Raw genomic sequence first — 57671 nt, forward strand, 5'->3', positions numbered from 1 at the left:
CGATCCTCACCGTGTTCCGTCCCGCCCGCCCCGATGGGTCCGCCATCGTGCTGGCGCCGGGCGGCGGCTATATCCGCAATGTGATCGACACCGAGGCGTTCGAATCCGCGCGCCGTTTCAGTGCCGCCGGCATCACGGTGTTCGTTCTCTATTATCGTTTGCCGGGCGACGGCTGGGCCAATCGCTCCGATGTGCCGCTGCAGGATATTCAGCGCGCCGTGCGCCTGGTTCGCGCCTATGCCGGCCATTACGGCCTCGATCCGGCGCGCGTCGGCGTGCTTGGGTTCTCCGCCGGCGGCCATGTGGTGGCTTCGCTCGCCACCCGTTACGCCGATAAAGTGTATGCGCCGGTCGATACCGCCGATGATCTCGAGGCTCGTCCGGCGTTTGTCGGTCTGCTCTATCCCGTCATCACCATGAGCGAGAAATCCCATTTGGGGTCGCGCGAAAAGCTGCTCGGCCCCGATCCCTCGCCGGACGCGGTGGCCAAGTATTCCTGCGAGCGGCATGTCAACGCCGCCACGCCGCCGAGCTTCATCGCGTTGGCGGGAGACGACAAAGCGGTGCCGCCGATGGCCAATGGCGTTGCTTTTTATGAAGCGCTGTTCACGGCCAAGGTGCCGGTCGAGATGCATGCCTTCGCGGTCGGCGGTCATGGTTTCGGCATTCGGTGGGCCGCGGGCAAGCCGGGGGCCGCATGGCCCGATCTGTTCCTCAAATGGGGCGTCGCCCACAAATGGTTCCGCGGGGAGATTGCGTGATGGACCGTCTCTCCAAGCCCGCGCCGTTCACGAGCCTGCCGCGCTCCGCCGATCCGTCCGAAATCATCCGTCTGTGGCCGGGCACGCCGCCGGGCGGGCAGGGCGTGTCGCTGACCTACCAATCCGATGACATGTCGAAAGATCCCGGCCGTCACGAACGTCTGCTGCGCCATGTCGCCGTGCCGCATCTGTGGGTCTGCCGTCCGGAGCGGCCCGATGGCTCGGCGGCGCTGGTGATCCCCGGTGGCGGCTACACCGTCATCGTGGTCGATCACGAAGGCTTCGAGACCGCGCGGCGGCTCAATAAGGCCGGCATCACCGCGTTCGTGCTGCAATACCGTTTGCCCGCCGAAGGCTGGGCCGACAGCGCCAACGTTCCGCTGCAGGATATGCAGCGTGCCATGCGCCTCATCCGCGCCAATGCCAAAGATTATGCGATCGATCCGGCGCGCCTCGGTGTCGTCGGATTCTCCGCCGGCGGCCACATGGCGGCGACGCTGGCGACGCGTTATGCCGAACAGGTCTATACGCCCATCGATGCCGCCGATCGGATCGATCCGAAGCCTGCGTTTGCCGGCCTGGTCTATCCCGTCATCACGCTCGGACCCGGCACGCACGCCGATTCCCGCAACTGTCTGCTCGGCGCCGACCAAAGCCCGGCGCGGATCGCCGCCTATTCCTGCGATCAGCGGGTCACGCCGGCGACGGTGCCGAGTTATGTCACGTTCGGCCAGAACGACACGCTGGTGCCGCCGGGCCCGAACGGACTGGCGATGTACAAGGCGCTGATGGCGGCAAACGTCCCGGTCGAATTGCACGCCTTCGAAAACGGCCCGCACGGCTACGGCCTCACCGGCGAGAACCCCATCGGCGCCCAAAACGCCGACCTCTTCCTCGCCTGGGGCAAACAGGGCGGCTGGTTCAAAGGGGTGTAGGCGCTTCTTCTTTCTGCGACGTCCCCTTTTCTGCCCTCCACGGGCGCAAGGTTTTTCACACCGGCACTAGGACCGTGGGGGAAGTGTCAGCCTGCGCGTAGGCGCAGGATGACGAAGGGGGGTGATTTTGCGCGAGAGAGTGATGCCCGCAGTAATCCCCCCTTCGCTTCGCTACGCTCAGCACTTCCCCCCGCGTTCTGAGTGCCAACGCGAAATCCGTCGCGCCCGCGTGGGGCAGAAAAGAATGGTGCGATCCAGAAACGACAGCGCACTTCCTCCGCGTCTCCGCGTGAATCAATTCCGTTCATCATTGTGACGCGTTTCATTCGTCCATCTTGCGGAAATTATTGCGGCTGCGTCGCGCAACTAGGTGCAGAAAAATAGTTTTCCTCACGTCTTGAATTGTTGGCACCGCATACCCACATCGGAATGCGGTGTTTGACAATGGAGGACGATCTTCGGCCGATAAGCGCGACCGGAAAAATGTGAAACAGTTTTCCGATCCGTCGCGTGGCCTAAACTATCTGCGCAAATACAGGAGTATCGCGCCCGCACGCGCTGCAAGAGACAAATCCCCCGCGAGGATGCTTAAGCCCGAGTAAGACCGCTATGGCGGCATCGGCCGCATCGCAAGGCGGTAGGTCTTGGTGAGCACTCCGCAGAATGAGACCAATGCGCCTGTCGATCGCCGCCTGAAAACGGCCTCCGGAGGCGGCGGCGGGCTTGAGGCTGAAGGCGGAATTTTTCGATTCCGCCTTTGGTATATGGATTACCGCCGTGACCAGCGCGGAATGCAGGGCGAGGGCGCCGCGTCGTTGGCGATGCCGCGTTCGACCCGGAACAGCGTCAGAAATGTGAGTTTCGGCGGGTGGATCGGGCCTTCGCGTTTCAGATCGGCGGCGGCGCACATGATCCTGGTCGCGGCGGCGGCATTGCTCCGTGCCAGGACGAATTCGGAATATTGCAGCCGCGCCCCGACGCCGGGCGGCAGCGCCACCGGCAGCGTCGGCGTGTTCGAGAACAGATACACCGGTCCTTTAGCGAGCGCCGTTTGCAGATCCTGGATATCGAACAGGATGTCGACCCGGTACGGCTTCGGCTGCACCATCGGATAGGAATCGAACCGCTCGGCGTCGAAGCTGTAGGCGTGAAGTCCCGCCGGAAACGTGCGGTAGAGATACTTCGCCATCTTCATGTGCGGCCGGATGCCGAACGGATAGACGGCGAGGAACAGCATCGCCGCCACCGCGCTCCAGCCCACCGCCTTGGCGGCCCAGGATGTACGCCAGCGCCACACCTTGGTTCCCGAGAACGCCAGCACCGGCCACGCCGTGGCGAGGATCGCCAGCGGGAACAGGAAGCGCTCTTCCTTGTGCGCCATGAAGCAGTGCACCAGGAAGAACGGCACCGTCGCCCAGGTCACGACATGGCGCGGCGCCCGGATCGCAGCGACCACGCCCGCGATCAACAGCACGACGGTGATCGGTGCGAAGATGGTGCCGGGCTCGAGATAGAAGTAGGCGAAGAAGGGCGACGATCCGAACGTCTTCGACGCTACGCCCTGGATCAGATTGACGTCGAAATAATTCCACGGCGGGAAGCACCAGACGCCGTAGCCCCAGCGGTCGATGAACAGCGCTGCGATCACGGCCGCCAGTCCGCCGGCGATGAAGATCAGCATCGGTCGCCAGCCTTGCCGCGCGATCACCACCAGCCACGCCATCAAGCCGAGGGTCAGGAATGCCGACTGGTAGCGGCATTCGAACGCCAATCCGGCCAGCAGCCCCGCCGCCAGCATCCGCCGTCCGCCGCCGCGCAACGCCAGTACCAGCGCCAGGGTGAAGAAAGCGCAAGAGGCGGTTTCGGACGCGGTCCGTACGAACAGATACGGCAGGAATCCCATGAACGGCAGCATGCGGGCGAAGGCGCGCTTCTCGTCGTCGCGTTCGAGCTGCTGCGAAAATTGTTTGGTGAAGGCGAACAGGGCCGTCAGCGAGACGATGCCCGTCACCAGCCGCAGGACCGCCATCAGGTCGAACAGGTCGGTGAGACCCAGCGCCCTGAGCGGCACGGCGATCAGATAATAAAGAAACGCCTGGGTGAACGGCCGCGCCTGCGCTCCGAATTCCCACGGCAGATCGGCGGGGCTGGTGAGGCCCAGCTTCATCGCCATGTATTCCAGGATCTGGAAATGTTCGTCGGGGAAGAAAAAGGTCTCGCTGAACCATGCCGTCACCGCCGTCACGGCGGCGAGGATCGCAAAGCCGCGGTTCAGCGTGCCTTCGGCGCCCGGTGCGGTCAGGAAGCGGCGCAGACTCCCGCTGGCCTCGCGGAAACCCCGGATGGCGATCTCGGATGCGCGCATGTTCGCCCTTTCCCCCGGCCGTGATAGGCTTTGCCGCCACCGCCCGTCAACCGATGGACCCGCCATGCTGCGCTACGGGTATTTCCACGATTTGAACAACGGCCCCAAGCTACTGGTGTGGGGCGGTCCCGAAGCCATGGCGCGGTTTTACGAGGCGCTGGCGCAGGTCGCGGCCGGCGAGGGCCCGCAACTCTTCACCGATATTCCCGGCTGCCAGCCGGTCGACGGCACGTCGGTGCAGTTCGAAACCGTCGGCGAAGCGGAAGGCATCGAGCGCGATCCGGTCGAGCCCGACCTGTTCCATTGGCGGGTCGATACGGAAACCTGGTGCTGGTTCCAGGAGCAGGTCGAAAAGCTGATGCATTGCTCGCCCGCCCATCCGGGCCATCAGTATCTCGAATGCGTCGCCGGCGGCGATATCGTGGTGATGGTCAGCTGCTGCGAGTATCCCGACGACTTCAAGCCGTAGCGGTTTCGGTTTCCAAGGCCTGCGCGCCGACCCGCGCGATCGCTTCGCGCAGCACCTCGACTCCGGCTTCGTGGCGGGTCGCGTTTTCGGAGAGATAACGCCGGAACTGTCGCGCGCCGTGGCGGCCATGGAACACGCCGAGAATATGCCGGGTCATGGCATTGAGCGGCACGCCCTCCTGGCGCTTCCTCGCCACATATTCCACGAACGCTTCCACCGCCGCATCGACCTCGCGCGGTGCCTCGCCGTAGAGGCGCGCATCGACCTCGGCCAGAAGCGCCGGCGATTGATACGCCGCCCGTCCCAGCATGACGCCGTCGACGTGCTGCAGGCATTCCTCCGCCGTGTCGAGATCGGCAACGCCGCCGTTGAGCACGATGGTGAGTTCGGGGTTCTCGCGCTTGACCGCATAGACGAGGTCGTAATCGAGCGGCGGCACCGTGCGGTTATCCTTGGGCGAAAGGCCTTGCAGCAGCGCCTTGCGGGCATGCACCACGAAGATCGTCGCCCCCGCCGCTTTGCACTGCGCGATCATCGTCCGCAGCGCCACTTGCGGGTCCTGATCGTCGACGCCGATGCGGCATTTGACCGTCACCGGCACACTCGCTTTCGCCCGCATCGCCGCAACGCAGTCCGCCACCAACTCGGGTTCCAGCATCAGGCAGGCGCCGAACTTGCCCGACTGCACGCGGTCCGACGGGCAGCCGACATTGAGATTGATCTCGTCATATCCGAAATCGGCGCCGATCCGGGCCGCCTCGGCCAGCAGCGCTGGTTCCGATCCGCCGAGCTGCAGCGCGACGGGATGTTCGGCCGGGTTGAACCCGAGCAGCTTCTCCCGATCCCCCCGGATCGCCGCTTGGGCCGTCACCATTTCGGTATAAAGCCGGGCCCGGCGCGAGAGCAGGCGATGGAACATCCGGCAATGCCGGTCCGTCCACTCCATCATGGGTGCAATACAAAATCTATGTGATTGATTTATATGCATTATTACGATCTTTTTCCAAAGACTTGTAGGGCGACGTTCACACTCTTTTGTATCCCAAAATACGCCCATTTATCCCCGGTTTTGCCACCGCACTGAGCAGATTTTGCGCACGGAAACCTACCTCGAATGGCGTCGATCACGAAACTTCCTTCTGGCTCATGGCGCGCCCAAGTGCGCCGGAAAGGTCATAGCGTCAGCGAGACCTTCTTGCATCGGGAAGATGTACGCGCTTGGGCTACGGAAGCTGAGGGGCAGGCAGATCGTGGCAAGATACCTACGGGAAGGCGAGCTAGAGACCCAAGGAAACCAAACTACCCGAAAGGCTGCACCAGGTTCTGCTCGCGGCCGAGCGTGAGGCTATCAATGCCGTGGCCGGCCTGTTGCGGCTCTTTCCCGAAGTCCGCCGTCGGACGCCTGACCGCGCCGCCTATTTCGTCATGCATACGGTGGAGAGCCTCACGCGCGGGTATGCCGCGCATCCTGAGAACCAGACGATCGCCAAGGACGACTTCGTCGTCGAGCTAGTGACGATGCTGGAGGCCTATCTGACACGGGCCGATGATACTGGAATCAAACCGTGAACGGCAAACTCGCCCGAAGCGATCGCGCGAGACGGATTGCGCTCCTGTTACCCCGGGCGTGATGGCATGGATATCGCAACTTCAAGCCAACCATCATCGAGAAGCGTCGCGTGCAAAGTGGCGCCGCAGGCCCGGCAATAGGCTTCGGCGAGTGCCAGCCCCAAACCCACATGCGCCCCATCGGTGCGGGCGGTTTCCTTTCGCCAGAACGGCTCGAACAAATGCGCAACATCATCCCGGTTGAGGCCATGCGGCCGGTTACGGATCGCGATGACGGTCCGCGCGGCGACACCGCGAACTGTACAGGCGATTTCTCCGCCGTGCTGCGTGTAAGCCGTCGCATTCTCGAACAGGTTTTGCAGAACGGCGAGCAGCATGACCGGATCGCTGACGGCATGCGCTTGGTCCGGGATCTGCCACGTCATCGCAAGGTTGCGTTCGACGGCGGTGGCCTCGACGCGGTGCCAGGCTTCCCGCAGCGCCGGCACTAGATCGACGCTGCTCAGGATTCTCGGTTCGCAGCGGCGGAGCGCCAGCAACGCCGAGATCGTGTTGTCGAGTTGCACGCCGATGTCGCGGGCGTCGCGCAACGCTTCGAGCAGTGTCTCCTCGCTCTCGTGTCCGGATAGCGCGACTTCTGAAAGCGAGCGAAGTTCGGCGACCGGAGTGCGCAATTCATGCGCCACGTCGGCATTGAACCGCTGTTCCCGCTTGAGCGCCGTCTCCATCCGGTCGAGCAGGCCGTTGAGGGCGCGATGAATGGGATCGAGTTCGCGCGGCGCACCGCAGAGCGCAAAGCGCTGCTGGAGATTGTCGGAATTGATCGTGCTGGCCTGTTCGGCTAGGGCGCGCAGGGGCGACAGGTCTTTGCGCACCGTCCAAATCACGAGAAAAGCGGTAGCGGTGCCGCCAAAGCCGGCAACCAAGGCGAGCGCCCACAGCAGCCGTTCCAGCAGGTGACTGATCTCTTCGCCCTCTGCAGCAAGGACGATCTGAAATCGTTCCTTGGCAACGCCGACTTCGCTGGGAGGAATGAATGTGAGAAAAATGGCTCGCCAGGCGCCGTCGTGGTGGCGTTCACCTTCCACGTTCACTTGGGCAAATCCTTCGAAGCCGGCCGGACGCGAGATCCCCGGACACCGCCGGTTTCCGAGAGAAGAGGATTTGACGACAAGAGTGCCGTCCATACGTCGGATGCAGTAGACGTCGGCGTCGTTGCCGTGCCGGAACATGGTCTCGATGTCGGGCATGTTGCGAAACTCATAATGGCCGTCACCATCGCGCACGAACAGCGTGGCGATGGAGTTGGCTTCCGTCCTGAGCCCGTCGTCGAATTGCCGGATCATGCTGGAACGAAAAATCAGGTAGACTGCCAAGCTTCCGGCCATGCTGATCGTCAGCACGCAAACGAGCAGGCGGAAGGTGAGGCGGCCCTGGATCGATGTCATTGGTCGCCCTCAAAGACATATCCCATGCCGCGGCGCGTTTCGATCAGAGAAGGCGCGCTGGGGACATCGATCTTCCGCCGCAGTGCACAGATCGCGTTGTCGACCACATTGCTCATGGGCTGCACGCGCTCGTCGTAGATATGCTCCTCGATTTCAGAGCGGGACACGACTTGGCCCCGGTGCAATGCCAGATACTCCAGTAGCGCGTATTCGCGCGGCCGCAATGAAATTGTCTCCCCGCTTCGGCGCGCGACCCGCAATGCGGTATCGATTTCGATATCGGCGATCTGGATGCGGGGGTCTTTGACGTTATAGCGGCGGCGGACCAGGGCTTGCACGCGCGCCACCAGTTCGTCGAAGGCAAACGGCTTGACGAGGTAATCGTCGGCACCTGTGTTGAGCCCGCGCACTCGGTCTTCCACCGTATCCTTGGCCGTTAGGATCAGCACATGGACCGCCTGTCCGGCGCGCCGCAAGGACTGAAGCAGGGTGAGGCCGCCGATGTCGGGCAGCATGAGATCGAGAACGATGACGTCGTAATCGTTGTCGGTCGCCAGTTGCAATCCGAGTTCGCCGTCAGGAGCTTCGTCGACGGAAAACCCCTTGTTGCGGAGGCCGCGCGAAACCCATCGCCGCAGGCGCTGTGAATCCTCGACCACCAGCAAACGCATGATCTGTCTCTCCCGGCACAGGATGCGCACGATCCAGATGACGGGACGATGATCGCGCCACTGCAATGCCGAGCGCATGGTCTGTGCGGTTTCGCCGCACGGATCGGCATCGCGCATCGTCCGCGGTCACGCTGGGATCATCTTGGATGTGGCCTTATTCCGCAGAAAATCTACTGCAGGTGGTTCGATGCGTTCTCGGTTCAAGTTTCTGTGCGGGACGGCTGCGGCGGCTATTTTGGCGGCGGGCGCATCGGCGCAGCAGTCCGCTACCGAGCGGGTGCAAGTCAGCGGGCAGCGGCCGGCCGTGCAGAACCTTGCGGATCGGCAGGTCTATACGATCCAGAGCGATCTGCAGAGCGCGACCGGGTCGGTCAGCGACGTTCTCCGGAATCTGCCGTCGGTCGAGGTGGACGTGGAGGGCAATATCAGTCTGCGCGGCGACCGCAATGTGACGGTCCTGATCGACGGCAAGCGTTCGGCCATGCTGGCCGGGAGCCTGGGCGAGGCGCTGGAGCAGATTCCGGCCGATCACATCGAGAAGATCGAAGTCATCACCAATCCGTCGGCCGAATTCAAGGCCGAGGGCTCCGGCGGCGTCATTAATATCGTCATGAAGAAGAACGCCGATGCCGACGAGGCTGCGATGGTCAGGCTCAACGTCGGAAACGACGGCCGCTTCAACACGTCGGCATCGGGCAGTACCAAATTCGGCCGCTACACTGCGACGGGAAATATCTCCTACCGCCGGGATGTCCGCTATCGCACCGGCGACACGCAACGCGGGAGCGACCAATCGCAGACGACAAAGGCCAAGAATTTCCGCCAAGGTCTCCAGTTGCGGCTCGGCGCGGAAGCCGAATTCGACGCGCGTAACACGCTGGCGGCGACTTTGTTCTCCCGCTTCAGTACGGGCCGCATCGACCGTCGCGAGTTCAACCGGGTGCAGAGCGGATCCTACACATTCGGCAGCGAACGTCTTGGCGAGGGCCTGCGCAAACGCGACAATCTCGAAGTTTCTCTGGAATATACCCACACCTTTGCGCGCAAGGGCGAGGAACTCCGGTTCGAATTGCAGCGCGGCTTCGACTGGGACAATTCGCGGGACACCTACACCAATCTGGCCCCCCTTTCCGCCACTACGCAGGATTTCCTGCAAACGCGATCGAGCGAGATCGAAACGGAAGCGCGGGCCGATTACATTCTGCCGTTCGTCGACGGTAGTTTGCTGAAGGCAGGATACAATTATCAGGACGAACTGAACGACTATTCCAATTTCGGCCGCTATTTCGATGGATCGGTTTGGACCGTCGACACCGACTACACGAACCGCTTCGTCGTCGACATGACGATCCATGCGGCCTACGCGACCTACGACCGGAAATTCGGCCCGCTCAGCGTTCTGGCCGGCCTTCGCCTGGAAAACACCACGGTCACCGCCGATCAGCGCACATTGGGATCGCGGATCGAGAATTCCTATCTCGATCTGTATCCCTCGCTGCATCTGACCTATGATCTCGGGGAAAAACGGCAGCTCCGGCTGAATTATAGCCGCCGCATCAACCGGCCGGACGACGAAGACATCAATCCGTCCTACGAGTACCACGATGCCTTCAACGTGTCGGCGGGCAATCCGTACCTGAAGCCTGAACAGACCGACGTGATCGAGGCCGGATACAAATACACGAACGACATGTTCGACACACTGTTGACCGGATATTTCCGCCGCACTCGCAACGGCTTTACCGATGTGAGCCGCTACATCAGCGATACGGTGGTGCTCACAACCAGGGAGAATCTCGCCAGGGCCATTAATGCCGGTCTCGAATTCACCGTCAACGGCGATATCGTCAAGGATCTCGGTGTCCGCTTCAGCACTACGGGCTATTACAACGAAATCGATCCGGGCGCGTTGGCGCTTGGAAAGGCGCGTTCAGGCCTCGCATGGAGCGGAAAGTTGTCGCTCGAATACAAAATCACACCCGATGATCAGTTCCAGCTCAGCGGCAACTACACGGCGCGGCGGCTGACGGCACAAGGCTACAGGCTGCCAAATTTTACCGCCAACGCCGGCTACCGGCACGCGTTCTCGGATACGCTGGCCGGGGTCGTAACCGCTATGAACTTGTTCGATTCTCACAAGGACAAAACGGTGTTGGACAGCGGAGCCGTATCCGAGATCGCAGTTCGCCACCAGAGCGGACGCATGCTGTATGCAGGTCTCGTCTTCACCTTCGGAGGCGGTGATGGCGGACGGGACGAGGGCGAGCAGACGGGGGAAAATCCAGAGTGAACGCAGCGCGGACCACCCGAGGGACGCGAGAGAGTAAACCACCCAAGGGTGGCCGCCGCTGCGGGACAAGTGCTTAGCGCTTCCCCTGCAACTGCTTCAGGGCCGCTTCGTAGGCCGCGTAGTGATCGCCTTCGTCGGCGGCGATCTGCTCGAACAGCTTGGCCGCCGCGACGTCACCGTCGGCGCGGGCCTGGGCGGCGAATTCCTTGTACATCTTGGTGTTCTCGTAATGCTCGCCGGCCGCGGCGTCCTTCAGATTCGCTTCATTGCTCTTGGCGAGCTTGAGCGCATCGGCTTCGCGGGCGAAATGCTCGTTGGCCTCGACATTGGCGGCCTGTTCGAAGGTCTTTGCCAGTTCCGGCTTGCCGCTTTCGCGCGCCATTTCGGCGTAGGCGCGGTATTTGAGGTTGGCGAAGGCTTCGCCATGCATGGCGGTTTCGAGGTTCTTCCTGGTCCGGGCGCTCAGGTCGCCGGCCGAGACCGCGCTGACCGACAGCATGCCGAAGCCGAGCGCCGCGGCAATGGCCGCAATCCGTGAAAATCGCATCAGAATTCTCCTTGGTACGTTGCACCGATTGCAACGACTGCGCAGCTTTGCGATCCGGCCTGACGAAGTCCTGACGGTCGGGGCGCCGCAAATGTTTTTCTTCGTCAGGACTCGGTCAGCCTGGTCCGGCGAATATCCAGAGAGGACGGAATTGTCCGTCCGCTCTGGAGATTTTGATGCGCACTGCCTCTTTGCTTTCCGCTATAGCCGTTTCCGCGTGTCTCGCATCCCCCGTACTGGCGAGCCCCAAATGCACCGATCAGCCGCAAAGCAAATGGCTCAGCGAAGAGGCCATGAAGGCCAAGATCGCCAAGATGGGCTTCAAGAAGATCCGCACCTTCCAAAGGACCATGAGCGGCTGCTACGAAATCTACGGCTTCACCCCCGACAACAAAAAAGCTGAGGTCTATTTCAATCCGGTCACCGGCGCTGTCGTCGAAAAGAACGTTGACGGCGAATAGGAGACTCCGATGACGCTGGAAACCCAAACCGCGCCGTCTGGTACAGTCCCTGCCGCCCGCGTCGTGATTTGGGATCCGGTCGTGCGTCTCTTCCATTGGCTGGTGGTGACGGGTGTCGCCGCCAATCTGTTTTTTCTGGAGGAGGGCAAGCGCGCCCACCGCTGGACCGGCTACGCGATCATGGCGCTCGTCGGCATCAGGCTGGTGTGGGGCATCGTTGGGACGCGCCACGCCCGCTTCTCGGATTTCGTCCCTTCGCCAAACCGGTTGTGGTCGTACGGGCGGGCTCTCATCAGAGGGCGCGAGCCGCGCTATGTCGGCCATAACCCGGCGGGCGCGATCATGATGGTGATGCTCATCGTCCTGCTGCTCCTGACCGGGATCAGTGGCTGGATGCAGGAGCTGGACGCCTTCTGGGGTGTCGAATGGGTCCGGGAGCTGCATGGGCTCGCGGCCAACGCGATCATGGTACTGGCTGGTCTGCACGCCGCCGCGGCGATTGTCGAAAGTATCCGTCACCGCGAAAACCTGATTTGGTCTATGATGACTGGCCGCAAGCGGGCAGCCAGCGGGGACGATGTCGATCATGCGCTTACTTCTGGTCGAGGATAATCAGCGCCTTCAGGAACTGGTCAGCCGAGCCTTGATCGCAGACGGTTTCGCGGTGGACGTCGCCAGCAGCCTTGCCGAGGCGCAGGCGTTTCTTTCAGCCGCCGAGTACCATCTGGTCGTCCTGGATCTCGGTCTGCCGGACGGCGACGGGCTGGATCTCATCAAATTGCTTCGGGCGCGGGCCATTGCGTTGCCCATCCTGGTGATGACGGCGCGCGACGGACTGGATGATCGCATTGCCGGTCTCGATACCGGCGCCGACGATTATCTCGTCAAGCCGTTCGCCACGGCAGAACTGTCGGCGCGCTGCCGTGCGCTTCTGCGCCGTCCCGGCGGCGTGCTCGGAAGCGTGCTGAGCGTTGGCAATCTTTCGCTCGATTGCAACGGCCGGCAGGCGAAGATCGGCGACCGCATTTTGAGTCTGCCGCCGCGGGAATTGTCTTTGCTCGAATTGCTGATGCGCAAAAGCGGCCAGGTAGTACCGCGGGCGCAATTGGAGAACGGGCTCTATGCCATGGGGGAAGAAGTTTCGCCAAATGCGCTTGAGGCGGCGGTGTCGCGCTTGCGTCGGCGGTTGACGGGCGGCGGAGCCGATGTCGTTCTGCATACGGCCCATGGTCTCGGCTATGCTCTCTTGCCGGCAGGAGTGGGCAGATGACCGCTTTGCAGTCCCGTTGGAAGGCCGCGCTTGCAGCCGTCTTCGGCGGCGCCGGTATGACGGCCATCATCGCTCGGCGCATGGTCGCCGTGGTGCTGCTGTTCGCCGCTCTCGATATCGCTTTTGTGCTGGTGACTTATACGACGGACCGCGAGGGTCTGGGCCAGCATCTGCTTACGCTGCAAGCCGACGAGATTGCCGAAGCTGTGGTGCTGGACCATGGCAGAATGCAACTCGATCGGGCCAAATTGTACCGCGAGCCGATCGGCGCGGCTGAGCTCGCCTTTGCTGTTTACGACCGGCAGGGCCGGGAAGTCGCCGTCGACGGTCCTTGGGATATGGCCCGTGTCCTGACGCCGCCGATCACGGCGGTGACGTCGGAAACTCGCCGCGAAGATCACGCCACTGGCTTCGTCCTCAGCGGCGTGCGCAAGGATGCTGTGGGAAGCGAGCCGGTCTGGGTGAGCTTGATGGTACGGGGGGAGGGCTTGCGTCCCTTCTGGCCGGTCATCGCCAATGAAATTGTGCAGCATGTCGGCGTACCGCTGCTGCCGCTGGTCGTTCTACTGCTGGCGCTGAACGTCACCTTGGTCTATCGCGCCGTCAATCCACTGACGGTTGCCGCGCGCGAAGCCGACGCGCTCAATCCACGCCGTATCGAAGGCCGCTTGACGATGCCCCGCTCGCCGACCGAAGCGCAACGGCTGGTGGGAGCGGTGAACCGCGCGTTGGACCGCATCGAAAACGCTATCCGGACGCTGCGCGAGTTTACCGGCGATGCGGCTCACGAATTGCGCACGCCGCTGACCGTCATGTCGATGGCGGTGGACGAGCTGCCGCCGAGCCCGGCCAAAACCAAGCTGCAAACCGATGTGGCCGTCATGACCCGTTCGGTGGGGCAGATGCTCGACATGGCTTCGGCGGATGCAATCTTGATTCCGGCCGGAGCGACCGCGGATCTCTCCGCCATTGCGGCGCAGGTGGTCAGCCATATCACCCCCTTGGCGTTACGCGATCACCGCCACATCCGCTTCATCGACCAGCATCCTGCGCCGGTCGAAGGCCATAGCGAGGCTATCGGCCGGGCCCTGCGCAATCTGATCGAAAACGCGCTGAAGCATACACCGGACAATACGGCCGTCGATGTCATCGCCGGACCGGGCCCGGTGCTGGCCGTGCGCGATCACGGCCCCGGCATTCCTCCGGAAAAGCGAATGCTCGTTGCCAAGCGTTTTTGGCGCGGTGACCGCAGCCGTAATGAAGGCAGTGGGCTTGGGCTTGCCATCGCCAGCCGCATTGCCGAAGCCCATGGCGGGAGCATCACGATCGAAGATGCCGAAGACGGCGGCGCTCTGATCCAACTCCGGCTTGGCCACTGAACATGTTCTAGGAACGCGGCAGGGCGGCCGTGCAAGCACGACTCTAGCCAATTTGGACAACGGCCAAGCGAAGGTGATGGATTGACACTCGCCGGGGAAGGGCGGGATGGTAGCAATCTGGAGATAAAAGTAGTCACGCAGAGAGCTATGGGCGATATCCTGCTGATCGAAGACGAGCCGGCGATGGCAGATTTCATTGTCCGCAGTCTGACGAAAGAGGGACACCATGTGGACTACGTCGCTACCGGGGACGCAGGGCTCGATCGCGCCTTGAAGTTCAACTATGGCCTTCTGATCGTCGATCGAATGCTGCCGGGAACCGATGGGTTGTCGCTGGTAAAGGTATTGCGGGAACGGCAAGTGCGCGTGCCTGTGCTGTTTCTCAGCAACCTTGGCGAACTCGACGACAGAATTCTCGGGCTGAACGCGGGCGGCGACGATTATCTGCCGAAGCCGTTTGCCTTTGTCGAATTGCTGGCGCGGGTCAACGCATTGCTCCGCCGGCGGGTGCAGACAGCCGAGCAGATCGTTTTGCAGCTCGGCGATCTTGAGATGCATCTCGTCAAACGCGAGGTCCGGCGGCAGGGACGGGAGATCGACCTCAAGCCGCGCGAGTTTACGCTCCTGGAATACATGTTGCGTCACGCCAATCAGGTGGTGACGCGAACGATGCTGCTGGAAGGCGTCTGGGGTTACCATTTCGATCCCAAGACCAACATCGTTGAAACCCATATCAGCCGTTTGCGCGCCAAGATCGGTGCCGATATGGTCGATACCGTTCGCGGCTCTGGGTACATAATTCATGCGGCTCGCTCAAACGGTTAGATCGGCGGCCTTCCGGCTTACGGCGGCTTATGTGCTGCTGTTCACCGTGTCCGTCGGCCTTTTGGCGGCGTTGACCTATTTCCTCGTGGTGTCGCGGCTCGATCTCGAGTTCCGCAACCATATTCGTGCCGACACGCATACTCTTTCCGCCGAATTTGCCGCCGGAGGACCTAAGCAGCTGCTGCGCGCGATCAGCGAGCGCCAGCACAACCGGACGGCCGGCGGGCTTTATTATTCGGTGCTCGATTCGAATGGGCTGGCGCTGACCGGAACGGCGGAGCGGCACTCTTGCGAGGCCGGATGGTTCGAGGTGGTGGGGCCGCCGGATGGGGACGAGCCATCGGGCGAAATGGAGCGCTTGGCGGTTTTCGCTACACCGCTGCGGCAAGGCTACTGCCTGATGGTCGGCGACGATTACGGCAAGGTACGCGGTGTCGGAACCTTGGTGTTGCGCACCTTCGGCTGGGTGATTCTGATCACGCTGACGTTGGCCGTGGCCGGCGGCCTGCTGCTCAGTTCGCGCTTTCTCAAGCGCATCGACATCATCAACCGGACGGCGGAAGCGATCATCGAAGGCGATATCCGCCAGCGCATCCCGCGGCGTGCGGCGCCGGACGACCTCGACCGCTTGGCAGCCACGCTCAACCGGATGCTCGACCGCACCAACGATCTGATGGACAGCCTGCGCCATGTCACCAGCGACATCGCGCACGATCTGCGCACGCCGCTCGGCCGCTTGCGCAACCAGTTGGAGGACGCGAAGGCCCACGCCGGAACGCCTGAGGAATTCCGGGCGGCTGCGGAAGAGGCGATTGCGGAAGTCGACGGGCTGCTCAGCACGTTCAGCGCCATTCTTAGGATCGCCCAGATCGAAGGCGGCAGCCGCCGGGCGGGGTTCAAGGCCTTTTCGTTGAGCCGGTTGGTGGAGGATGTCTGCGAAAGCTTTGCCGATGCCGTCGAGGAGGCCAGCAAAAGGCTCACGGCCGAGGTGGCGCCGAATCTCGCCGTGAACGGCGACCAGGAGCTACTGGTGCAGGCGCTGGTCAATCTGATCGAAAACGCCATCGCCTATACGCCGCAAGGCAGTGTGATCGCCGTCGGCTTACAACGGTGCGAGGGCCGTATTTGTCTTTCCGTGGCGGATAACGGACCGGGTGTCCCCGAGACCGATCTCGAACGCATCTTCCAGCGCTTCGTTCGCTTGGAGCCGAGTCGCAGCACGGCGGGCAATGGATTGGGATTGAGCATCGTAGCTGCCGTCGCGGAACTCCACGGCGGGGCGGCGCGGGCGAGCGACAATCATCCAGGGTTGCGGATCGCACTGACGCTTCCCGCCGCCTGATACAGTTTGCGACCGGCTTTTCCTGTTTCCGACAAATACGACAAAAATGACGAACTCCCGCAATGTGAGGGTAGGTTCGTCACGCTAAAACCCACACTTCGATAACGCCTCTGCACATCACAGGAATAGACGGACCATGGGCTTACGCGCCATGCGATGGGCACTGTTGTGCCTCGCAGTTGGATTAACGGGATTTCCGGCAAACGCTGCCGACCTCGACCTCAACGCCTACAAGGGAAAAGTCGTCTATCTCGATTTCTGGGCGTCCTGGTGCACGCCGTGCCGCCAGTCGTTTCCGTGGATGGGCCAGATCCAGGAGAGCAACGGCCGGCGCGGGCTCGTCGTCATCGCGGTCAATGTCGATCACGACAAGGATCTGGCCGAAAAATTTCTCCAGCGGTTCTCGCCCCGCTTCAAGATCGTCTACGACCCCCACGGCGAGATCGCCCATCAATACGGGCTCAAGGACATGCCGACCTCCTACGTGATCGGGCGCGACGGCAAGGTGCGCTTCACCCACGCCGGTTTCTATCCCAACCAGCAGGCCGTCTATTCGGCCCATATTGAGGAGGTCTTGAATGAGCCGTCTCGTTGATCTTGCTTGCCGCGCCGCCGTGTGCGTGGCGCTCGGCGTGGCCGCGAGCGGCTGTTCCACCGTCGGCCCCGAGCCGTGGGAAAAGGACCTGATGGCGAAGAAGCCAATGCAGGTCGACGCCTACGCATTGGAAGCGGCCGCGGTCGATCATATCTATTTCAGTAAGGAAGCCTCGAGCGGCGGCCGCGGCTTTGCCGGCGGAGGTTGCGGATGCAACTGAAGCGGCGGGGAAAGATTCGCGAAAAGCTCGGCGCTTTGTCGGCCAGCCTGATCGCCGCTTCGGTCGCGGCGCATGTCGAACGGGCTGACGCGCAGAGCGCCGACCTGTATTACAAGTACGACAAGCGCAACGACGATTTCGGTCCCGGCATCGCCTACAGCCAGTTGGACGCGGCGCTGCTGGTTTATTCGGAAGAGGGCGGGCGGATCACCGCGTTGGAGCCGACGCTCAATCTCGCCGTGCATGGACCGAAGGATCAGCTTCTGACGCTGGAGCTCACCGCCGATGCGGTGTCCGGCGCCACGCCGAACGGCGCCGTGCGGGCGGACGTGCTGCAGACTTTTGTCACGCCGGTCAAGACCGAAGGCTCGTCCTATTCGGTGACGGGCGCCTCGGGCGGCTCGACCATCATTCACGTTCCGGGCCAGCCGGCCATTCGTCAGTACACGGTGGCGGCAGGCCAGTTGCCGGTGGACAAGGGTTTCGAGGATCATCGCGGCGCCATTAATCTGTCCTATTCGCAGCCGTGGGGCTGGTTCTCCCAATTCGGCGCCGGAGCCGGATACTCGATGGAGTCCGACTACAGCTCGATCACCGGCAATGTCCACGCCGCCAAAACCTTTAACGGCAACAACACGACGGTGAGCCTTTCGCTCAACACCGAATACGACATCTCATCGCCCTACGGCGGCGTGCCGACGCCGCTCGCGGTGATCGACGGGGCGTGGAAATCGCCGAAATCGAAATCGAAAACCCAGCTTGGCCTGGTGTTCGGTTTGACCGAGGTGATGACGCGCAACTGGCTGATGCAGCTCAACTACGCTTACGACAACCAGAGTGGCTACCAGAACGATCCCTACCGCATCCTGTCGGTGGTGGATCCGTCGAGCGGCGAGCCCAACCAATACCTTTACGAGAACCGCCCCAACAAGCGCGTCAGCCACAGCGTCTTCTGGGACAACAAGCTCGCTTTCGGCCCGACCATCACCGATCTGTCGCTGCGCTATTTCACCGATAGCTGGGGTATTACGTCGAAGACGGCGGAATTTTCCGAGCGCGTGGACTTGGGCTCGCGGTTCTATGTCGAGCCGAGCGTGCGCTGGTACCAGCAGAGCGCGGCGAACTTCTTCCACTATTATCTCGTCGGCGGCCAGTCGGTGCCGGATTACGCATCGTCGGACATCCGGCTCGGCAAATTCACCTCGATGACTTACGGCGCCAAGGTCGGCGTGGCGCTGACGGGCCGGACCGAGCTTTACGTTCGCGGCGGCTATTACGTCCAGACCGGCAACGGCCATCCCGCCGACGCCATCGGCCAGCTCAAGAACCAGGACCTATTCTCCGGGACCAAGGCGCTGTTCGCCTTTGTCGGCTACACCTGGGACTTCCATTGACGTGAACGCGATCATGCCGTCCGAGAACTTCAGTGCCGGGATGACGCAAAGCGGGCGCGATACGCTGTACGTTTTTCAGGCGATGGCGACGCCGTGTGAGGTCCGGCTGGAAACGCTGAATTTTACGTTGGCCGAGCATGTGGCGCGGGTCGTCGAGACTGAGACTCGGCGGATCGAACAGAAGTTTAGCCGCTATCGCTCCGACAGCGTCATCAGCCGGATCAATGCGGCGGGGGGCGCGCCGGTGGAAGTCGACACCGAAACCGCCATGCTGCTCGACTTCGCCGATCAGTGCCATCGTCTCTCGGATGGCTTGTTCGATATTACCTCCGGCGTTTTGCGGCGCATTTGGCGGTTCGACGGATCGGATCGCGTGCCCGATGCGGCGCAGGTCAACGCCGTTCTGCCGCAAATCGGCTGGAACAAGGTGAAGTGGCAGGCGCCGTTTCTGACACTCGCCGACGGCATGGAAATCGACTTCGGCGGTCTGGCTAAGGAATATGCCGTCGATCGCGCCGTCGCACTGGCGCGCCAGATCACCGAGACTCCGACGCTCGTCAATTTCGGCGGCGATCTCTGCGTTTCGGGGCCGCGCGCCGATGGTTCGCGCTGGAAAGTCGCCATCGAATCCGTCGATCGGTCGGGCAATATGGCGGCGATGCTGGAGCTGTCCCACGGTGCGTTGGCGACCAGCGGCGATGCCCGCCGCTTTCTCCTCAAGGATGGCGTGCGCTACGGCCATATCCTCAATCCCAAAACCGGCTGGCCGATCGTTGCGGCTCCGCGTTCGGTCACTGTGGCGGCGGCGACCTGCGTCGAAGCCGGCATGACCGCGACTATGACCATTCTGCAAGGCAAGAACGCGGAGCGTTTCTTGAAGCGCGAAGGCGTCAAAGCCTGGTGTATCCGGTGACATGATGCCGGAACGAATCCTGATCTTCGTATTCGCCGCATTCACCGCCATGGTCCTGGCACCAGATGCTCAGGCCGGTTCGGTTGCGACGTTAGATCATGTTCGCCTCGCTGCCACTCTCGAGGCGCCGCTGCAGCCGGGAAAGACCGTCTGGGTCGCAATCCGTCAGCAAATGGATCCCGGCTGGCACACCTATTGGCGCAATCCCGGCGAAGCCGGTGTTGCGACCTCCATAGCCTGGACCTTGCCGCCAGGTATCTCGGCGGGAGACATCCGCTGGCCTGCACCAGAACAGTTCAGCGACGAAACGGTCACCAATTACGGCTACGAGAAAGATGCGACACTGCTAGTGCCGTTGACCGCGGCGGCCACGGCGGAGCCCGGAATGGCGCATCTGACGGTCAACCTTTTGGCTTGCGAGCATATGTGCATCCCCGAGCAGGCGACGCTCGATCTCGATCTTGGTAAGGCGTCCGGCGATGCGGCAATGTTCAAGGCCGCGCGGCGTGCGATTCCGCGACCGTTTGCCGGAAAGGCTCATTTTTCGGTCGACGCGCATTCCGCTCGCGTGGTGCTGGATTTGCCCCAAGCTCATGGTCTTGCAGCGGATGCTGTCAGCGTATTTCCCGTCGCGCAGAGTCTGATGGCGGATGGCGGCGTTGCCCATGTGAGCGTCGATGGATCGCGCGTGACCTGGATCATGCCGGCACAGGCTGGTGCCAAAGCGCCGTCCACGTTCGCAGGTGTTTTCATGATCGCCGGACAGGGTGCCTGGGCGTTCACGGCACTGCCGGGTATCACCGCCGCGCCTCTGGACGCAGCCCAAGAAAACACGAGCCTGATGGCAGCGCTGGCGTTGGCGTTTCTCGGCGGCTTGATCCTCAACCTGATGCCGTGTGTGCTGCCGGTCCTTTCCATGAAGGCGCTGGCCTTGGCCCGGACGGGTTCGGATAGTGCCGAGGCCAAGCGGGAAGGGCTGTTCTATCTCGCCGGGGTGATGGCGACGTTCGCTATCATGGCCGCGATGCTATTGGCGCTGAAGGCGAGCGGCGCGGCGCTTGGTTGGGGCTTCCAGCTCCAATCGCCCTTAATCGTGCTGTCGCTTGCCCTGTTGATGGCGGCGATCGGCATGAACCTCTTCGGTGTGTTCGAATTGCCGTTGGGATTTTCTGGTGCGGGCGATCATCTGGCGCAAAGCGGTGGCGCCAAAGGTGCTTTCTTCACTGGAGCCCTGGCGGTGGTGGTCGCCAGTCCTTGTACGGCTCCGTTCATGGGGGCGGCGCTCGGGTTTGCCCTGACACAACCGGTCCTCGCGGCGGCTTCGGTGTTTCTGGCTCTTGGTTTGGGATTTGCCGCTCCGTTCACCGTCGTCAGTTTTTCACCCGCATTCGTTCGCCTGCTGCCGAAGCCCGGTCACTGGATGAATGCTTTCAAGCAGGCCTTGGCGTTTCCGATGTTCGCCACCGCAATCTGGCTGTTGTGGGTTTTGGGACGGCAAAGTGGGACGGATGCGGTCGTGGTTGGGTTGGCCGTGAGCCTTGGCATTGCGTTGCTTGTCTGGTTGTGCCGGGTCACGCCCGGCCTCTGGTCGTGGGTGGTTGGTATTGCCGGGGCCGCAGCCATAACGATCAGTTCCGTCCTGGCACTGGCCGCGCCCGCATCGCCATCGCAGGCAATGTGGCGGCCATGGTCGGAACAGGCTCTGGCTTCGGCGCGCCAAGCTGGCCGCCCGGTGTTGGTCGATTTCTCGGCCGCGTGGTGCGTAACGTGCCTCGTCAACGAGCGCGTGGCGCTGAATGATGCGGCTGTGGTGAAACGCCTGAAAGAGGGTCGTGTGGTCACCTTGAAAGGCGATTGGACCAATCCTGATCCGGCGATCACTGCGGCGTTGCACCAGTTCGGCCGGGACGGCGTCCCGCTCTACGTGCTCTATGCGCCGAATGGCGGGACCGATGTGCTGCCACAGATTCTGACACCGAAGACCGTAATCACCGCACTTGCTAAGCTGGAAACCACAGCAATGGCTTCGCCAAACTAGCACCCGCAGTGATATGCTCCCCGTTTTTTGGACCGCGGCAAGGCGGAATATTCCAGTTATGCTGAGAGGGCCGGAACGCGGAGAGTGTCATGAAGGCATCGAAGTTTTCGGAGTCGCAGATCGCGTATGTGCTGTGCCAGGCTGAGGAGGGAACGGCCATCGGCGAGGTGTGCCGGTCGGCGGGAATCTCGGAAGCCACGTTTTATAATTGGCGCAAGAAGTACGGCGGCTTGACTCCGTCGGAGATGAAGCGGCTGAAGCTCCTCGAGGAGGAGAACGGCAAACTGAAGAAGCTGGTCGCCGATCTGTCTCTCGACCGAGCAATGCTGCAGGACGTCATCAAAAGAAAACTATGACGCCCGGTCGGCGGCGGCAGGTGATTGGCGATGTGCGTGGTACTTGGAAGGTCGTCGATCAGACGGGCCTGTTCGGTGCTACGGACGGAGCGGTCAAGTTACCACTACAAGAGCCGGCGTCCGGACCGGGCAGCACTGAGGACCAGAATCAAGGAGATCGCCGAGACGCGTGTGCGCTACGGCTATCGTCGTGTCCACGTTCTGCTGCGGCGAGAGGGCTGGCCGGTCAACGTCAAGCTGGTGAACCGCCTCTATCGCGAAATGGGCCTGCAATTGCGGAACAAATCGCCAAAGCAGAAGGTCAAGGCAAAGCTCCGGGAGGATCGGCAGGAACCGACCTGCCGAAACGACGTGTGGGCGATGGACTTTGTCCATGACCAGCTCTTTGACGGTCGCAAGGCTCGGGTACTCACCATGGTCGATGCGTTCACGCGTTACTCGCCGGCGATTGAGGCTCGGTTCAACTGGCGCGGCGCGACTGTAGCCGATGTGCTCGAACGTGTTTGCAAGGATGTCGGCTACCCCCGAACGATCCGGGTAGACCTAGGGCCCCAGTTTATCTCGAAGGATCTTGATCTATGGGCGTATCGCCGGGCGTCGTGCTCGACTTCTCGCGGCCCGGAAAGCCGACGGACAACGCGTACATCGAGTCCTTAAACGACAAGTTCCGCGCCGAATGCCTGAACGCCCACTGGTTCATGAGCCTTGAAGATGCCCAGGAAAAATTGGAGGATTGGCGCGGATACTACAACAAGTAGCGCCCGCCTGGGGCGATTGGGCAAAAATGCCGATATCATTGATCCGTCGCGATGGCACATCCGAGCCCGCAACCGCTTCATAGCCGGAAAAATTTAACCTCCGGCGATCCAAGGTTTGAGAGCGGAACAGACGCTCTGCGATCGATTGAAGATCGAAAACAGAGCTCGTCTAGACTCTAGTAATGCGCAGGGCAATCCATGGCTTGGCTGGCAGGGGAATCGACCGTCCGAGGGTATCGGCGAAATCGTATTGGTCCTTCCTTTTCAGGACGAAGACGTCCGGTAGTTTCGTCACGGTCATGTTCCAGGTGTCGAGAATCTCGACTGCAAACTGCATATCGTCCTTCAATCCCTCCTGGGGCAATACGAAGTTCCAGCTTTGCGGCGTCTCTTTGCCGAAATAATGCAGGTAGTATTCCCCCGGAACGCCCGCCAGATGGCGATCGTACCACTTGTCGATGACGTCAATGCCCTGTTTGGGGCCTTGTTCGAGGACTTTGCGGAAGAACGCGATCCGCGAAGCGCTCGTACCATGCAGCTTTCCACCGGTTCCAACCCAGACAGCCTGGTTTTCGTTTTCGATATACTCGCCATGCCCGACATAGGCCCCGGCGATGGTGCCCACCCAGAAACGGCTGACCATTTCCTCTCCGCTGAGTTGGCCCCAGCGGTACGGGCACGTTCCTTCGTATTGCACTTCATCCAAGATGACCGGCTTACGCCAGATGTCGCGCAGTATCGAGGCCCGTTCGTCGTCCTTGGCAATGGCCCCGCTCTGGATGCTGGCGTGCGTCACCCAAGGTTTGTTGTTGTCGTAGAATTTGTGCATGTGATGGATGGAGCGCAGGCGGCCGTATGGATCGGCGCTTTGGACAATCTGAAAGAAGCGATCGAAGTCCGCCTCTGTCTTGTACTTCATGGCGTCGTACTCGTTCGCCATCGACCACCAGACGTTCCGAAAGGCCGAAAGACGGGCTACGACATAGCGAAGGTAGCGTTCGTCCGCCGCAGTCGGAAGATTGTCGAAGCCGAATTTGTCGCCGTCATACGGATGGAAGAGGATGATGTCGGCTTCGATCTGACGGTCCTGCAGCGCTTTGAGATAGGCTTCGAACCGGCGAAAGAAAATCGGGTTGAAGCGTTCCAGGTCGAAGTGTCCGGGCGACCCCTCAAACGGATAAGGGGGCTCGAAATGCACGCTGCCATTGGGAAAAACCGCCATTCTGATTTTGTTGAATGGGGAGCCATCGAGCGTTTTCAGGGTCGTCGCGCAAATGGCATCGCTCTGATAGGTCCACGCGTATGAGGTCGTGCCGATCTGCTTGTACGGAGTGCCGTCGGCATAGGCGAAATGGAACTGATTGGCGACCCGCACAGGGCCGTGATTGTTCCGGGAAAGGGCATGAACGTGGATGCTGCCCTCGCGTCCGTTCAGTTCGGCGGTATTGCTCTTCGTGACGTAGTGCCAGATCCCTTCCGTCGGAGGCGAAAAGCGCACGCGATAAATTCCATCTCCGTCGTAGAACCCAGGGACAGTGATGCTCTGACTGTTCTGCCGAATATCGGCTGAGAGCGATACGTCCAGGAACGGGTTGCCTACTTGCGGTCCTTTGAATGCGAGTTCGGCGATGCCCCATCGTTCGGCCCCGCCGATCGCGCGCTTTGCCGGGGCCCCCTCCGCCGAAACTGCCATGGCTGCCAGACCGAGCCAGTAGAGCCTGCGCCGCGTTATTTCCGTCCCTGCCATCGTTTCCCCGTAAGGTTGGATTGCGATCTTTACGTCCATTCCGGACGCCATCAGTTTAGATCATAATGTACCAAGAATTTTGTGATCACGGCTCTATTTGCCGCGGGCTCTCCACCGGAGCGCTGAGATCGGCTTTTGCGCACACCAGTTAAGCCGCTGAAGATGAATATAATTCATCGGAATGGCACATGTCTTTGGGTGTGTTATAATGTACCATAAATTATGTTATATGTTGCACAAAGCGGGTTGCGGGCCTATAGGAATTGTCTGCGAAATCTGCTCCGGCGGCGCGCCGTCCGGCCAGAAAGACAATCAGGGATGGGCGACGAATGAGCGTATTTGATCGGACTATGGGTCTCGGGGTCATCGTATCGAGTCGGGCCTTTTTCAATGCCGCCTTTACCCAGGACGCGCGTGACCAGGTGGTCCGGCAGATCGAGGCGCTGGGTGCCACCCCCTACATTTTGAATGCGGGCGACACGCCGAACGGAGCGGTCGAGACGCTGGCCGATGCCGATCATTGCGCCCGCTATTTCGGCGCGCATCGCGATGCAATCGACGGAGTGGTGGTCGTGTTGCCGAATTTCGGCGACGAGATCGCCGTGGTCGAGACGCTGACGCGCGCGGCCTTGAACGTTCCGGTTCTGGTTCAGGCCTGCAACGACCGTATCGACAAGGTGGACGTGAAGGGGCGCCGGGATGCGTTCTGCGGCAAGATTTCGGTATGCAACAATCTTTATCAGTACGGCATTCCCTGGACGGACACGGTTTCCCACACCAACGATGTGAATGGCGCGGAATTCAAGGGCGACTTGGATCGCTTTTTGCGCGTATGCCGGTTGGTGCGCGGAATGAAGCGGGCCCGCATCGGCGCCATCGGCGCTCGCACCGGAGCGTTCCAGACTGTCCGGTATTCCGAAAAACTGCTGCAGAAATCGGGCATCACCATCGTCACGGTCGATCTGTCGGAAGTGCTTGCGGCGGCGCGCGCGCTCACCGATACCGACAAGGCCGTGCAGGAAAAACTCGCGGAGATTTCCGGCTACGGTCGCATTCCGGCAACGATCAAGCACGAAAACATCGTCAAGCAGGCCAAGCTATCGGTCGCCGTGAACCGCTGGCTGGAGCGCAACGACTGCGACGCGTCGAGCATTCAGTGCTGGACCAGTGTGCAGGACAATTTTGGCTGCGCCACCTGCCTGACCATGAGCATGATGGGGCAAAAGCTGCAGCCCAGCGCCTGCGAGGTGGACGTGACCGGCGCGGTTTCGATGTATGCGCTGGCGCTCGCTGCGGGTGCGCCTCCGGCGCTGCTCGACTGGAATAACAATTACGGCTCCGAGCCGGACAAGTGCGTTTGTACGCATTGCGGCAATTATCCGAAGGACTTTATCGGCGAAACGCCGGAGATTTCCAATCTCGATGTTCTGGCGACGACTATCGGCCCGGAAAAATGCTTCGGTGCCGTCAAAGGCAAGGTCAAGGCCGGCGATATGACGTATTTCCGGCTGTCGACGGATGATGCCGCCGGCACGGTGAAGAGCTACCTCGGCGAAGGCAGGTTCACGGACGATCCCTTCGGGATGGACGGCGGAATCGCCGTGACCGAAATTCCGAATTTGCGCGACTTGTTGCGCCATATCACTCGCAACGGATTCGAGCATCACGTCGCCATGGTGCGCGGGCTTTATGCGGATGTCGTGGAGGAGGCTGCCGTACGGTATCTCGGCTGGCCGGTCTATCGCCATGAAGCTTGAACCCGCCGAGAGAATGACCGTGTCCGAAACGACCGTTGCCCGGGTGCGCGAACGCGCGCGGCTGATACGTCGAAGCGCTCTGGAGATGATCGTTAAGGCAGGAAACGGCCATCCCGGCGGCGATATGTCGTCGGCCGATATCCTGGCAGCGCTCTATTTCGGAGTTCTGCGTTTCGATCCCAAGAAACCGCTCGATCCCGGTCGCGACCGTTTCGTGATGAGCAAGGGACATTGCAGTGGCGCGTTCTATTCGGCGTTGGCCATGGCGGGGTTCTTTCCCGAGGCGGATCTGGCCAGCTACATGAAGCCGTTGTCCAAGCTCAACGCCCATCCCTGCTCAGCCTATCTGCCGGGCGTGGAGACTTCCACCGGTCCTCTGGGGCACGGCATGCCTGTGGCCGTAGGGATGGCGATTGCGGCCCAGATCGACAACGCGCCCTATCGGGTTTTCGTTCTTACCGGCGACGGCGAACAGCAAGAGGGCAGTAACTGGGAGGCGGGCATGACGGCTGGTCATCGCAAGCTGTCCAACCTGACCCTGATCATCGATCGCAACCGCTTGCAGCAAGGTGCGCGCACCGAAGACACGGTGGGACTCGAACCTTTGGCAGACAAATGGCGCGCCTTCGGCTGGGATGTCGAAGAAATCGACGGCCACGATCATGCACAGCTTCTTCGCGTACTCGCGGCACCCGCAACGCCGCGCCACAAGCCGCTCTGCGTTATAGCCAACACGACCAAGGGACGGGGCGTTTCCTTTATGTGCGACCAGGCCAAATGGCATCACGGCGTTCCCGATGCTGCACAATTTGCCACGGCGATGAAGGAACTCGAAGCATGACGGCCGCCTCCAGTACGACTGCGCAACTCTACGATTGCCGCAAGGCTTTTGCGGAGACCTTGGAAGCCTTGGCCGAACGCGACGAGCGCATTGTGGTCGTCGTGAACGACAGCATCGGGTCCAGCAATGTTGGTGGTTTTGCCAAGCGCTGGCCCGAGCGGTTGATCAATGTCGGAATCGCCGAGCAGAACATGATCGGTGTCGCTGCCGGTCTCGCCAACGGCGGAAAAATTCCGTTCGTCTGCGGCGCGGCCTGTTTCTTGACCGGGCGGGCACTCGAGCAGATCAAAGCCGACTTGGCCTACTCCCGCGCCAACGTAAAACTCTGCGGCATGGCGAGTGGCGTTGCCTACGGAGAACTCGGGCCGACGCATCACTCGATCGAGGACTATGGTTGGCTGCGGACCATGGGCGGTATCAAGCTCGTCGTCCCCTCGGACCCCTGGGAAACGGGGGAGGCAATCAAGACGGCAGCAGCGACAAGCGGACCTTACTTCGTGCGTATCAGCCGCATGGGAGTTCCCATGTTGAATCATGCAGATCGCATCTTCAACTGTGAGACGGCGGAGGTGATGCACGACGGCAATGACGTTGCGATCATCGCCAACGGCGTTATGGTTTCACGGGCGTTGGCAGCCGCTCGCGCGTTGGAGGGGGAGGGTATTCGGGCCCGTGTCGTATCCCTGGCCTGTCTGTCGCCTTTGGATGAGAACGTCATCGTCGAGGCTGCCAAGACGGGTGCCATCGTGACGGTCGAAGAGCATTCCGTGCGTGGCGGGTTGGGTGGTGCGGTTGCCGAAGTCGTGGCGGCTAAATCTCCCTGCCGCATGCGTATGCTGGGTTTTCCGGGCTTTCTTCCGACCGGTAGTGCGTCCTGGCTCATGGAGCATTACGGATTGACAGCCGAGGGTATCGCCGTCGCGGCGCGAGATCTTGCGGTCAGGAAGTGACTGACATGCGCACCATTCTCGCACTCGACCAAGGGACGACCAATACAAAAGCCATACTGCTGACGGGCACCGGTCGTGTTCTGGCTCAAGCATCCCGCCCAATGCAAGTGTCCTACCCCAGGCCTGGTTGGGCGGAGCAATCGGCTGCGGCGATCTGGTCGACGGTGGCCGGCGTCGTTGCCGATCTCGTCGGCACCACTGAGCACGAGATTGCCGCGATCGCGATTTCCAATCAGCGGGAGTCCATTGTCCTCTGGGACGCCGCTACGGGCGAGCCTGTGGGGCCTTGTGTGATCTGGCAATGCCGACGTTCGGCGTCGCGATGCGCCGAGTTGCAGGCCGCCGGGCACGAGGCAGACGTCGTCGCACGTACTGGTCTTGGCCTCGACCCGCTTTTTCCCGCGGCCAAGCTCGCTTGGCTTCTCGATCATACGCCCGGGGCCCGCGAGGCGGCGCGGGCAGGCAAACTACGGGCAGGGACGGTTGATAGCTGGCTCGTTTGGAAGCTTACCGGCGGAAAACAGCACGCAACAGATTTCAGCAACGCGTCGCGGACGCAACTGTTCAATCTGGATGCGCTGGCATGGGATGGAACGCTCTGCGAGCTGTTTGACGTGCCGGGTTCCCTATTGCCGGAAGTTCTGCCGTCCGATGCATTTTTCGGGACTACGGCTCGAAGTGTCACGGCATTGCCGGAAGGTATTCCGATTCACGCCGTCATCGGCGATTCCCATGCGGCGGCCTTCGGGCACGGAATTTCCGGACCTGGATGCGTCAAGGCTACGATGGGTACCGGCTCTTCGCTGATGGCGGTGACCGGCAAGCGCGTGACATCGCATCATAGTTTATCCAGCACTATTGCCTGGGCGCAGAACGGAAACGTCTTGTATGCGCTGGAAGGCAATATCGCGGTATCCGGTCAGACGGCGGCCTTTGCCCGGCAGCTGCTCAACCTCAAGGACGAAATAGCGCTCACCGAATTGGCTCGCACGGTCGATAACAGCGATGGAGTCAGCTTCGTGCCGGCTTTGGCGGGGTTGGGCGCTCCGCATTGGAATCCCAATGCTCGGGGAACGATCTGCGGCATGTCCTTGGGGACGACGGCAGCGCATATCGCCCGTGCCGCCTTGGAAGCTATCGCGTTGCAGGCAGTCGATGTGCTGCATGCCATGGAAGCCGATCTTGGCGCGGATATGTCGCTGCTGTTCGTCGATGGCGGAGCCTCCAAGAACGATTTTCTAGTGCAGCTCCTTGCCGATCTTGCCGACCGGAGCGTCCGACGCGGAACGATCGCCGAGCTGTCGCCCTATGGTGCCGGCAAGATGGCCGCCGAGGCGCTCCAGATGTGGGATGCTTCCGGCGATCGATCGGCTGCGGCGCAATTCGAGCCGAACATGTCCGCGGTCGCCAGAGCGGAAATACTGACGCAATGGTCCACCGCATTGCGGCGTACCATGTACGAACCGACCTAGAGGGACTGCAGCCGTATACGCAGCCGACAGGTCTTCGGGGAGGAAGGCAGATGCCGACACGGCGAGGGGCGCTGGAACTCATCGGTTTGGCGGGACTGGTGTCGCCGCAGGCGTTGGCCGGCTCGATCCGGCGCGGTGCAGATGCTGTTGCCGACGACCTGCGGGTCGAATGGCTGACGTCTCCGTCCGGAATCGATACGTGCAAACCGCGCTTCACCTGGATCCTGCGTGCGAAGAACCGCAAAAGCCGCAATATCCGGCAGGCGGCTTGTCGCCTGGTGGTCGGAACATCGCGAAGCGCCGTGCAGAACGGGACGGGCGATATTTGGGACAGCGGCAAAGTCCAGGTTTCGGATTTCCTTCTGGTGCCGCCTTCCGAACTCTCGTTGCTGCCACAAAGAAGATATTGGTGGGCCGTTCAGCTCTGGGATGGTGACGACAGGGCATCGGCGTGGAGTACTCCCGCATTTTTCACGACCGGTATGCTCTCTACGGCCGACTGGCAGGCCAAATGGATTGCCGGCGAGCCGGACCGCCCGCCTCAGAAACTGCCGGTCAGCAGCTTGGCGCCGGGCAAGTCGGTCGCGCCGAAACCGATGCCGGTGTTTCGCCGCGATGTTGCGCTGACCAAACCCATTGCTAGTGCAATCGTCAGCGTCTGCGGTCTCGGGCACTATGACTTTTCCGTGAACGGCAAACCGGCGACGAACGGCTTTCTGAATCCCGGATGGACGAACTATCGCAAGACCGTCTTCTACAATACGTTCGACGTGACCGATTTGCTGCGTCGCGGCCGCAATGCTCTGGCCGTCATGCTCGGAAACGGCATGTACAATGTTGAGAGCTACCCCGGCCGCTACACCAAATTCGCCGCTTCGTTCGGTCAGCCGAAATTGATCCTGCAACTGGTCGTTACCCATACCGACGGAAGCCGGACCACGATCGTCAGCGATGAAACATGGTCCACGCGGCCCGGACCGATCATTCTGTCTTCCCCCTACGGTGAAGACTTCGACGCGCGCACCGTTTCGCCCGATTGGATGACGGCGGCCGTCGACGCCGCCTGGAACAAGGCGATGATCGTGACAGGGCCGGGCGGGACGCTGCGTGCGCAATCCATTCCGCAAGTGACGGAGGCGCAGCGCTTCAAACCTGTCGCAGTCACCGAGCCAAAGCCCGGCGTGTTCGTCTACGATTTCGGACAAAACATGTCGGGCTGGCCGAGAATCGTCGTTCGCGGCTCTGCCGGAGCCGCTGTGAAGATGACGACGGGCGAACTGCTGGCCGAAGACGGCTCAGGCATGGTGGACCCCGCCAGTTCCGGCGGACGCAACCACTTCGAACACTATTACTGCTATACCCTCCGCGGGCATGGCGACGAAGCATGGCATCCGCAGTTCAGCTATTACGGCTTTCGCTATGTTCAGGTCGAAGGCGCCGCACCGCAGAAATTCGCGAAGGCGGGGGGGCCGGTTCTCGTGTCTCTGGATGCGTCGTTCCTGCATACCGACTTGAGATCGGTGGGACAGTTTGAGGCTACTACGCTGTTCAACCGGATTCACCGGCTGATCAAGTCGGCCCTGCTCAGTAATACAGTCAGTGTGCTGACCGATTGCCCGCATCGCGAAAAGCTCGGTTGGCTCGAACAGGATTATCTGAATTCCGATGCGGTGTTCTATAACCAGGATGCCATCACGCTGTACGAGAAACTTTCCCGCGATATCGCCGAGGCGCAGACCGACGACGGCATGGTCCCCGGCATCGCGCCGGAATACGTTGCGTTTTTTAATTCGGACGGCAGCAACGCGATCTGGCGCGATTCACCGGAATGGGGTCTGGCTGCCGTGCAGTGCCCACTGGACGCGTACCGGCGCTATGGCAATCGTCGTGTCTTGGAAACGGCGTATCCGGCGATGAAGCGTTACGCCGATTATCTCCAGAGCAGGACGCGGGACGGGCTCATCGGTTTCGGCATGGGCGATTGGTGTGATCTCGGACCTAAGGAGACCGGGCCCAGCCAATTGACCAGTCTGACGCTGACCTCGATGTGTTCCTTCTACGCGGTACTCGTCGGAACGGCCGAAACCGCAAGGCTGCTCGGGTATGAAGCGGAGACGGCAGTGTACCTGCGGAAGGCGGACGCCCTCAAGCGCGTTTTCAACGAAAAACTATTCGACGCAAAAACCGGCGGTTACGACACCAACAGCCAGACGGCGAATGCCATGCCATTCGCGTTGGGAATGGTGCCGCCCGAACGCCGGCAGCAGGTATTCGGCAATCTCGTTCGGGACATTCGTGCACGCAACAACCACACATCCTGCGGCGAAGTCGGTTTCCACTACGAGGTTCTGGCGCTGATGCGGAATGGCCAGTCCGATCTTCTTTGCGATATGCTGATGAAGACCGAGGGGCCAAGCTACGGCTATCAACTGAGCAAAGGGGCGACCACTTTGGTGGAAACATGGAACGCCCACCGCGACAGTTCGCAGAATCACTTCATGTTCGGTCATGCCGAAACTTGGTTTTTCGCAGGTCTGGGCGGAATCGCTGTTGACATGAGCATGGACGGTGCCGGGCGGATTTATGTCGCGCCGCAAACGGTTCGTGCCGTGCCGGGCTGTGTAAGCAGATACCGCTCCGTCCTTGGAGAAATCGGCTGCTTCTGGCGGCGCCGGAACGGCGCACTGGAATATGTCGTTGAGATACCGGCCGGTGCGCAGGCAACCGTCGTGCTGCCGGCAGTGGCGGATATCACTGAAGGTGGCCGGGCTTTTGCTTCAGCGCCCGGCATTCTGAAAGTGGAGAAAGTGCCCGAAGGGCAGATCGTGACTGTCGGTTCCGGCGAATACCGGTTCCGCGTGCCGGAGCATTAAGCTCCGGCACGGAGCCGCAAGATCACGCCGTGCGAATACGCAGGACGTAGGGCAGGGCAACACGCTCCGGCAGTTCCACGGACAAGCCGTTGGGCGTCTGCCGCCAGACGGTCGGTTTGGATGTTCCCAAAAGCTCCACGGCAGCGATACGGCCCTTGAGATATGGCGTTCCCGCGTACAGCGTCTTGATCAGCATCCTGTTGCCGCCGGCATACGCGAGGCCGATGGCGTACAGCGTCTCGCCTTTGGTGGTGAAGCGGATATCGGAAGAGGAGAACGCCTGATTGGCGACTTCCTTTTTTTCCGCAGCGCCGGTGGTCGTCTCGCCCTCGCCATAGAGCACCCAGGGGCGTGACCCGTAAATCGCTTCTCCATTGGTTTTGAGCCATTCGCCCATTTCGATCAGTACGGAGGAGGCTTCTGCCGGAATGGTTCCGTCCGCCTTGGGCCCGACATTGAGAAGCAGGTTACCGTTTTTGCTGACGATGTCGACGAGGTCGCAGAGCAGCGACGTCGCCGTGCGGTAGACATCGTTCTCGGCGTAACCCCATGATTTGATGCTGACCGAAGTTTCGGTCTGCCATGCACCGAGCCGCAAGGTATCGAGTTTGCCGCGTTCGATCGTGAGAAGCCCCGCGTTCGGCGCGAAGGCTTCCATCTTGTAGGAAATGACCGTCCCCGTCTTGAGAGCAGCCGCTTGATTGTAGAATGCGGACGCGAAACGGCGAAGATAGGGTTCGAATGCGGTCTGGTTGATCCACCAATCGAAGTACATCAGGTCGGGCTTGTAGCGGGTCATGAGTTCGCCGCTGCGGCCGAGCCAGTCGTCGAGAAATCCCTTGGTCGGCGGCAACCAGCGTTCCAGATGATCCGAGTTGGGCTCGCCTTTGATCCGTTCGCGATCTGCAGGCAAAGTCATCGGCTGAGCCGGACCGTATATCCCGCGATAACGCGGATCGCGGACGTCGGAATCGTATCGCGTGCCTTCGTTGTACCACCAGGTGTGTTCGGCCCGATGCGATGACAGGCCGAATTTGAGGCCGCGGGCGCGGATCTGGGTTTCCAATTCTCCAAGGGTATCGCGTTTCGGCCCCATGTTTGCGACGTTCCAGGGCGTCAGTCGCGATGCGTACATGGCGAAGCCGTCGCAGTGTTCAGCCACCGGAACGATGTAGCGCGCTCCGGCGCGGGCAAACAGGTCGACCCAGCCGGCGGCGTTGAACTTTTCCGCTTTGAATTTCGGGATGAAATCCTTGTAGCCGAATTTGGACTGCGGTCCATACGTGGCGACGTGGTGCTTGAAGGCCTCGCTCTCGGGTACATACATATTGCGCGAGTACCATTCGTTGGCAAAGGCAGGCACGGAGTAGACGCCCCAATGGATGAAGATGCCGAACTTGGCATCGCGGAACCAATCGGGCATCGGATGGGTCTGGAGCGACGGCCACTCGGCACGATACGGGCCGCTGACCGAGATGTTGTCGATCGCAGCAAGCTCAGTGGACAGCGCCGCAGCATATTGCCCGGACTCGCTTGCGGCCGCATGAGACCAGTTTCCGCTCATCCCCACTGTCAGCGCTGCGGAACCGGCTTTGACGAGAGTACGTCGATCAATCTGCATGGCTGGTCTCCAGCACGGCCACGCCCTGGCCCGGCAGAGAGAGTTCGTGCAGCTCGTTGTTGTCGTGAAGCGCATCGCGCATAGGCTCGGGAAGCGAAATCTTCGTCGCCGCGGCATTGTGATTGATCACGATCACGGCATCCTTTTCCTTTCCGCTGCGGCGAAGAATCTCGACGCCATCCGGGACGACGCCCGACCACGACGCGGCGACCTTCGCCGATTTGATCTGCTCGCCGACGAATTGGCGCATCAGCTCCGGATCGAGCAGGACTCCGAGATAGACGATCTTGCCTTTGCCCACCTTGCGGGACAGTGCCGCCGGTTTTTCGCTCAGCCAGGTGCGGTTCTTGCCGAACGAAAGGATGACGTCCGCATCGGGCGATTTGGCAGAGAGGGCTTCGCCCCAGGCGGCGGCCGTGCCATGTCCGGCTTTGCCGGAGACGGTCAGCGTTTCATCCAAGGCATAGAATTGTTCGACGCGGCCGCCGAGCAGGCCAACCAGCGGTCCGGGTTGGCGCTGTACGTTGAGCCGGTTGAATTCGTCCTTCATACCGCTGCGCGGGCCCAAGACCAGCGTGCCGCCGTTCCGGACGTAGTCGCTCAAGTGCTTGGCCAAGTCCTCGGAAATGACGTTGAGCTGCGGTGCGAATACGATCTTATAGTCCGCCAACGGGGCGGTCGCCTCCACGATGTCCACTGCATGTGTCTGCGCTTGGATGGGCGCGTAATAGTCGAGGAACACCTTCTTTTGATCGAACGCTGCGCTGTGCGGCTGGAAGTCTAGCGCCCAGCGGCTGTCGTATGACGTCAGAATGGCCACATCGGATCGCGGCGTGGTTCCGGCCAGCAACGCCGACGCTTTCTGAAGTTCGCGGCCGATCTCCGTGAACTCGGAGTAAAGCGGCACCGGATCGCCGTCGGGACCCACCAGCGTGCCGTGATATTGCTCCTGACCGTTGAGGGCGGCGCGCCACTGCCAGAATAGAACGGCATCGGCGCCATGTCCGATCGATTCCCACGTCATCGCACGCACTTCGCCGGGCGCGAGGGCGTTGTTGACCGGCGCCCAATTGACGAAGCCCGGTTGGGTTTCCATGACCCAGAAATTCTGGCGTTTCCAGCCGCGCACGAAATCGCTGAGGAAGGCGTGGTCAACGGCGTTCAAATGCCCTTGGCCGACGTAAGGATCCCAGGACGCTATGTCCATCGGCCGGTTGATCTCGTAGTGGTCCCAGTTGTCGGTCCAGGCCAGCCCTCCGACGTTGGTCGTGATGAATTGGCCGGGCGCAACGGTCTTGCGCAGCACATCGATCTGATTGTCGACGTAACTGCGCCAAGTCGCGGTGACGAAGTGCTTGCGTTCCAGCATCAAGCCGGGATTTCCGGCCTTGGCGGTCAGCGGAATCTGGCTCCAGTCCGAGTAGGTCTGACTCCAGTAGGCCGTCGACCAGGCTTGGTTCAGCTTGTCGAGGCTGCCATAGCGCTGCTTGAGGAAATCCTGGAACATCTTGCGCGTTTCGGGATCGAGGGAATCGTCGGTCAATTCGTTGTCGATTTGCCAGCCGATGACGTTGGGATCGCGCCCGTAGCGCGCGGCCATTTTGGCGACGATCTCGCGGCAGAATTTGCGATAGAGCGGGCTCGCATAGGAAAACTGGCGACGGCCGCCGTGCTCGGCCCGTTGACCGTTGCCGTCGATGCGCAGGACTTCCGGATACTTCTGCGTCAGCCAGGCGGGCGGAGTATCGGTCGGCGTTCCGATCACCACTTTGATATGGTGACGCTCGGCCTTGCGGATGGCTTGGTCCATCCATGAGAAATCGTAGCGGCCTTCTTCTGGCTCGATGCTGCTCCAGGCGAACTCGCCGATGCGGACGACATTCACGCCGGCCTCTTCCATCAGCGTCAGGTCTTTTTCCCAGTCTTTCGATTGCCACTGCTCCGGATACCAGGCCGCGCCGTACCAGAGGCGTTCGGACGCGGTGGCGGTGGGGCGCTCCGCGGCAAAGCAGAGGCTAGACGACGCCAAAAGGGCGCACGTGAGCGCCGTTGCGAAGCGGGTCATGGAGAGGTCTTTCCGATGGTGAGTAGAACGGCGGTATCGTGCGGAGCCAGAGAAAGCGTCCGTCCCGTGTGTCCTCCGCGCAAGACGTTCTGCATCGAGTGCGGCAGGGCAATGGTACGCTGCTTGTCGCCGTGGTTGACCAGGATGAACACGGACTTGTTCTCGCCCTGTCGCTCGCAGATCTCGATGTCGTCGGGAACCTGCAATGTCGGACGGACCGCGGCATCGCTGACGCGATCGGCGAGAAACTCCCGCATGGCGCTCTTGTCGAGCCAGGCGCCGAGATAGGTGATGCTGCCGCTGCCCGCTTTGCGTGTCAGCGCCGCCGGCTTGCCCGATAGCCAGCCGGTGCCGTTGCCATAGCGGATCAGCGCACGCGTCTCGCTCGTATCGACGACAAGATCTTCGGCCCAGGTGGCGGCAGTGCCACTGCTCTTGAGGCCCTCGATGGCGATCGGGGTATCGAGCGCATAGAACTGCTCCACATGGCCGCCCAGCAATCCGGCGAGCGGCCCGGGTTGGCGTGTGGTCCAAAGCGCGTTGTCTTCGTTTTTCATGCCGGACCGCGGACCCAGCACGAGATGCCCGCCGCGCCGCACGTAGGCGGCGAGATGATCGGCCTCGGCTTTGGTCAACAGATTGAGCGACGGAGCAATCACCAGCTTATAGCGGTCGAGATTGCTCGACGGCGAGATGACATCGATGTTGTGACCCGACCGTACCAGCGGCAGATAGAAGGCGCTGAATTCCTCGGTGGGAACGAAATTCTTGTGATGGGGCTGGAACTCCAGCGCCCAGCGGCTTTCGTAAAATTGGATCAGTGCGACGTCGGCCCGCGGAGTGGTGTCGGCGAGCGCGGTGCCGGCTTTGGCAAATTCGCTGCCGATGCGTTTGGCCTCGGCATAAGCCGGTACCGGTTCTCCGTCGGCACCCGCCAATGTGCCGTAGTACTGTTCCTGGCCGTTGGGGGCGCTGCGCCACTGCCAGTATAAGAGTGCATCGGCGCCATGCCCGACGGCTTGCCAGGCTACTTCGCGCATCTCGCCGGGATCGAGCGTGCGATTGATCGCGCCGTAATTGACGAACCCGGCTTGCGCTTCGATGAGCCAGAAGTTTTTCTGCTTGTATCCGCGCACGGCATCGTGAAGCAGGGCGTTCTGAGCCCAGTTGTAACGGCCTTCCGGGAAGTAGTTGTCCCAGGCCGCCATATCGAGTTGCCGGTGCATATCGAAATGGTCGAAACGCGAATTCCAGTGCATCGAATTGATCGTGATGAACTGGTTTTTGGCGATGTGCGGGCGCATGGCGTCCGCCTGGTTGCGGACGTAGCTCACCCAGGTGTCCGAGACGAAGCGTTTGAAGTCGAGCAGCAAGCCTGGGTTTTGATTGCGCGAATGAAACGGCACCTGATCGAAGCTGTTGTAGGTTTGGCTCCAATAAGCGGTCGCCCAGCGGGTGTTGAGTGCCGCCGTGGTGTGATAGCGAGCCCCGAGCCAGGTGTGGAACTGCGTTTTGGCGTCGTCGTCGAAGGAAACCGGGCTTATTTCGTTGTCGATTTGCCAGCCGACCACGTTGGGATTGTGCCCGTAACGAACGGCCAGTTTTTCGGCTATTTCGCGGGCGAAGGCGCGATAGTGCGGGCTGGCGAAGCTATATTGCAGCCGGTTGCCGTGCTCTTCGACCGAACCGTCCTCATTATGGCGCAGAACGTCCGGATACTTCTGGGTCAGCCATGCGGGGGGAGCTGCGGTCGGGGTTCCGATAACAACTTTTATGTGATGTGCTGCGGCTTTCGAAATAGCGTGATCGAGCCACGCGAAATCGTATCGTCCTTCGGTCGGCTCCAAGGTACTCCAGGCGAATTCACCGATTCGCACCACATTGATGTGCGCCTGCTGCATGAGTTCGAGATCGCGATCCCAGCGTTGCTCGGGCCATTGTTCGGGGTACCAAGATGCCCCAAAACCGACTGAAAACCCGCGATTCTCCGCCGGGGCACCACAAGCCCACCCGGTGGACAGCAGCGCAGCAGCGGCGCAGAGGCCAATCTGTCGCAGTATCGTCATCGGTCTCTCCTCCTGCCGGCTGCGCTTTTGTTTATCGGCGCATGATGTCTGGGTCGCAACTTTATGCCTGCCAATCGATCGGGATTTGGAACGGGTGTTTGGTCGGATTTTGATAGGAAACTACCATAATCTACGTTATATTATGGCCGAATGTCACATGAAAAGTAACATGGCCGTGTCCTCTGCCCAAAATCCGCTATCCTTCGACCGCCGCCGTCTGTTTCAGGTTTTAGCCGCGGCCGGAATGATGCCGTCCTTCGCGAGCGCCGCCGCGCGACCGCACGCCGAAACCGGGGATGTCCTGCAATCGCGGTTTCTCAACCCGCCGTCGTCGGCGAATCTTGGGGCCTATTGGTATTGGCTTGGCGGCAATGTCACGGCCGCAGGAATAACCGCCGATCTCACAGCCATGCGTGATGCCGGCATTACTCAGCCGATGCTGTTCAGTATCGGCAAGAGTGGCAAGAACGCGCTGGTATCTCCGCCGGCAGATGCCCTCACCGATCATTGGTGGTCGTTGGTCGAACACGCGGTCCGCGAGTCGGGGCGTTTGGGTCTCACGCTGGCGCTGAATGCGTGTGACGGGTGGGCGACGGCCAGCGGACCTTGGATCACGCCGGAATTGTCGATGCAGCGCGTCGTCTGGTCCGAGATGGTCGCGACCGGAGGGCGGGCGTTTTCGGGAAAGCTTCCGGTTCCCGAACATCTGCATGACTACTACCGCGATATTGCCGTCCTGGCATTGCCGTTTCCGCAGGCATGGGACCGCAGCAGCGCCGGATTGCAGCCGAAGATTTCGTCGAACCTGCCGCTCAAAGTCTCCGACGCCCAACTTGCCACCGATCCCGCCAACAAGCAGGACATCGTCGATACCCAAGAAAGCGGCTGGATCGCCTACGCATTCAAACGGCCGTTTACGCTGCGCTCGGTGACGGTGCGGACGCCATCGCCGGAAGGCTATTCGCCGGGTTTGTACCGGGCCGCAAACAGTCTCGAAGTGCAAGCCAGCGACGACGGCGTGTCCTATCGGACGATCGGTCGCCTCGAATACCCCAAGCACGGCTGGCAGACGGACCTGACCACGCTGACACATGTCGTACCCGAGACGACGGCGCGCTATTTCCGGCTGGTACATGCCAAGTTCCCGCCGGCGCTGCCGTATGAGGAAGAATACGATTTCGGCCAGGATACGCGGTTGCGTTTCTTCAGTATTGTGCTGTCGAGCGAGCCGCGCATCCACCACCTCCCCGCCAAGAACGCGTCGCAATGGGCGATCAGCCGTGAAACCTCGGGGGCGGACGTACCGGATGCGGTCTGCATCAAACGCTCCGATATCAAGACGCTGACCGGGAAAATGGCAGCCGACGGTTCGTTGCAATGGGATGTGCCGCCGGGCCGCTGGCGCGTCCTTCGGCTCGGCTATACGACGACAGGATTCATGAATTCGGCCGCGGGCGGCGCCCAAGGTCTCGAATGCGACCGTTTCAACGCCAGTGCGGTGAAACTCCAATTCAATGCCTGGTACGGTAAGGCGCTCGATCGGTTGGGCCCGGCTTATGCAGGCAAGGTGCTGCACCTCATTCACGTCGACAGTTGGGAGGCTGGCTCGCAGAACTGGACGCCCGGCTTCGAGCAGAAATTTCAACGCCAATGCGGATACGACTTGATGGATTGGCTGCCGGTTCTGGCTGGCATTCCGGTCGAAAGCGCCGAGGCGAGCGAACGGGTTCTGTTCGATTTGCGTCGGACGGTCAGCGAACTGACTTCACAGAATTTCTTCAAGACGATCGCTGACGAAGCCCATGCCAGGGGATGTGTTTTCAGCGCCGAACCGCCGAGCCCGACCTACCAAATCGACGGTTTGGAATATGCCTCTTTCGCCGATCTGCCGATGGGCGAGTTCTGGTTGAATACGCCGCGCAACGATAAACCCAACGACATCAAAGACGCCGTCAGCGGTGCGCGCATTTACGGCAAGCCAGTCGCCGGGGCGGAATCCTTTACCGAGGGCCTGATGAATTGGCGTGAAACGCCTTTCTCCATGAAGGCCATCGGCGACCACAACTACTGCGAAGGCATCAACCGCTTCATGTTGCATGTCTACGCGCAGCAACCGTGGCTTGACCGGGTGCCGGGCATGACGCTCAATGGCATCGGCTCGTTCGTCGGCCGGACGCAGACTTGGTGGAAGCCGGCACGCGCATGGTTCCAATATCTGCGCCGGTGTCAGGCATTGTTGCAGGCCGGATCGGCCGTATGCGACGTCAGTGCATTCGTCGGAGAGAACGTTCCTTCGCGTGCCCTGTTGCCGCGCAATCTGCGTGAGCCGGTTCCACCCGGATACGCGTATGACTCCATCAATCGCGACGTCCTGTTGCGCGCCACAAAGGTTGAAAATGGCGACATCGTGCTCGATAGCGGCATGCGCTATCGCGTTTTGCTGCTTCCCAACAGCAGGACGATGACACCGGCGGTTGCCGAAAAGCTCCGCGATCTGGTGGTTGCCGGGGCCGTGATATCCGGTCCGCCGCCGGATCGCTCACCTAGCCTTGAGGGTGGCGAGGCTGCCGATATCCGCGTGCGGTCCGCGGTCCGCGAAATCTGGGGCGATCTCGATGGCAAAACCCACGTCGAGCGCCGTGTCGGCCAGGGCATGGTGATCTGGGGAAAGCCGCTGGCCGACGTTCTGCGCGGGTTGGGCAAAACTCCTGACGCGGAATTCTCCGTGGGCGGCGCCCTCGCAAAATCAGTGGAATGGATTCATCGCAGCGGCGGGAATTGGGACCTCTACTTCATCAGCAACCAGTCCAACGAAGCTGTTCATACCGTTGCTTCTTTTCGTATCGATGGACGAGTTCCCGAACTCTGGTTCGCCGATACGGGCGAGCGGCGTGTACTCTCCCGGTGGCAGGCGCAAGACGGACGGACGAGTGTTCCGGTTCAGCTCGATCCCGCCGGTTCGGTGTTTGTCGTTTTCCTCAAACCATCGGCAAAAGTCGATTCCATCGTGGCGGTGGAAGGCGACGAAACGGCCTTGTCCTTCCGGCAAGGCAAGACAGGTATTGACGCGGTGATTTCTCGTCCGGGAAGCTGGCGATTGCATCGTCGTTCGGGACGGATGGTGCCGCTTCGCCACGACCAGCCTTTGGACGAGATCGCACTCGACAATTCCTGGAGTATCTGCTTCTCGGATCATTTACCCAAGCCGCGAACGATCACCAGTTCCAGTCTCGTATCGTGGACGAAGCAGCCCGATCCGGACCTCAAGTACTATTCTGGAACGGCGGTCTATCGCACTGTATTCCATTTGCCCGTTGGACATCGCTTCCCTCGTTTGCTTTTGGATTTGGGCGAGGTGTGCGATCTGGCCGAAGTGCGGGTTAATGGCTGTACGCTCGGCGTTTTGTGGAAGCCGCCTTACGCAGTCGATATTGCGGGCGCCGTGAAGCCTGGCGAAAACGTCCTTGAGATCGACATCACGAACACCTGGAATAACCGGATGATCGGCGATGCCGGTAAGCCGGATTCTGAGCGGATCGCGTATGTCGTACCGATGTTGCGTAAGGACAAGCCGTGGCTTCCTGCCGGAGACGCCAATCTCGCTCGGGCGGGGCTTCTAGGACCAGTGCGCCTTCGTCCTTTCGCGGTCAAAACAATCTGAACGACCCATTTATTCCTGTATCTGGGAGGAAACGATGAATCTTCGTTGTGTCATCGCCATGGCGATCGCGGGATTGTGCGTGACTTTGCCCGTCGGGGCGGCATCGCATGCGGCTGATCCGACCTGGGGTGCAGCGTGGTATTCGCCGCCGTTCCCGCCGACATCCAATCTCATCTACAACGATGTGCGTGTGTTCAGTCACCAAACCGTTCGGCAAGTGGTCCGTCTGGAGGCAAGCGGCAATCGCGTGCGTCTCCGGCTGACAAACGAGATGGGCTTGTCGTCGGTCAAATTCGGGGCCGTGCATATCGCTATGTCCTCGCCGAATGGGGTCACCGAAGAAAAAACAGACAAGAAAGTTTTGTTTGGCGGCAAGCCGGATGGCGAGATCAAGCTGGGTGAGGCGCTCGTCAGCGATCCCGTCGAGTTCAAAGTCAAGGCCCATCAACTTGTTGCCGTATCCGTCTATTACCCGGGGCGCCTGTCGCCTTCCGGCCATCTGGTTTCCTTGCGGCTGTCGAAGCCGGGCGATCATTCCGCGGAAACGGTGATGCCGTTTGTCGATATCAATCGGGCACCTTCTATTCTCTCGGGCATCGATGTGGAATCGCCAGAGCCGCGCAGCGTGCTTGTCGCCTTCGGCGATTCCATCACCGAGGGGGCGTGTTCCACTCCCGGCTGGAACAAGTCCTGGCCGCAGCAACTTGCCGTGCGCCTCTTGAAGTCTCGCCTCGGTGCCAGTTGGACGATCATCAATGCGGGCATCAGCGGTAATCGCCTGCTTTATGAAGGAGCGGGCCAGAAAGCGCTCGATCGTTTTGATCGCGACGTTTTGAGCATTGCGGGCCTGAGGTCGGTCGTTCTGCTGGAAGGTATCAATGATATCGGCGCGGGTTCCACCGTCGATTCCGATACGGGACCACGAACGGTCGACGACATCATTGGAGCCTATAAGCAGCTTATCGATCGGACGCACGCCAGGGGCATCAAAATCTACGGCGGTACGCTGACACCTTATGCTGGGGCCGTCTATTTCAGTGCACAGGGTGAAGCCGTTCGCACCGCGGTCAATGCCTGGATCAAGACCTCTAGCGCGTTTGACGGGGTGATTGACTTCGACGCCGCGACGCGAGATCCGGAAATGCCATCCCACCTTATCGGCGCTTACCAGTGCGGGGACAACCTGCATCCAAACGACGCCGGGTATGCGGCCATGGCCGATGCTGTCGACCTCGATCTGGTTACAGGATCGAAATCGAAGAAAGCGCGTTAAGCAGGAGCCAATAATGACCGACAGTTCAAAAGACGTCGCAGCTTCAGAACTGCTGGTCGCCGGCCTCAAGACCGAGTTCTTGGAGACGCCGATCGGGCTCGAAGTCGCCGCTCCGCGTTTTTCCTGGCGCCTTGTGGCTTCGCGACGGGACGTCCGGCAGACCGCCTATCGCGTTGTCGTCGCTTCGAGCCCTGATGTTCTTGCCACGGGCCAAGGTGATCTTTGGGATAGCGGCGTGGTCCGCACGGATCGCTGTTTCGAAGTTGGTTACGATGGTCTGCCGCTCAAGTCCCGCCAACGTGCGTTTTGGCGGTTATGGGTGTGGGACGATAAGGACGTCGTCGCCAGCGCGGAAAGCTGGTTCGAAATGGGTCTTCTGGAGCGCGCGGACTGGCTGGGAAGTTGGTTGACGGTCGAGGACGAAGAGGAAGCTGCGGATCGTGCCGCCGGTCTTCGTTGGATTTGGGCCGATGTCGCTCACGATAGCGCACCGGTTGGATTCCGCTTCCGCTTTGTTTTGTCTGAACCGCCGCGTTGCGCCGAACTCCTTCTGTCGGTCAAGGACAAACTGCGCGGAGTTTGGATAAACGGTCTCCCCATTGATGTAGCAGGACCCGCTTACTGGGGCGCTATGCAAAAGATCCCCCTGACGCTTGAGCGCGGCGTCAATGTTCTTTGCGTAGAAGGCTCTGCATTGACGGAAGACTTTCTTCCGCCCGACGGTGGTGCGCTTTCCGCAATTGTGCGAATTGACACCAACGACAGCAATGTCCTGCGGCTGACATCGGGGCCGCAATGGCGTGCCGGAAAATGCGACGGCAGCGCGTGGCTCTCTCCCGGCTTCGATGATTCTGGTTGGTTGCCGGCAGTTCCGACTAAGGCGAGAACGCAATGCGAGCCGCTGCCTGCTTACCCGGCGCGTCTGCTGCGTAGAGAATTCTCGCTCGTCAAACCGATTGCGCGAGCCCGTCTTTATGCGACCGCTCTCGGTGTCTATGAGGCGTTCGTCAACGGCCGTGACGTCACGGATGCGCGCTTGACGCCGGAGATCAGTACGGCTTCCGACCATGTCTTCTACCAGTGCTTTGATGTCACCGACCTTGTCCGCCCGGGCGTCAACGCCGTCGGCCTTCATGTCGGAGATGGTTGGTACGCCGGGGCGCTCGCTTGGCGCAACGAGCGCTATGCCTTAGGCGACGGACCAAAACGTGTGTTGGCCCAGCTCGTTGTCGATTATGTCGACGGCAGTCGCGAGGTAGTCGCCACGGATTCCAGTTGGCGCACGCATGCTTCGCACATCCTGTCGTCGGAAATCTACAACGGCGAGCGTGTGGATGCACGGCGTGCTTTGTTGGGTTGGTGCGAGGCCGGCTTTGACGATTCCAATTGGCAAGCAGCGAAACCGGCCAGTGCACCGGTTGGCAAGCTGGTGGCGATGACAAGCCCGCCGATCCGCGAACGCTATGCCCTTGAGCCGGTGGCAGTAAAAGAGGTGCGTCCTGGGACGTACGTCTACGACTTTGGCCAGAATTTTTCCGGCTGGACGAGAGCGACCGTCGCCGGATCGGCCGGCACGACCGTAACGCTGCGCCACGCCGAAATCTTGTTGCCGGATGGCGAGGTCGACCAGTCGAATTTGCGCGGAGCGGCGGCGACCGACAGCTATGTTCTTCGCGGTGATCCCCAAGGTGAGACCTTCGAGCCACGTTTCACGTATCATGGCTTTCGCTATGTCCAATGCAATGAGGCGGCGAAAGTCGAAGGGATCGTCGCGCACAGCAGCTTGCCCGAGACCGGTGCGATCAGGATCGAAAACCGGATGATCCAGTCGCTTTGCGACAACACGCTATGGAGCCAGCGGTCGAATTTCTTCGGTGTGCCGACGGATTGTCCTCAGCGTGATGAGCGTTTGGGATGGTTGGGCGACATTCAGGTTTTTCTCGATGCCGCCTGTTTCGCAATGGACACGGATTCGTTTATCCGCCGCTTCCTTTGCGAGGTGCGGGCGGCACAATCTCTCGAAGGGGCCTATCCCGTGGTAGCGCCGCAACCGCGCAGCTTTCCTTATATGTATACGGCCGGTTGGAGCGAAGCCGGCATCATTTTGCCTTGGACGCTCAACGAGCGCTACGGAGACACGCGCGTTATCGAAGAGAACTGGGACGCGATGTGCCGTTGGATGGATTTCATCGCGGCCGCGAATCCGGATTGGCTTTGGCGCCACCGGCGAGGTCTCGATCTCGGGGATTGGCTCTCGGTGGATGCCGTTCAGCCGGCAGACGAGACGACGCCGCGGCTGTTGGCGGCAACCGCTTTTTGGGCCTATTCGGCACAACTGATGGCGGAGATGGCGGCGGAGACCGGACGCGAAGCGGATGTGCGGCGGTTCGCGGATCAGCATCGGGCCATCGCTTCGGCATTCCGCAACGCGTTTGTCACTGCGGACGGTGTCGTCGGCAACGGCAGCCAGACAAGTTACGTCTTGGCGCTGAAGTTCGGTCTCGTGCCGGAGCATTTGCGGGAGGCAGCCGCAGCCCATCTCGTCGCCGAGATTGCCGGTCGCGGCATGACGCTTTCCACCGGCTTTTTGGGAACGCCTTATCTGCTTGACGTTTTGTGCGATCATGGTCAGGCGGAAACTGCCGGGGCGTTGCTCCTGCAGACCGCATATCCGTCTTGGGGTTACATGATCAGGTCCGGCGCTACGACGATCTGGGAACGCTGGAACGGCGATGTCGGCGATATATCGATGAACTCCTACAGCCACTATGCGTTGGGTGCCGTGGTTGGATTCATTTATCGGCGCCTGGCAGGCATTGCGCCCGGCGCGGCAGGGTTTCGTCGGATTGTCGTGAACCCGCTGTTCGATCCGAAAATCGGCAGAGTCGAAGGTGAATACGATTCCTGCCTCGGCCGCATTGCCACCAGGGTTGATGGTGATGATGCCGGTGTGTCGCGTCTGATGCTGACGGTTCCTCCCAATGCAGTTGCAGAGGTGCATCTTCCAGGAGGACGCCGCTGGCGCGAAGGCGGCAGACCGCTGAACGTTTGCGCAGATATCCGCATCGTCGATGCCGACGGCTTGGTCCTCGAAGTTGGATCCGGCGACTATTGTTTCAAAGTACAATAAAAAGGGAAGGCGCGTCATGAGCAAGGAAGGGGGAGCACGCGACGATACGGGCTGGAAAGGCACGATACTCGCAGCGATTGCCAACTATATCGATGCGGGTTCGATCGTCGCCAGCGCCGCGACGCTGTCGATCTGGGTGGAGCAGTATCATCTGAGCACGCCGTTTGTCGGTTTGCTCGGCGCTATCGGCGCCAATTCCATATCGGCCGGCATCGGGGCGATAGTCGGTGGCCGGTTGTGTGACTTGTTTGGTCGCAGACGGATCTATCTCGCCAATATGGCGTTCTACGCCGTCGGTATGATGTGGCTGGTCTTTGCAGTTGCGCCTTGGATGATTGTCGCCGGATTTATCCAGGTCGGCTTGGCGGTTGGGGCGGCGGTACCCGCATCGTGGTCGCTTATTGCCGATCAGGCTCCTCAAGGCGCCCGCGGCCAGCGCAGCGGATTGGCGCAGGTTCTTTGGTATTTGGGACCTGTGGTCGTGCTTCTGGCCTCGTTAGCCCTGATGCCGCTTGGCATGTTGGGTGCAAGGATCGTTTTCGCCCACCTTGCTATTCTTGCGGTCGGCTTGATGCTCATGCGTTCCGGCATGCACGAATCCGAGCGTTGGGCCGCGGCAAAGGCCGAAGCAGGTGCCGAGGCCGCGAAGCTTGCCGGCGTGAAAGAGCTGCTGAAGCGCAAGCATCTGCGGTCGATGCTGTTTCTGGTCGGCATGTATGGGGCTTGGAACCTCTGGGCCGGAACCAATGGGTTTTTCCTACCGTATATTCTGCACACGGTCGGCGCCCAGACCCAGGCGGCAAGTATTGCGTTCCAGGCGTTGAGTTTCACGGTGGGTATTTTCTCGATCGTCTTCATCTTCATGCGATGGTCCGATCGCGTCAATCAGCGGATGATGTTCGTGACCGGCGCCGTTGTGGGGACGGCTGGGATGGCGGTGATGGCGCTGTTTCCACTCACCACGCCGGTGGCGCTGACCTATGTCGTGCTTACGTCGCTCGGCGGCGGCTTCGGAGCGCAACCCTTCTTTCAATTGTGGAGCGCCGAGCTTTTTCCCACGCTGCTGCGCAGCACGGCCCAGGGCATCGCGTTTGCCATTGTGCGGATCGGACTCGGCGTCTGGAGTTTCTTCGTTCCGATCCTGACGGCGACGGGATTCACGACCTTGGCCTGGATTCTCACGGGATTTCAGGCCGCCAGCGGCATCATCGGCATCATCTGGGCGCCGCGTAACGAGGGAAAATCTCTCGAGCAAATACAGGCCGAACTGTAGGACATCTTCAACGCTGGCATCCAAATGCAAAAAAGGGCGCTTCCCCGCTTACCCGGCGAGGAAACGCCCTTTTTGCTTCAATCCCGTCAACCCAGCTTGTGATACGTATCGTATGCTTCTTGATCGACGAGGTGGAACGGCACGAAGCTCTTTTCGCGGCCGTTGCTCTTCGGTGTTCCGTCTGGCGCCAGCGCCGTCAGGTTCTGATCGGGCGCCGCGGTATGGCGCGCCGAGGCTGCGGTCGGCTCCGCACTGACGTACATCACCGGTCCCTTCATCAGGGCGACGATATCGGGATGCTTGTCGTCGATCGGCAGCATGCGCTGGTTTTGCGGCAAGGTCAGCTCGACGATATCGCCGCTTTTCCATGATCTCTCGATCAGAGCAAACTGGCCGGCGGCGGCGTGGATCGCGATCGGTTCGCCGTTGACGAGAACGCTCGATTTGCCGGCAATCCATCCCGGAATCCGCAAGGCGAGGGTGAATTTCTCCGCCCGGGCCAGCGTGATGCGGAGCGTCGTCTTGTCGGCATAGGGGAAGTCCGTTTCCTGGCGCAGCGTGACGGTCTGGCCGTGCAGCAACCAGCGCACCTGCGAAGGCGTATACAGGTTCACGTAGAGCCGGTCCGGGCCGTGGAAATAGATGTCGAGCGGATAATCGGCAACGCACTGGGCCAGCGTGCCCGAGCAGCACGGCCATTTGCGCGGGTAGTATTCCTTTTTCGAGGCGGGCCCGTAGCTGGAATAGTAGGGGTAATTGCCGTCGTTATCGGGCTTCCTTACGGCGAGGATGGTGTTGAAGAGGTCGCGTTCCAGGCCGTCGCCGTAACGGGCATCGCCGGTAAAGCGTAGAAGATACCGGGCAAGTTTGGTGTTCGCGTAGCTGCCGCATGGCGTTTCAAAATGCGCCTTGGTGCTGAACAGACTCTTGTAGAGAGCACCGGTGTGCGGAACGACGAATTGCTCCTCCGGTCCCCAGCCGCCCGAAGCGTAGCGTTGGAGTTCGAGGAAATGCCAGGCATTGACCAGAGCATTCTTGTATTTGTCGTCTCCGATTTCGAGATAGGCCGCGGCGCCGGAACTGAGACAGATGGCGTGGCTGTAGGCATGGGCATGGGGCAGAACGTCTTGACCCTTAGACAGTGGATCGAAGAATTCCTTGTTGAGCAGATAGTGCTCGCCCAGGGCTCGGAACTTGTTGTCGCCTGTGACACGAGCCGCGGCGAACATGTTTTCCGACAGGACGTAGGTTTCGTCGTAGGGCGGATCTTTTTTGCCGTTTCTATCCCGACTGATGGGAGAAACGAACGGCTTTGCGCCCTGCCAAACGCGCGGCAGAAGGTCCGCAGCCTCATGCACATGGCTGAGATCGTAGGCGTCGATCAGGCCGATGGCATGCTTGTCGTAGACATAGGCCGCCCATTGCTTTTCGGTTCCGGGACCGGCGAACGGATTGGGATTGCGGGCGATGATCTTGGCAAACTCGCCGACGAGAGTGGCCACCTTGGCATGAAAAGCGGCATCGCCGGTGGTACTGCCGAAGCGGGCCAGACCGGAAATGTATTGGCCCAGTGTCAGTCCGGGTACGAAGCCGTCGGCGTCATACCAGCCGCCCATGTCCTTGCCCGGTGCTTCCAGTCCGGCGTGCTGACGGTACACCTTAAGCAGCTGGTCGTTATCGAGCGCCAGGAAGTGCGCCTTCATCCAGTTGTATTGTTCCCCCAAGGGACCGCCCGTCAGCGTAACGTCGGAATAGGCGAATTCCTGCATCACTTCGCGACCGGCATGGCGGGTGGGCTTGGCGGCAGCGCCGCCCAGGACGGTGGCGACCGTCGCGCCTTTTAGCACGCTCCTGCGGCAGACTTCGAACATGGCGGACCTCTTGGTGCCGGACTCCCGGCTAGCGAGTAACGGAAACCAGATAATTCGTTGCGGCCGGGGTTCCGGCAGTAAATTCCCATCCGTCTTCGAGCATTCGCGCGTCGATGGGAGCGAGCTGCCGTCCGGCGCCGTCGATGGGCGTGACGGTCACCTTCACCGCGCCTTCGAGGTTCTTGAGCAAAATCCATCCCGTTACGGGCTCGATCAGCGTCGGGGCGTCGCCCCACTTCGCCATCATGGCTTTGCGGCTGTCCCAGGCGGAGCCGGAATTGCGCGAATAGGCGACGGCCACAAGCATCATGCGATCGCAAACGGAGAGCGCCTTGCCGTCGAGCGAACTCAACGCGACGGTGGCGAACTCGTTGGTGATGTCGGTACTCAGGTGGGGCGTATTGCCGTTCTTGCGTGCCGTCTCGGCGGTGAAGCCCGAAATGATTTCGGTGCGCTCGGATTTGGTGGTCAGAAAGCCGGTGTGCTCTCCCGCTGCATGCCAACGCAGCTCGCCCGTGTCGCTGAGAATGTCGTCGCCCTGCGGCAGCGAGATCTTTTCCAGCGGTTCGCAGTCGAGGCAGCGGATGCGGGAGCCGTGTTGAAGGGGCAAAGTGAGCGGGAAGTCGGACGTGAAATAGGGTTTGGCATTCGCTGGAGCCCTGGCCGTTTCGTCGACCTCCGACCTGGAATAGCTGCGCGCCACGACTTTCCGGGCTGCCTTTATGTCGTGGCGCAGGAAGGTCAGGGCTCCGAGCGGAATTTCGGCGATCTTGACCGGGTCCTGGGCGATGTCGAAGAAATCGCCGATGGTCGGCTTCCACTGCCCATTCAGTTTGGGCTCCATGCTGTAGAAGAAGACGGCGTCCCAATCCTGAAAGGCGGCATAGCTGGCGATGACGGGGATCATCTCGCTGCCGTAATCGTTGGGGAACGGCTCGTTGATCTCGCTGACGGTGAACGGCTTTCCGGCCATCGCGGTGCGCGCCAGCTTTACGAGCATCGAATGCTGCGGATCGTCGAGCATCGGCGTGGCGCGCCGTCCGTAGATGGCGGGATGCTGCCAATAAGAGTGGGCATCCTGAACCTCCATTTTGGAGGTCGAGCGCAGCAACGGCAGACCGGAAATGAAATAGGTGTGATCGGCTGTCGGAATGATCGGGACCTTCACGCCGAGGTCCTTGCGCAGATAGTCGCTCATGTCTGAGAAGAATGCGGTTTCGACGTGTGCCAGGAATTCCGCTTCCGCATGGAAGCGGTCGGCCGGTGCGGCGGAGAAGTCACCTCGGCGCAGGAGTTCGACCGGTTGGCCGGCGGGGATGGCCCAGGTCCGACGCATTTTCTCCAGTTGGACCGGCTTGTAGGTCTGGCACAGCCAGTCGTTGTACTGCGTCGTCAGCAGCGTCTTGTAATGCGGCGTCAAATCGAGCTGGAGCCGCGGCGCTTCTTTTTCGTTTTCACCGCGCAGCCAGTTGCGCATCCAGAATTCCGTCAGCGAATTCTCGTTGACGATTTCGACCACCGCCACGGCGGGTTCGTCGCTGTAGGCGGTCTTGGTGTACGGATTGACGTGTTTGATCAGGGCGCGGGCATATTCTTTCTGCCGTGCGATGAGTTCGGGGCCGAAATACGTAAATCCCTTGGCGACCCCGATGAGATCGTGATCGGGCACGCCGTCGCCGCCGAGATAGGAACGGCCGACGTTCAGGTTGAGATCGACGTAAATGCCGAGGCTCTTCAGGCGGTAGACCATGTAGTCGAGCCGGTCGAGCTGCTCGGGATCGAAGGATTTTGTATCGCTGCGGCTGCTGTCGATCAGTCCGGCAGGCCGGTACGAAAGCGGCTCTTTCGCCGGCTCCCCGTTGGGAGTGGCACCGCCTTGGCCGTGAACGGGCATCGGCGTGTTGGGCAGATCGAGGAAATGCAGGCGAACGCAATTGATGCCCAGACGCGCCAGCGTTCTGGCGTAAACGTCGGCGCTTGCCTTGGGCGGCAGCAGAGCGGAGCCCGGTGTCCAGCCGCTGAGATTGACACCCCAGCAACGGAACCGTTGCCCGTCCGCATGAGCCAAGTGGCCGTCTTTAATGCGAATGAAGCCGCGGTCGCCGGCCGTCTTCTCGAGCAGGAAACTCACGTCCAGCGGCGACTGGGCATGATGCTCGTGGTCGACAACGAACGGCTGAAGAGCAGGAGCCGCAACGGCGGACATGCAAAAAAGGGCACTGCTCATTAGCAGGGCTGAAATGCGCATCCTGCTCATACGGGTAGACATGGCATCTGCCTTTCGCGCGTTGCGAGCGCGGTATTTCGATCAGGCTGTAAGCGGCAGCGCGTGGAACCCCGCGGTATCAATCGCATCATCGACACTGCCGCCCTCGTGCACGATGACGCGGCAAGCGCGCATGACGGCGAGCGGCTCGTTGGCCTCGAAGACCGAGCGGCCGAACAGAATTCCGGCGGCCCCGGCCTTAACCACGGAGGATACCAGTTCGAGGGTGCCGCGGTCGCTCTTGCCACGCGGACCTCCAGCTAGCATGACGGGCACCGGCGACTGCGCAACGATACTGCGTAGCTTTTCAGTGCTGCCGGGCCAATCCGTCTTGATGATGTCCGCGCCCATCTCGGCACCGATGCGCGCATGGAAGGCTACGAACGATCCATCGTTGATGTTTTTGGCGAGGGCATGACGGGCCCCCATCGTTTCTATAATATGAACCACACCAGCCGCTCGTGCCGCAGCATTGACTTCCGAAGTGGAGCGAAATGCGATGGTTTCCTCGGCCGGGTCGTTGTGGCCGACGAACATATAGTTGATGACTGCGTCCGCTCCCAGGGCGATGGCATCGTTGACCGAGGCGACCATGCGCGTATGGCCGTCCTTGTAGTCGAGGTCTGTGCCTTCGCGCCACATGGTGGTCTGATCAAGCCGCAAAATCAGGGCGGGCCCGCCGTTGCGGACGAGGTGAGCTCCGTAACGCAGAGCCGAACCAAGCGAAAGGATCACACCGTCGACGCCGGCCTCGGCCATGGCATCCAGAACGGTTTCGGGGTGCTCCAATCCCTTGCTGCAGCCAAGATGTAACGCATGGTCCATGGCGACACAAAAGCTGCGCTGCGTCTTGTTATTGATGATGCGGGAAAGGCGGATTTGAGTACCCAACGTAGACATAGATATTCTTTCGCTAGACGAGTTCGAACGTTATTCCCGCCTGCTGCAACGATCTTGCTGCTGCGGGATCGATTTGCCGATCGATGAAGATGTGGTCGAACTCGGTGAGTTCGGCAAACTGTGTCAGGGCTCGGGTGCGGAACTTCGCGGCATCGAGCAACATCACCGATTTTCCAGCCGCTTCCATCATGGCCCGCTTGATGCGGACGACTTCCTGATCCTGGTGATAAAGACACGTTCCAATGACGGACGGCGCCGACATGAATGTCCAGTCGGCGCGCAGTTTACGCAATGTCTGCTCGCAGAGGAGGCCGTAGAATGCCTCCAGCGTGTCGTTATAATTTCCTCCCGCCAGCACGAGCTGGGTGTCCGGCCTGGCACGCAGCTTTTCACAGACCGCGAGCGAGTTCGTGATGACGGTGACGTTTTCGATGTCCTTGATTTCTTCGCAGATCTGCAGCGTGGTCGTGCTGTCGTCGAGCATGATCACATGCCCGGGTTCGATCAGCCGTGCGGCAGCCTTGGCCAGGGCGATCTTTTCGGGTTGATGGACTTCCTGCCGGTAATGGAAATTGCTTTCGAAGAGGAGCGAGCTTTCGGCCGATGCTCCGCCCCGCTGTTTGCGCAAGAGCCCGCGGGCGGCTAGCAGGTCGAGGTCGCGATGAACGGTCATCCGGCTCACGCCAAGATGTTCGACCAGTTCGTCCAGGCCCACGGATTTGCGGGTTTGCACGACTTTTAAGAGTTCTCTGCGGCGTTCTTCGGCGTCCATGGCAGTCCCCCGTTGTCTCAATGTCCAATGATCAGTCGGCCCAGGAAATCTGGTTCGCCGACCTGACCACCTTTGAGTACAACTTCCGTTCCATCAAGTCTCCGGTTGTCTGTGCGGACTCGGCAGAGTGGGGCTCCCGGAACCATCGGACCGGAATACTCCAGGGCTTCGATGCCGAGCTTGGTAATGGCGTAGCTGGAGCTGTCTCCTCCCGCCAGAACTGCGCGCTGAATGCCTGTGTGTTCGATCACGCGCTTCAATACGCGGCCCAGGCTCTCCCCGAGAAGGCGGGAGCTCTCGTAGGCGCCATACCCGGCATTGCCTAGTGCTTCGCGGGTGCGTGCGATACGCGGATCGGATGGGCCCCGCGCCGTGCAGGCCACTGCGCCGCGGTGCTGCGATAACGCAGCGACCATTTGTGTAACCAGTGCGTCTTCCGCATCACCTGCGCCGTCCACAAGTGCCACGGTATCCGCAGCGATGACGGCCATGCCATTTTTCTCGGCCCATTCGAGCTGTTTCTCGCTTATCGGAGAGCAACTGCCGTACACGGCGGCAATCTTGTCGACCGGTCCACTCGGCGGGCGGAGTTCCGCTGCGGGTAGTTTTCCCTCCACTGCGAGATAATCGAAATAGGCGTACTCGACGCCTGAGGAACCGGCCACGAACATCTGCCGGTCGGCGGCTTGGCTCGCGAGGATTTCACCCGTGCGGTGTGTTGTGATGGCGTCGAAGGTATCCAGGACAACGATCTCTGCACCGAGTGCCGCAAACCGCGCCGCGAAATCGTCCTCAGCCATCTGGCAATGGTCAAACCCCGCAATACGGCGCGCTGTCTGTTTGCCGAGGTGCAGCCGCAGATCGGCTTCAGTCATCGGCGTGACAGGGTGCCGGCTCATCGTCGGGTGGCGGTCAATTCGGTAGACGCCCTGGGTGCCGCCAACATGTCCCGCTGCGAACAGGGTCGAGAACACAACAAACCGGCGATGGGGAAGGACGCCGACCACCACCGGAACCGGTGTGCCGAAGCAATGGATGCCAATGTCGATTGCCTGCCCGATACTCCCGATCGTCGGAGAGGAGTCGAACGTCGAGCATGTTTTATAATGTACGATGGGCGCGCCGGTGGCTTTGAGCGTCTCAAACACCTGCGGAAGATTGGCCTTCATCCATTCCGGGGTACGGCTGCGGCTGTCGCCCGCCACGCCGATGACGTGGACATGGCGATACCGCGCCAACTGCTCGACGGTCGGACAGGCCAGGAAAAGGACGGCCGAGAGACCGGCCAACGCAGCCGCTTCCAGCGCATCGGTCGAGCCGGTGACGTCGTCACCATAAAACGACAGAAGCAGTTCGGGATCGCGGTCTGGTTGTTTCGGCATCCTCTAGGCTCCTGCTGCGCCGGAAAATACGCCGGTACCGTACGGGCGCTAGCTGGCGATGTGGAATGTACCAAAAAAACCTATACATACAACACAATTCGTGTGATATTCGGTCGTTTTCTCGTCCGCCACCAGCGGATGGCGCATTGCAGGTATGGAGTGGATGGTGAACAGAATTGGTCTGACGATGGGCGATCCGGCCGGGATCGGGCCCGAAGTGATCTGCAAAGCGCTTAAGGATATGTCGGCGGCGGAGCGTGCCGCGACGCTGGTCATCGCGGATCCTGTTTTCATGGCGCGGGCCAGTGCGTTGGTCGGGGCGGACTTGGACTTCGTCACCACCGACGCGGCGGTTGAGGCCGGTAAGGTCGCGGACGGCGGCGTGCCTCTACTGCCGGTCGAGGCCAACAATCGAGATGCAATTCTGCCCGGCCAGTTGTCGGCAGATGCGGGCGAGGTCGGGTGCCGTATCATCAAGACGGCCGTCGAACTGGCTCTGGCAAAGAAGATCGACGTCATCTGCACGGCGGCGCTGAACAAAACCGCGATCCGAATGGCGGGCTATGCCTTGAACGGCCATGCCGGTCTGCTGTCGCACTTCACCGGCGTGAAGAAATGCTACGCCGTTTTGGCCTGTCCGCAGTTGTCGGTCATCCACGTCACGACGCATGTGGCTTTGTCCAAGGCCGCCGGTTTGTGCCGAACCGAATTGATCCTCGATACCATCAGGGCGGCACATCGCCATGTGTTGACCACGGGCGTTGCGAGGCCGCGGGTGGCCGTCGCGGCGATCAATCCGCATGCCGGCGAGGCTGGTCTCTACGGTACGGAAGATCAGGAGCAGGTGGTGCCGGCGGTCGAAGCCGCCTGTGCCGAGGGTATTCTGGCCACCGGACCGATTCCCGGCGATGTCGTTTTTGAGCAGGCCATCGACGGTAAATTCGATATCGTCGTGGCGCAGTTCCACGACCAGGGCCATATCCCGGCCAAGTTGATCGGCCGCCACGAGACGGTGAACATCACGGCCGGGTTGCCGATTTTGCGCACGTCGGTAGATCAGGGCACTGCCTTTGACATCGCCTGGAAAGGCGTGGCCCGGCCGGGCAACATGAAGGCCGCCATTGCCATGGCACGCCGCATGCGCCCGGTCTGAACCGTCGAGCGTTATTCCGCGGGCATTTTCGAGAGATCTGGGAACGGGCGAACGGGATTGCTGCCGTCCCAGTTTTCGCTCGCCTCGCGGATTTGACGAAACAGCGTGCCTTTCGCGCCCGAGATTTCGGACAGCTCGATCACTGTGCCCGGATGAAATTCCGTTTCGAAATAAACATAGCGGCCGCCGGCGCCGACGGACCCGTACATGCCGATTTTCAATCCTTGCGCGGTCAGGCGGGCGATGTCGGAATCGAAATCGGTCGTCCAGTAGGCAAAGTGTTGGGCGCCCGTATGCCCGGCTTTGAGGAAGTCGAGATACATCGACGGCGCATCATTCAACTGCTGCACGAGTTCCATCTGCAGCGGACCGGAATTCGCGAGTGCGACAGCACGCTGTATCGGAGAAGGGCGCCCTTTGTATTCAAAGTGCTGGTCGACGATTTTCGGAGCGTAGAACCATGGGCCGATACCGAGAATTTCGGACCAGTATTTCATTGCAGCTTCGATATCGCGCACCACGTACCCGATTTGCCGGACCTCACCAAAAAACCTGCTCATTACATCCTCATTCGACCGTGTTACGTTGGTCCTTGCTGGACAAGAAACATAACACGATTTATGTTACGAATAACGTCCTTTGTAAACTAAGGTATTCGGGCCGATTGCCATGGCGACGATAAATAGAAGGTCGGTCTTGGCAGGGATTGCGGCGTGGACCGGCTCCGGCCCTCATGCCCGGGCCAAGTCCCGCTTCATCTATAAATACGGAAACAATCTTCCGACCAGTCATCCGCTCAACCGGCGTGCCCGCGAAGCGGCCGACAGAATTCGCAAAGAGACGGCCGGCGAACTCGACATCCGCATCTTCCCCAGCAATCAGCTTGGCGGCGACACCGGCATGCTGAACCAACTGCGGGCGGGAGCGATCGAGTTTTTCACGCCGTCTTCGCTTGCCATTGCGACCCTGGTTCCGTCTGCCGCCATCAACGCCGTCGGATTTGCGTTCCGCGACTATAATGCGGTTTGGGCCGCCATGGATGGCGATCTTGGCGGCTTTATCGCGGCACAGATCGAAAAGGCCGGCCTGCATATGATGCCGCGCGTATGGGACAACGGTTTTCGCCAAATCACCACATCGCGCCGGCCCATTCTTTCGCCCGCGGATCTTGCCGGCGTGAAGATCCGCGTTCCGGTGAGCCAAATTCCCATTAGTCTGTTTCGGACGCTGGGCGGAACGCCCACCGGGATGCAGTTCAGCGAGGTCTACACGGCCTTGCAGACCCACATTGTAGATGGACAGGAAAACCCGCTGCCGATTATCGATACGGCGAAGCTGTACGAGGTGCAGACCTACGTCAGCCAAACCAACCATATCTGGGACGGCTATCTCTTCGTGGCCAACGGCGCGGCTTGGTACAGGTTGCCCAAGGATATGCGGAAAATTGCGGAATCCGCTTTCAACGAGCTTTGCATGGCGCAGCGCGCGGATATCGCCGCGCTGAACGTTTCCGTTCGTGCCGCGCTTTCCGCGCGCCATATGACGTTCGTGGATCCGGATCCCGCGCCATTCAAGAAGAAACTTATAGAGCGGGGTTTTTACCGCCAGTGGAGGGAGAGGTTTGGTGACGTCGCTTGGAGGCATCTCGAAAGATACGTCGGCCGTCTCGCCTGATGGCGCAACCGCGGACGGTGAGTTCGCGACGTTCAAAGCATTTGCGGCGAAGGCGGAGCGGGCCGTGGCGCTCGCGGCAGAAATCCCCGGTGCGGTTCTCGTCATTGCCGAAGTGGCGATTCTGTTTTCCGGTGTCGCATTTCGTTACGTCTTGCATCAACCGCTGTTGTGGTCGGACGAACTCGCGGGAATTCTTTTCCTCTGGATGTCGATGCTCGGGGCGGCCGTCGCGCAGCACCGCGGCGGGCACATGCGGCTCACGGTCGTGGTCGGATTGGCACCGGAGCGCTGGCGGCAGCGGATCGAGACTTTCTCTTC

General features: G+C 60.9%; 43 protein-coding genes and 1 pseudogene (2 of these 44 only partly in view). 29 read left to right on the forward strand and 15 right to left on the reverse strand.

The genetic code is table 11. The features are described from left to right. A protein-coding gene (locus FHS84_RS20025) for an alpha/beta hydrolase (RefSeq protein ID WP_208393994.1) crosses the window boundary here: on the forward strand, positions 1 to 761 show its 3' portion. The gene continues 232 nt to the left of window position 1, outside the view; the window shows 761 of its 993 coding nt (coding positions 233-993); the start codon falls outside the window, past its left edge; the stop codon is at positions 759 to 761. Further along, positions 761 to 1696 (forward strand): alpha/beta hydrolase, encoded by a 936-nt coding sequence (locus tag FHS84_RS20030; RefSeq protein ID WP_166937316.1) that lies wholly within the window; start codon positions 761 to 763, stop codon positions 1694 to 1696. The genes FHS84_RS20025 and FHS84_RS20030 overlap by 1 nt, the downstream gene beginning before the upstream one ends. Positions 1697 to 2465: 769 nt before the next feature. Here the strand turns inward: FHS84_RS20030 and FHS84_RS20035 are convergent. Next, on the reverse strand, positions 2466 to 4061 hold the full coding sequence (locus FHS84_RS20035; protein WP_166937317.1) for a glycosyltransferase family protein: 1596 nt from the start codon (positions 4059 to 4061) through the stop codon (positions 2466 to 2468). 64 nt (positions 4062 to 4125) lie between these two features. Here FHS84_RS20035 and FHS84_RS20040 point away from each other — a divergent pair, with 64 nt between their 5' ends. Next, on the forward strand, positions 4126 to 4530 hold the full coding sequence (locus FHS84_RS20040; RefSeq protein ID WP_166937318.1) for a hypothetical protein: 405 nt from the start codon (positions 4126 to 4128) through the stop codon (positions 4528 to 4530). Here FHS84_RS20040 and dusA read toward each other — a convergent pair. Beyond that, positions 4520 to 5518 carry a tRNA dihydrouridine(20/20a) synthase DusA gene (gene dusA / locus FHS84_RS20045; RefSeq protein WP_166937319.1) on the reverse strand — a complete coding sequence of 333 codons (999 nt, stop codon included), beginning with the start codon at positions 5516 to 5518 and terminating at the stop codon, positions 4520 to 4522. The genes FHS84_RS20040 and dusA overlap by 11 nt on opposite strands. A gap of 335 nt (positions 5519 to 5853) precedes the next feature. Here dusA and FHS84_RS20050 point away from each other — a divergent pair, with 335 nt between their 5' ends. Continuing rightward, positions 5854 to 6099 (forward strand): hypothetical protein, encoded by a 246-nt coding sequence (locus FHS84_RS20050; RefSeq protein WP_279589373.1) that lies wholly within the window; start codon positions 5854 to 5856, stop codon positions 6097 to 6099. 47 nt (positions 6100 to 6146) lie between these two features. Here the strand turns inward: FHS84_RS20050 and FHS84_RS20055 are convergent, their stop codons facing one another. Both FHS84_RS20055 and FHS84_RS20060 read right to left on the reverse strand, forming a co-directional pair. Beyond that, positions 6147 to 7547 carry an ATP-binding protein gene (locus FHS84_RS20055; protein ID WP_166937320.1) on the reverse strand — a complete coding sequence of 467 codons (1401 nt, stop codon included), beginning with the start codon at positions 7545 to 7547 and terminating at the stop codon, positions 6147 to 6149. Beyond that, positions 7544 to 8335, reverse strand: coding sequence for a response regulator transcription factor (locus tag FHS84_RS20060; RefSeq protein WP_243851239.1), 792 nt, complete (start codon positions 8333 to 8335; stop codon positions 7544 to 7546). The genes FHS84_RS20055 and FHS84_RS20060 overlap by 4 nt, the downstream gene beginning before the upstream one ends. A 70-nt stretch (positions 8336 to 8405) precedes the next feature. On the opposite strand from FHS84_RS20060, the gene FHS84_RS20065 reads away from it, so the two are divergent. Continuing rightward, positions 8406 to 10508 carry a TonB-dependent receptor domain-containing protein gene (locus FHS84_RS20065; protein WP_166937321.1) on the forward strand — a complete coding sequence of 701 codons (2103 nt, stop codon included), beginning with the start codon at positions 8406 to 8408 and terminating at the stop codon, positions 10506 to 10508. Between the two features lie 73 nt (positions 10509 to 10581). On the opposite strand, the gene FHS84_RS20070 is transcribed toward FHS84_RS20065, so the two are convergent. After that, on the reverse strand, positions 10582 to 11055 hold the full coding sequence (locus tag FHS84_RS20070; protein WP_166937322.1) for a rubrerythrin family protein: 474 nt from the start codon (positions 11053 to 11055) through the stop codon (positions 10582 to 10584). A 176-nt stretch (positions 11056 to 11231) separates the two neighbouring features. Here FHS84_RS20070 and FHS84_RS20075 point away from each other — a divergent pair, with 176 nt between their 5' ends. The 12 genes and pseudogenes from FHS84_RS20075 to FHS84_RS20130 all read left to right on the forward strand — a co-directional run bounded on the left by FHS84_RS20075 (position 11232) and on the right by FHS84_RS20130 (position 22689). Beyond that, positions 11232 to 11516, forward strand: coding sequence for a PepSY domain-containing protein (locus FHS84_RS20075; protein ID WP_166937323.1), 285 nt, complete (start codon positions 11232 to 11234; stop codon positions 11514 to 11516). A gap of 9 nt (positions 11517 to 11525) precedes the next feature. Beyond that, positions 11526 to 12128 carry a cytochrome b/b6 domain-containing protein gene (locus FHS84_RS20080; protein ID WP_166937324.1) on the forward strand — a complete coding sequence of 201 codons (603 nt, stop codon included), beginning with the start codon at positions 11526 to 11528 and terminating at the stop codon, positions 12126 to 12128. Continuing rightward, complete coding sequence (locus FHS84_RS20085) at positions 12103 to 12786, forward strand: response regulator (RefSeq protein ID WP_166937325.1); 684 nt, start codon at positions 12103 to 12105, stop codon at positions 12784 to 12786. The genes FHS84_RS20080 and FHS84_RS20085 overlap by 26 nt, the downstream gene beginning before the upstream one ends. Continuing rightward, positions 12783 to 14165, forward strand: a complete 1383-nt coding sequence (locus FHS84_RS20090; RefSeq protein WP_166937326.1) for a sensor histidine kinase — start codon at positions 12783 to 12785, stop codon at positions 14163 to 14165. Before FHS84_RS20085 ends, FHS84_RS20090 begins: the two co-directional genes overlap by 4 nt. Before the next feature lie 81 nt (positions 14166 to 14246). Next, positions 14247 to 14990: a response regulator transcription factor gene (locus FHS84_RS20095; protein WP_243851241.1), complete on the forward strand. Its 744-nt coding sequence runs from the start codon at positions 14247 to 14249 to the stop codon at positions 14988 to 14990. Next, positions 14968 to 16332 (forward strand): sensor histidine kinase, encoded by a 1365-nt coding sequence (locus tag FHS84_RS20100; protein ID WP_166937327.1) that lies wholly within the window; start codon positions 14968 to 14970, stop codon positions 16330 to 16332. Before FHS84_RS20095 ends, FHS84_RS20100 begins: the two co-directional genes overlap by 23 nt. A gap of 136 nt (positions 16333 to 16468) precedes the next feature. Next, positions 16469 to 16927, forward strand: coding sequence for a TlpA disulfide reductase family protein (locus FHS84_RS20105; RefSeq protein ID WP_208393995.1), 459 nt, complete (start codon positions 16469 to 16471; stop codon positions 16925 to 16927). Beyond that, complete coding sequence (locus FHS84_RS20110) at positions 16911 to 17147, forward strand: DUF4266 domain-containing protein (RefSeq protein WP_166937328.1); 237 nt, start codon at positions 16911 to 16913, stop codon at positions 17145 to 17147. The genes FHS84_RS20105 and FHS84_RS20110 overlap by 17 nt, the downstream gene beginning before the upstream one ends. After that, positions 17138 to 18541, forward strand: coding sequence for a DUF3570 domain-containing protein (locus FHS84_RS20115; protein WP_166937329.1), 1404 nt, complete (start codon positions 17138 to 17140; stop codon positions 18539 to 18541). The genes FHS84_RS20110 and FHS84_RS20115 overlap by 10 nt, the downstream gene beginning before the upstream one ends. A gap of 13 nt (positions 18542 to 18554) precedes the next feature. Next, the gene (locus tag FHS84_RS20120) at positions 18555 to 19454 is read left to right on the forward strand and encodes an FAD:protein FMN transferase (RefSeq protein ID WP_166937330.1); all 900 of its coding nucleotides are present in this window, start codon (positions 18555 to 18557) and stop codon (positions 19452 to 19454) included. Positions 19455 to 19458: 4 nt separating this feature from the next. Next, positions 19459 to 21492, forward strand: a complete 2034-nt coding sequence (locus tag FHS84_RS20125; protein ID WP_166937331.1) for a protein-disulfide reductase DsbD family protein — start codon at positions 19459 to 19461, stop codon at positions 21490 to 21492. A gap of 89 nt (positions 21493 to 21581) precedes the next feature. After that, a pseudogene (locus FHS84_RS20130) lies at positions 21582 to 22689 on the forward strand (IS3 family transposase). An 86-nt stretch (positions 22690 to 22775) separates the two neighbouring features. Here FHS84_RS20130 and FHS84_RS20135 read toward each other — a convergent pair. Next, positions 22776 to 24392, reverse strand: coding sequence for a DUF5060 domain-containing protein (locus FHS84_RS20135; protein WP_208393996.1), 1617 nt, complete (start codon positions 24390 to 24392; stop codon positions 22776 to 22778). 290 nt (positions 24393 to 24682) lie between these two features. Here FHS84_RS20135 and FHS84_RS20140 point away from each other — a divergent pair, with 290 nt between their 5' ends. The 5 genes from FHS84_RS20140 to FHS84_RS20160 are packed head-to-tail and all read left to right on the forward strand — an operon-like array spanning position 24683 to position 32246. After that, positions 24683 to 26110 carry an L-fucose/L-arabinose isomerase family protein gene (locus tag FHS84_RS20140; protein WP_166937332.1) on the forward strand — a complete coding sequence of 476 codons (1428 nt, stop codon included), beginning with the start codon at positions 24683 to 24685 and terminating at the stop codon, positions 26108 to 26110. Continuing rightward, a complete protein-coding gene (locus tag FHS84_RS20145; RefSeq protein WP_208393997.1) occupies positions 26100 to 26951 on the forward strand; it encodes a transketolase in 852 nt (283 codons plus the stop codon). The genes FHS84_RS20140 and FHS84_RS20145 overlap by 11 nt, the downstream gene beginning before the upstream one ends. Then, entirely contained in the window at positions 26948 to 27901 is a 954-nt protein-coding gene (locus FHS84_RS20150) for a transketolase family protein (RefSeq protein ID WP_166937333.1), read from the forward strand. The genes FHS84_RS20145 and FHS84_RS20150 overlap by 4 nt, the downstream gene beginning before the upstream one ends. A 5-nt stretch (positions 27902 to 27906) precedes the next feature. After that, entirely contained in the window at positions 27907 to 29373 is a 1467-nt protein-coding gene (locus tag FHS84_RS20155; protein ID WP_166937334.1) for an FGGY family carbohydrate kinase, read from the forward strand. 50 nt (positions 29374 to 29423) lie between these two features. Further along, positions 29424 to 32246, forward strand: coding sequence for an alpha-L-rhamnosidase (locus FHS84_RS20160; protein WP_166937335.1), 2823 nt, complete (start codon positions 29424 to 29426; stop codon positions 32244 to 32246). Between the two features lie 22 nt (positions 32247 to 32268). On the opposite strand, the gene FHS84_RS20165 is transcribed toward FHS84_RS20160, so the two are convergent. From FHS84_RS20165 to FHS84_RS20175, 3 genes are read right to left on the reverse strand one after another with little or no spacing between them, the layout of a single operon-like run. Next, complete coding sequence (locus FHS84_RS20165; RefSeq protein ID WP_208393998.1) at positions 32269 to 33867, reverse strand: alpha-L-fucosidase; 1599 nt, start codon at positions 33865 to 33867, stop codon at positions 32269 to 32271. Further along, a complete protein-coding gene (locus FHS84_RS20170; RefSeq protein ID WP_166937336.1) occupies positions 33857 to 35932 on the reverse strand; it encodes a beta-galactosidase in 2076 nt (691 codons plus the stop codon). The genes FHS84_RS20165 and FHS84_RS20170 overlap by 11 nt, the downstream gene beginning before the upstream one ends. After that, a complete protein-coding gene (locus tag FHS84_RS20175; protein ID WP_166937337.1) occupies positions 35929 to 37998 on the reverse strand; it encodes a beta-galactosidase in 2070 nt (689 codons plus the stop codon). Before FHS84_RS20175 ends, FHS84_RS20170 begins: the two co-directional genes overlap by 4 nt. Here FHS84_RS20175 and FHS84_RS20180 point away from each other — a divergent pair. Genes FHS84_RS20180 through FHS84_RS20195 form a run of 4 tightly spaced genes read left to right on the forward strand, consistent with a single transcriptional unit; the run spans position 37946 to position 47335 of the window. Beyond that, complete coding sequence (locus tag FHS84_RS20180; RefSeq protein ID WP_166937338.1) at positions 37946 to 41659, forward strand: glycosyl hydrolase; 3714 nt, start codon at positions 37946 to 37948, stop codon at positions 41657 to 41659. The genes FHS84_RS20175 and FHS84_RS20180 overlap by 53 nt on opposite strands. A gap of 34 nt (positions 41660 to 41693) precedes the next feature. After that, entirely contained in the window at positions 41694 to 42932 is a 1239-nt protein-coding gene (locus FHS84_RS20185; RefSeq protein WP_166937339.1) for an SGNH/GDSL hydrolase family protein, read from the forward strand. Positions 42933 to 42945: 13 nt separating this feature from the next. Beyond that, on the forward strand, positions 42946 to 46062 hold the full coding sequence (locus FHS84_RS20190; protein WP_166937340.1) for an alpha-L-rhamnosidase: 3117 nt from the start codon (positions 42946 to 42948) through the stop codon (positions 46060 to 46062). A 16-nt stretch (positions 46063 to 46078) separates the two neighbouring features. Further along, positions 46079 to 47335, forward strand: a complete 1257-nt coding sequence (locus tag FHS84_RS20195) for an MFS transporter (protein WP_166937341.1) — start codon at positions 46079 to 46081, stop codon at positions 47333 to 47335. Between the two features lie 86 nt (positions 47336 to 47421). Here FHS84_RS20195 and FHS84_RS20200 read toward each other — a convergent pair whose 3' ends face one another. The 5 genes from FHS84_RS20200 to FHS84_RS20220 all read right to left on the reverse strand — a co-directional run bounded on the left by FHS84_RS20200 (position 47422) and on the right by FHS84_RS20220 (position 54526). Continuing rightward, positions 47422 to 49206: a beta-L-arabinofuranosidase domain-containing protein gene (locus FHS84_RS20200; protein WP_166937342.1), complete on the reverse strand. Its 1785-nt coding sequence runs from the start codon at positions 49204 to 49206 to the stop codon at positions 47422 to 47424. Positions 49207 to 49234: 28 nt separating this feature from the next. Beyond that, positions 49235 to 51412, reverse strand: a complete 2178-nt coding sequence (locus FHS84_RS20205) for a hypothetical protein (protein WP_166937343.1) — start codon at positions 51410 to 51412, stop codon at positions 49235 to 49237. 102 nt (positions 51413 to 51514) lie between these two features. Then, on the reverse strand, positions 51515 to 52372 hold the full coding sequence (locus FHS84_RS20210) for a class I fructose-bisphosphate aldolase (RefSeq protein ID WP_166937344.1): 858 nt from the start codon (positions 52370 to 52372) through the stop codon (positions 51515 to 51517). A gap of 13 nt (positions 52373 to 52385) precedes the next feature. Beyond that, a complete protein-coding gene (locus tag FHS84_RS20215) occupies positions 52386 to 53144 on the reverse strand; it encodes a DeoR/GlpR family DNA-binding transcription regulator (RefSeq protein WP_166937345.1) in 759 nt (252 codons plus the stop codon). A 17-nt stretch (positions 53145 to 53161) separates the two neighbouring features. Beyond that, complete coding sequence (locus FHS84_RS20220; protein ID WP_166937346.1) at positions 53162 to 54526, reverse strand: four-carbon acid sugar kinase family protein; 1365 nt, start codon at positions 54524 to 54526, stop codon at positions 53162 to 53164. Between the two features lie 163 nt (positions 54527 to 54689). Between FHS84_RS20220 and pdxA the strand changes: the two genes are divergently transcribed. Beyond that, positions 54690 to 55679 carry a 4-hydroxythreonine-4-phosphate dehydrogenase PdxA gene (gene pdxA / locus FHS84_RS20225; RefSeq protein ID WP_166937347.1) on the forward strand — a complete coding sequence of 330 codons (990 nt, stop codon included), beginning with the start codon at positions 54690 to 54692 and terminating at the stop codon, positions 55677 to 55679. Positions 55680 to 55690: 11 nt separating this feature from the next. Here pdxA and FHS84_RS20230 read toward each other — a convergent pair whose 3' ends face one another. After that, positions 55691 to 56239, reverse strand: coding sequence for a VOC family protein (locus FHS84_RS20230; RefSeq protein ID WP_166937348.1), 549 nt, complete (start codon positions 56237 to 56239; stop codon positions 55691 to 55693). A gap of 109 nt (positions 56240 to 56348) precedes the next feature. Between FHS84_RS20230 and FHS84_RS20235 the strand changes: the two genes are divergently transcribed. Further along, the gene (locus tag FHS84_RS20235; RefSeq protein WP_166937349.1) at positions 56349 to 57353 is read left to right on the forward strand and encodes a TRAP transporter substrate-binding protein; all 1005 of its coding nucleotides are present in this window, start codon (positions 56349 to 56351) and stop codon (positions 57351 to 57353) included. Then, on the forward strand, positions 57304 to 57671 hold the 5' portion of the coding sequence (locus tag FHS84_RS20240; protein WP_208394001.1) for a TRAP transporter large permease subunit. 1540 nt of this gene lie beyond the right edge of the window; 368 of the gene's 1908 nt are visible here — the first part of the coding sequence; its start codon is at positions 57304 to 57306; the stop codon falls past the right edge of the window. The genes FHS84_RS20235 and FHS84_RS20240 overlap by 50 nt, the downstream gene beginning before the upstream one ends.

This window comes from Rhizomicrobium electricum, from assembly GCF_011762045.1.
Classification (GTDB): Bacteria; Pseudomonadota; Alphaproteobacteria; order Micropepsales; family Micropepsaceae; genus Rhizomicrobium; species Rhizomicrobium electricum.

Excerpts from the sequence above, each read along its gene's own strand:
- FHS84_RS20175 (WP_166937337.1), bottom strand. The coding sequence starts at position 37,998 with ATGACGATACTGCGACAGATTGGCCTCTGCGCCGCTGCTGCGCTGCTG.
- FHS84_RS20150 (WP_166937333.1), top strand. The coding sequence starts at position 26,948 with ATGACGGCCGCCTCCAGTACGACTGCGCAACTCTACGATTGCCGCAAG.
- FHS84_RS20105 (WP_208393995.1), top strand. The coding sequence starts at position 16,469 with ATGGGCTTACGCGCCATGCGATGGGCACTGTTGTGCCTCGCAGTTGGA.
- FHS84_RS20135 (WP_208393996.1), bottom strand. The coding sequence starts at position 24,392 with ATGGACGTAAAGATCGCAATCCAACCTTACGGGGAAACGATGGCAGGG.
- FHS84_RS20035 (WP_166937317.1), bottom strand. The coding sequence starts at position 4,061 with ATGCGCGCATCCGAGATCGCCATCCGGGGTTTCCGCGAGGCCAGCGGG.
- FHS84_RS20210 (WP_166937344.1), bottom strand. The coding sequence starts at position 52,372 with ATGTCTACGTTGGGTACTCAAATCCGCCTTTCCCGCATCATCAATAAC.
- FHS84_RS20120 (WP_166937330.1), top strand. The coding sequence starts at position 18,555 with ATGCCGTCCGAGAACTTCAGTGCCGGGATGACGCAAAGCGGGCGCGAT.
- FHS84_RS20075 (WP_166937323.1), top strand. The coding sequence starts at position 11,232 with ATGCGCACTGCCTCTTTGCTTTCCGCTATAGCCGTTTCCGCGTGTCTC.
- FHS84_RS20055 (WP_166937320.1), bottom strand. The coding sequence starts at position 7,547 with ATGACATCGATCCAGGGCCGCCTCACCTTCCGCCTGCTCGTTTGCGTG.
- FHS84_RS20080 (WP_166937324.1), top strand. The coding sequence starts at position 11,526 with ATGACGCTGGAAACCCAAACCGCGCCGTCTGGTACAGTCCCTGCCGCC.
- FHS84_RS20170 (WP_166937336.1), bottom strand. The coding sequence starts at position 35,932 with ATGACCCGCTTCGCAACGGCGCTCACGTGCGCCCTTTTGGCGTCGTCT.
- FHS84_RS20090 (WP_166937326.1), top strand. The coding sequence starts at position 12,783 with ATGACCGCTTTGCAGTCCCGTTGGAAGGCCGCGCTTGCAGCCGTCTTC.
- pdxA (WP_166937347.1), top strand. The coding sequence starts at position 54,690 with ATGGTGAACAGAATTGGTCTGACGATGGGCGATCCGGCCGGGATCGGG.
- FHS84_RS20235 (WP_166937349.1), top strand. The coding sequence starts at position 56,349 with ATGGCGACGATAAATAGAAGGTCGGTCTTGGCAGGGATTGCGGCGTGG.
- FHS84_RS20085 (WP_166937325.1), top strand. The coding sequence starts at position 12,103 with ATGCGCTTACTTCTGGTCGAGGATAATCAGCGCCTTCAGGAACTGGTC.
- FHS84_RS20065 (WP_166937321.1), top strand. The coding sequence starts at position 8,406 with ATGCGTTCTCGGTTCAAGTTTCTGTGCGGGACGGCTGCGGCGGCTATT.
- FHS84_RS20145 (WP_208393997.1), top strand. The coding sequence starts at position 26,100 with ATGAAGCTTGAACCCGCCGAGAGAATGACCGTGTCCGAAACGACCGTT.
- FHS84_RS20070 (WP_166937322.1), bottom strand. The coding sequence starts at position 11,055 with ATGCGATTTTCACGGATTGCGGCCATTGCCGCGGCGCTCGGCTTCGGC.
- FHS84_RS20160 (WP_166937335.1), top strand. The coding sequence starts at position 29,424 with ATGCCGACACGGCGAGGGGCGCTGGAACTCATCGGTTTGGCGGGACTG.
- FHS84_RS20110 (WP_166937328.1), top strand. The coding sequence starts at position 16,911 with ATGAGCCGTCTCGTTGATCTTGCTTGCCGCGCCGCCGTGTGCGTGGCG.
- FHS84_RS20195 (WP_166937341.1), top strand. The coding sequence starts at position 46,079 with ATGAGCAAGGAAGGGGGAGCACGCGACGATACGGGCTGGAAAGGCACG.
- FHS84_RS20185 (WP_166937339.1), top strand. The coding sequence starts at position 41,694 with ATGAATCTTCGTTGTGTCATCGCCATGGCGATCGCGGGATTGTGCGTG.
- FHS84_RS20165 (WP_208393998.1), bottom strand. The coding sequence starts at position 33,867 with ATGCAGATTGATCGACGTACTCTCGTCAAAGCCGGTTCCGCAGCGCTG.
- FHS84_RS20205 (WP_166937343.1), bottom strand. The coding sequence starts at position 51,412 with ATGTCCGCCGTTGCGGCTCCTGCTCTTCAGCCGTTCGTTGTCGACCAC.
- FHS84_RS20220 (WP_166937346.1), bottom strand. The coding sequence starts at position 54,526 with ATGCCGAAACAACCAGACCGCGATCCCGAACTGCTTCTGTCGTTTTAT.
- FHS84_RS20190 (WP_166937340.1), top strand. The coding sequence starts at position 42,946 with ATGACCGACAGTTCAAAAGACGTCGCAGCTTCAGAACTGCTGGTCGCC.
- FHS84_RS20200 (WP_166937342.1), bottom strand. The coding sequence starts at position 49,206 with ATGTTCGAAGTCTGCCGCAGGAGCGTGCTAAAAGGCGCGACGGTCGCC.
- FHS84_RS20140 (WP_166937332.1), top strand. The coding sequence starts at position 24,683 with ATGAGCGTATTTGATCGGACTATGGGTCTCGGGGTCATCGTATCGAGT.
- FHS84_RS20040 (WP_166937318.1), top strand. The coding sequence starts at position 4,126 with ATGCTGCGCTACGGGTATTTCCACGATTTGAACAACGGCCCCAAGCTA.
- FHS84_RS20230 (WP_166937348.1), bottom strand. The coding sequence starts at position 56,239 with ATGAGCAGGTTTTTTGGTGAGGTCCGGCAAATCGGGTACGTGGTGCGC.
- FHS84_RS20125 (WP_166937331.1), top strand. The coding sequence starts at position 19,459 with ATGCCGGAACGAATCCTGATCTTCGTATTCGCCGCATTCACCGCCATG.
- FHS84_RS20115 (WP_166937329.1), top strand. The coding sequence starts at position 17,138 with ATGCAACTGAAGCGGCGGGGAAAGATTCGCGAAAAGCTCGGCGCTTTG.
- FHS84_RS20030 (WP_166937316.1), top strand. The coding sequence starts at position 761 with ATGGACCGTCTCTCCAAGCCCGCGCCGTTCACGAGCCTGCCGCGCTCC.
- FHS84_RS20215 (WP_166937345.1), bottom strand. The coding sequence starts at position 53,144 with ATGGACGCCGAAGAACGCCGCAGAGAACTCTTAAAAGTCGTGCAAACC.
- FHS84_RS20155 (WP_166937334.1), top strand. The coding sequence starts at position 27,907 with ATGCGCACCATTCTCGCACTCGACCAAGGGACGACCAATACAAAAGCC.
- FHS84_RS20100 (WP_166937327.1), top strand. The coding sequence starts at position 14,968 with ATGCGGCTCGCTCAAACGGTTAGATCGGCGGCCTTCCGGCTTACGGCG.
- dusA (WP_166937319.1), bottom strand. The coding sequence starts at position 5,518 with ATGCATATAAATCAATCACATAGATTTTGTATTGCACCCATGATGGAG.
- FHS84_RS20060 (WP_243851239.1), bottom strand. The coding sequence starts at position 8,335 with ATGCGCGATGCCGATCCGTGCGGCGAAACCGCACAGACCATGCGCTCG.